Origin of the sequence: Micromonospora sp. DT43, from assembly GCF_049841645.1 — a bacterium.
Taxonomy (GTDB): Bacteria; Actinomycetota; Actinomycetes; order Mycobacteriales; family Micromonosporaceae; genus Micromonospora.
On sequence record NZ_JBNCKR010000003.1, the window covers coordinates 563,157 to 619,940 of the forward strand.

At 71.1% G+C, this 56,784-nt stretch carries 53 protein-coding genes (2 of these 53 running past the window's edge); 40 read left to right on the forward strand and 13 right to left on the reverse strand.

The features are described 5' to 3' along the window. The 6 genes from ACLQ26_RS10355 to ACLQ26_RS10380 form a co-directional block, all read left to right on the forward strand. Window positions 1-233, forward strand: partial view of a [protein-PII] uridylyltransferase gene (locus tag ACLQ26_RS10355; protein ID WP_425744214.1) — the final stretch only. It extends 2,044 nt beyond the left edge of the window; 233 of the gene's 2,277 nt are visible here — the last part of the coding sequence; its start codon lies beyond the left edge, outside the window; the stop codon is at window positions 231-233. Between the two features lie 95 nt (window positions 234-328). Continuing rightward, the gene (locus tag ACLQ26_RS10360; protein WP_425744215.1) at window positions 329-1,495 is read left to right on the forward strand and encodes a sensor histidine kinase; all 1,167 of its coding nucleotides are present in this window, start codon (window positions 329-331) and stop codon (window positions 1,493-1,495) included. After that, a complete protein-coding gene (locus ACLQ26_RS10365; RefSeq protein ID WP_358159620.1) occupies window positions 1,492-2,148 on the forward strand; it encodes a response regulator transcription factor in 657 nt (218 codons plus the stop codon). Before ACLQ26_RS10360 ends, ACLQ26_RS10365 begins: the two co-directional genes overlap by 4 nt. A 126-nt stretch (window positions 2,149-2,274) precedes the next feature. Next, window positions 2,275-3,834, forward strand: coding sequence for a signal recognition particle protein (gene ffh, locus ACLQ26_RS10370; RefSeq protein ID WP_425744216.1), 1,560 nt, complete (start codon window positions 2,275-2,277; stop codon window positions 3,832-3,834). A 68-nt stretch (window positions 3,835-3,902) separates the two neighbouring features. After that, window positions 3,903-4,481, forward strand: coding sequence for a Uma2 family endonuclease (locus ACLQ26_RS10375; RefSeq protein WP_425744217.1), 579 nt, complete (start codon window positions 3,903-3,905; stop codon window positions 4,479-4,481). A gap of 18 nt (window positions 4,482-4,499) precedes the next feature. Continuing rightward, window positions 4,500-5,579 (forward strand): amidohydrolase family protein, encoded by a 1,080-nt coding sequence (locus ACLQ26_RS10380; protein WP_425744218.1) that lies wholly within the window; start codon window positions 4,500-4,502, stop codon window positions 5,577-5,579. A 76-nt stretch (window positions 5,580-5,655) separates the two neighbouring features. Here ACLQ26_RS10380 and ACLQ26_RS10385 read toward each other — a convergent pair whose 3' ends face one another. Continuing rightward, on the reverse strand, window positions 5,656-6,213 hold the full coding sequence (locus ACLQ26_RS10385) for a hypothetical protein (RefSeq protein ID WP_425744219.1): 558 nt from the start codon (window positions 6,211-6,213) through the stop codon (window positions 5,656-5,658). A 69-nt stretch (window positions 6,214-6,282) separates the two neighbouring features. Between ACLQ26_RS10385 and proS the strand changes: the two genes are divergently transcribed. The 18 genes from proS (at window position 6,283) to ACLQ26_RS10475 (ending at window position 24,054) form a co-directional block, all read left to right on the forward strand. Continuing rightward, a complete protein-coding gene (proS, locus tag ACLQ26_RS10390) occupies window positions 6,283-7,689 on the forward strand; it encodes a proline--tRNA ligase (protein WP_425744220.1) in 1,407 nt (468 codons plus the stop codon). Between the two features lies 1 nt (window position 7,690). Then, entirely contained in the window at window positions 7,691-8,347 is a 657-nt protein-coding gene (locus ACLQ26_RS10395; RefSeq protein ID WP_425744221.1) for a DUF402 domain-containing protein, read from the forward strand. A gap of 103 nt (window positions 8,348-8,450) precedes the next feature. Then, window positions 8,451-9,017, forward strand: coding sequence for a hypothetical protein (locus ACLQ26_RS10400; RefSeq protein ID WP_425744223.1), 567 nt, complete (start codon window positions 8,451-8,453; stop codon window positions 9,015-9,017). 113 nt (window positions 9,018-9,130) lie between these two features. Continuing rightward, window positions 9,131-12,907 (forward strand): PKD domain-containing protein, encoded by a 3,777-nt coding sequence (locus ACLQ26_RS10405; protein ID WP_425744224.1) that lies wholly within the window; start codon window positions 9,131-9,133, stop codon window positions 12,905-12,907. Then, entirely contained in the window at window positions 12,900-13,136 is a 237-nt protein-coding gene (locus ACLQ26_RS10410) for a hypothetical protein (protein ID WP_425744225.1), read from the forward strand. Before ACLQ26_RS10405 ends, ACLQ26_RS10410 begins: the two co-directional genes overlap by 8 nt. 31 nt (window positions 13,137-13,167) lie before the next feature. Then, window positions 13,168-14,760, forward strand: a complete 1,593-nt coding sequence (locus tag ACLQ26_RS10415) for a hypothetical protein (protein WP_425744226.1) — start codon at window positions 13,168-13,170, stop codon at window positions 14,758-14,760. Window positions 14,761-14,762: 2 nt separating this feature from the next. Next, a complete protein-coding gene (locus ACLQ26_RS10420; protein WP_425744227.1) occupies window positions 14,763-15,746 on the forward strand; it encodes a polyprenyl synthetase family protein in 984 nt (327 codons plus the stop codon). Window positions 15,747-15,774: 28 nt separating this feature from the next. Next, a complete protein-coding gene (locus tag ACLQ26_RS10425; protein ID WP_425744228.1) occupies window positions 15,775-17,859 on the forward strand; it encodes a geranylgeranyl reductase family protein in 2,085 nt (694 codons plus the stop codon). Between the two features lie 220 nt (window positions 17,860-18,079). Then, window positions 18,080-18,565 (forward strand): 30S ribosomal protein S16, encoded by a 486-nt coding sequence (gene rpsP, locus ACLQ26_RS10430; RefSeq protein WP_344353339.1) that lies wholly within the window; start codon window positions 18,080-18,082, stop codon window positions 18,563-18,565. After that, on the forward strand, window positions 18,540-18,800 hold the full coding sequence (locus ACLQ26_RS10435) for an RNA-binding protein (RefSeq protein ID WP_172862164.1): 261 nt from the start codon (window positions 18,540-18,542) through the stop codon (window positions 18,798-18,800). Before rpsP ends, ACLQ26_RS10435 begins: the two co-directional genes overlap by 26 nt. Further along, window positions 18,800-19,354: a ribosome maturation factor RimM gene (gene rimM, locus ACLQ26_RS10440; RefSeq protein ID WP_363679447.1), complete on the forward strand. Its 555-nt coding sequence runs from the start codon at window positions 18,800-18,802 to the stop codon at window positions 19,352-19,354. Before ACLQ26_RS10435 ends, rimM begins: the two co-directional genes overlap by 1 nt. Window positions 19,355-19,365: 11 nt before the next feature. Continuing rightward, complete coding sequence (trmD, locus tag ACLQ26_RS10445; protein WP_358155257.1) at window positions 19,366-20,139, forward strand: tRNA (guanosine(37)-N1)-methyltransferase TrmD; 774 nt, start codon at window positions 19,366-19,368, stop codon at window positions 20,137-20,139. Between the two features lie 143 nt (window positions 20,140-20,282). Further along, window positions 20,283-20,639: a 50S ribosomal protein L19 gene (rplS, locus tag ACLQ26_RS10450; protein WP_354856388.1), complete on the forward strand. Its 357-nt coding sequence runs from the start codon at window positions 20,283-20,285 to the stop codon at window positions 20,637-20,639. A 181-nt stretch (window positions 20,640-20,820) separates the two neighbouring features. Beyond that, window positions 20,821-21,690 (forward strand): signal peptidase I, encoded by an 870-nt coding sequence (gene lepB, locus ACLQ26_RS10455; protein WP_425744229.1) that lies wholly within the window; start codon window positions 20,821-20,823, stop codon window positions 21,688-21,690. A 10-nt stretch (window positions 21,691-21,700) separates the two neighbouring features. Then, window positions 21,701-22,336 carry a signal peptidase I gene (lepB, locus tag ACLQ26_RS10460; protein WP_425744230.1) on the forward strand — a complete coding sequence of 212 codons (636 nt, stop codon included), beginning with the start codon at window positions 21,701-21,703 and terminating at the stop codon, window positions 22,334-22,336. Window positions 22,337-22,349: 13 nt separating this feature from the next. Further along, entirely contained in the window at window positions 22,350-22,928 is a 579-nt protein-coding gene (locus ACLQ26_RS10465; RefSeq protein WP_425744231.1) for an NUDIX hydrolase, read from the forward strand. Then, window positions 22,922-23,734, forward strand: coding sequence for a ribonuclease HII (locus ACLQ26_RS10470; protein ID WP_425744232.1), 813 nt, complete (start codon window positions 22,922-22,924; stop codon window positions 23,732-23,734). The genes ACLQ26_RS10465 and ACLQ26_RS10470 overlap by 7 nt, the downstream gene beginning before the upstream one ends. Beyond that, entirely contained in the window at window positions 23,731-24,054 is a 324-nt protein-coding gene (locus ACLQ26_RS10475) for a DUF2469 domain-containing protein (RefSeq protein WP_007075222.1), read from the forward strand. The genes ACLQ26_RS10470 and ACLQ26_RS10475 overlap by 4 nt, the downstream gene beginning before the upstream one ends. 54 nt (window positions 24,055-24,108) lie before the next feature. On the opposite strand, the gene ACLQ26_RS10480 is transcribed toward ACLQ26_RS10475, so the two are convergent. Further along, complete coding sequence (locus ACLQ26_RS10480) at window positions 24,109-25,236, reverse strand: sulfite oxidase (RefSeq protein WP_425744233.1); 1,128 nt, start codon at window positions 25,234-25,236, stop codon at window positions 24,109-24,111. Between the two features lie 226 nt (window positions 25,237-25,462). On the opposite strand from ACLQ26_RS10480, the gene ACLQ26_RS10485 reads away from it, so the two are divergent. Beyond that, window positions 25,463-26,143, forward strand: a complete 681-nt coding sequence (locus ACLQ26_RS10485; protein ID WP_425744234.1) for a murein hydrolase activator EnvC family protein — start codon at window positions 25,463-25,465, stop codon at window positions 26,141-26,143. Here the strand turns inward: ACLQ26_RS10485 and ACLQ26_RS10490 are convergent. Both ACLQ26_RS10490 and ACLQ26_RS10495 read right to left on the reverse strand, forming a co-directional pair. Further along, window positions 26,064-27,245, reverse strand: coding sequence for an aminotransferase class V-fold PLP-dependent enzyme (locus tag ACLQ26_RS10490; RefSeq protein WP_425744235.1), 1,182 nt, complete (start codon window positions 27,243-27,245; stop codon window positions 26,064-26,066). The two genes, ACLQ26_RS10485 and ACLQ26_RS10490, sit on opposite strands and share 80 nt — an antisense overlap. A gap of 44 nt (window positions 27,246-27,289) precedes the next feature. Then, on the reverse strand, window positions 27,290-28,294 hold the full coding sequence (locus ACLQ26_RS10495; RefSeq protein WP_425744236.1) for a tyrosine recombinase XerC: 1,005 nt from the start codon (window positions 28,292-28,294) through the stop codon (window positions 27,290-27,292). A gap of 586 nt (window positions 28,295-28,880) precedes the next feature. Here ACLQ26_RS10495 and ACLQ26_RS10500 point away from each other — a divergent pair. Continuing rightward, complete coding sequence (locus tag ACLQ26_RS10500) at window positions 28,881-31,259, forward strand: hypothetical protein (protein ID WP_425744237.1); 2,379 nt, start codon at window positions 28,881-28,883, stop codon at window positions 31,257-31,259. Window positions 31,260-31,528: 269 nt separating this feature from the next. Here the strand turns inward: ACLQ26_RS10500 and dprA are convergent, their stop codons facing one another. The 3 genes from dprA to ACLQ26_RS10515 are packed head-to-tail and all read right to left on the reverse strand — an operon-like array spanning window position 31,529 to window position 34,659. Continuing rightward, entirely contained in the window at window positions 31,529-32,752 is a 1,224-nt protein-coding gene (dprA, locus tag ACLQ26_RS10505) for a DNA-processing protein DprA (protein ID WP_425744238.1), read from the reverse strand. Beyond that, window positions 32,749-34,269 carry a YifB family Mg chelatase-like AAA ATPase gene (locus ACLQ26_RS10510; protein WP_425744239.1) on the reverse strand — a complete coding sequence of 507 codons (1,521 nt, stop codon included), beginning with the start codon at window positions 34,267-34,269 and terminating at the stop codon, window positions 32,749-32,751. The genes dprA and ACLQ26_RS10510 overlap by 4 nt, the downstream gene beginning before the upstream one ends. 30 nt (window positions 34,270-34,299) lie before the next feature. Continuing rightward, a complete protein-coding gene (locus tag ACLQ26_RS10515; RefSeq protein ID WP_425744240.1) occupies window positions 34,300-34,659 on the reverse strand; it encodes a YraN family protein in 360 nt (119 codons plus the stop codon). Between the two features lie 314 nt (window positions 34,660-34,973). On the opposite strand from ACLQ26_RS10515, the gene ACLQ26_RS10520 reads away from it, so the two are divergent. The 5 genes from ACLQ26_RS10520 (at window position 34,974) to frr (ending at window position 39,951) form a co-directional block, all read left to right on the forward strand. Further along, entirely contained in the window at window positions 34,974-36,182 is a 1,209-nt protein-coding gene (locus ACLQ26_RS10520; protein ID WP_425744241.1) for a hypothetical protein, read from the forward strand. Window positions 36,183-36,498: 316 nt separating this feature from the next. Continuing rightward, entirely contained in the window at window positions 36,499-37,416 is a 918-nt protein-coding gene (rpsB, locus tag ACLQ26_RS10525) for a 30S ribosomal protein S2 (RefSeq protein ID WP_363679473.1), read from the forward strand. A 134-nt stretch (window positions 37,417-37,550) separates the two neighbouring features. Next, on the forward strand, window positions 37,551-38,378 hold the full coding sequence (tsf, locus tag ACLQ26_RS10530) for a translation elongation factor Ts (RefSeq protein WP_425744242.1): 828 nt from the start codon (window positions 37,551-37,553) through the stop codon (window positions 38,376-38,378). 162 nt (window positions 38,379-38,540) lie between these two features. Then, the gene (gene pyrH / locus ACLQ26_RS10535; RefSeq protein ID WP_151490294.1) at window positions 38,541-39,308 is read left to right on the forward strand and encodes a UMP kinase; all 768 of its coding nucleotides are present in this window, start codon (window positions 38,541-38,543) and stop codon (window positions 39,306-39,308) included. A gap of 85 nt (window positions 39,309-39,393) precedes the next feature. Next, complete coding sequence (gene frr / locus ACLQ26_RS10540; RefSeq protein WP_007456584.1) at window positions 39,394-39,951, forward strand: ribosome recycling factor; 558 nt, start codon at window positions 39,394-39,396, stop codon at window positions 39,949-39,951. Window positions 39,952-40,036: 85 nt separating this feature from the next. Here frr and ACLQ26_RS10545 read toward each other — a convergent pair whose 3' ends face one another. Beyond that, window positions 40,037-40,480 carry a hypothetical protein gene (locus tag ACLQ26_RS10545; protein ID WP_425744243.1) on the reverse strand — a complete coding sequence of 148 codons (444 nt, stop codon included), beginning with the start codon at window positions 40,478-40,480 and terminating at the stop codon, window positions 40,037-40,039. 444 nt (window positions 40,481-40,924) lie between these two features. Between ACLQ26_RS10545 and ACLQ26_RS10550 the strand changes: the two genes are divergently transcribed. The 3 genes from ACLQ26_RS10550 to ACLQ26_RS10560 all read left to right on the forward strand — a co-directional run bounded on the left by ACLQ26_RS10550 (window position 40,925) and on the right by ACLQ26_RS10560 (window position 45,010). Next, entirely contained in the window at window positions 40,925-42,439 is a 1,515-nt protein-coding gene (locus ACLQ26_RS10550; RefSeq protein ID WP_425744244.1) for a phosphatidate cytidylyltransferase, read from the forward strand. Window positions 42,440-42,543: 104 nt separating this feature from the next. Then, the gene (rlmN, locus tag ACLQ26_RS10555; protein WP_393294559.1) at window positions 42,544-43,701 is read left to right on the forward strand and encodes a 23S rRNA (adenine(2503)-C(2))-methyltransferase RlmN; all 1,158 of its coding nucleotides are present in this window, start codon (window positions 42,544-42,546) and stop codon (window positions 43,699-43,701) included. A 31-nt stretch (window positions 43,702-43,732) separates the two neighbouring features. Then, complete coding sequence (locus ACLQ26_RS10560; RefSeq protein WP_425744245.1) at window positions 43,733-45,010, forward strand: DivIVA domain-containing protein; 1,278 nt, start codon at window positions 43,733-43,735, stop codon at window positions 45,008-45,010. Between the two features lie 87 nt (window positions 45,011-45,097). Here ACLQ26_RS10560 and ACLQ26_RS10565 read toward each other — a convergent pair whose 3' ends face one another. Continuing rightward, entirely contained in the window at window positions 45,098-45,322 is a 225-nt protein-coding gene (locus tag ACLQ26_RS10565; RefSeq protein WP_363679486.1) for a DUF2631 domain-containing protein, read from the reverse strand. Between the two features lie 90 nt (window positions 45,323-45,412). Here ACLQ26_RS10565 and ACLQ26_RS10570 point away from each other — a divergent pair, with 90 nt between their 5' ends. Further along, a complete protein-coding gene (locus ACLQ26_RS10570; RefSeq protein ID WP_425744246.1) occupies window positions 45,413-46,279 on the forward strand; it encodes a tetratricopeptide repeat protein in 867 nt (288 codons plus the stop codon). Between the two features lie 131 nt (window positions 46,280-46,410). Next, window positions 46,411-47,991, forward strand: a complete 1,581-nt coding sequence (locus tag ACLQ26_RS10575; RefSeq protein ID WP_425744247.1) for a Rieske 2Fe-2S domain-containing protein — start codon at window positions 46,411-46,413, stop codon at window positions 47,989-47,991. A gap of 104 nt (window positions 47,992-48,095) precedes the next feature. Here ACLQ26_RS10575 and ACLQ26_RS10580 read toward each other — a convergent pair whose 3' ends face one another. The 3 genes from ACLQ26_RS10580 to ACLQ26_RS10590 all read right to left on the reverse strand — a co-directional run bounded on the left by ACLQ26_RS10580 (window position 48,096) and on the right by ACLQ26_RS10590 (window position 52,314). Continuing rightward, entirely contained in the window at window positions 48,096-49,691 is a 1,596-nt protein-coding gene (locus ACLQ26_RS10580; protein WP_425744248.1) for a phytoene desaturase family protein, read from the reverse strand. A 90-nt stretch (window positions 49,692-49,781) separates the two neighbouring features. After that, window positions 49,782-51,623 (reverse strand): sensor histidine kinase, encoded by a 1,842-nt coding sequence (locus tag ACLQ26_RS10585; protein ID WP_425744249.1) that lies wholly within the window; start codon window positions 51,621-51,623, stop codon window positions 49,782-49,784. Then, the gene (locus ACLQ26_RS10590; protein WP_425744250.1) at window positions 51,613-52,314 is read right to left on the reverse strand and encodes a response regulator transcription factor; all 702 of its coding nucleotides are present in this window, start codon (window positions 52,312-52,314) and stop codon (window positions 51,613-51,615) included. Before ACLQ26_RS10590 ends, ACLQ26_RS10585 begins: the two co-directional genes overlap by 11 nt. Before the next feature lie 111 nt (window positions 52,315-52,425). Between ACLQ26_RS10590 and ACLQ26_RS10595 the strand changes: the two genes are divergently transcribed. The 4 genes from ACLQ26_RS10595 to ACLQ26_RS10610 are packed head-to-tail and all read left to right on the forward strand — an operon-like array spanning window position 52,426 to window position 56,063. Beyond that, a complete protein-coding gene (locus ACLQ26_RS10595) occupies window positions 52,426-53,022 on the forward strand; it encodes a hypothetical protein (RefSeq protein WP_425744251.1) in 597 nt (198 codons plus the stop codon). Beyond that, window positions 53,009-54,106 (forward strand): efflux RND transporter periplasmic adaptor subunit, encoded by a 1,098-nt coding sequence (locus ACLQ26_RS10600; RefSeq protein WP_425744252.1) that lies wholly within the window; start codon window positions 53,009-53,011, stop codon window positions 54,104-54,106. The genes ACLQ26_RS10595 and ACLQ26_RS10600 overlap by 14 nt, the downstream gene beginning before the upstream one ends. A gap of 44 nt (window positions 54,107-54,150) precedes the next feature. After that, entirely contained in the window at window positions 54,151-54,849 is a 699-nt protein-coding gene (locus ACLQ26_RS10605; RefSeq protein WP_425744403.1) for an ABC transporter ATP-binding protein, read from the forward strand. Then, window positions 54,846-56,063 carry an ABC transporter permease gene (locus ACLQ26_RS10610; protein ID WP_425744253.1) on the forward strand — a complete coding sequence of 406 codons (1,218 nt, stop codon included), beginning with the start codon at window positions 54,846-54,848 and terminating at the stop codon, window positions 56,061-56,063. The genes ACLQ26_RS10605 and ACLQ26_RS10610 overlap by 4 nt, the downstream gene beginning before the upstream one ends. On the opposite strand, the gene ACLQ26_RS10615 is transcribed toward ACLQ26_RS10610, so the two are convergent. Beyond that, window positions 56,031-56,784, reverse strand: partial view of a YhjD/YihY/BrkB family envelope integrity protein gene (locus ACLQ26_RS10615; protein WP_425744254.1) — the 3' portion only. The gene runs 107 nt beyond the window's last position; only the last 754 of its 861 coding nucleotides appear in the window; its start codon lies beyond the right edge, outside the window; the stop codon is at window positions 56,031-56,033. The genes ACLQ26_RS10610 and ACLQ26_RS10615 overlap by 33 nt on opposite strands.

Sequence of the window (56,784 nt, forward strand, 5' to 3'; positions counted from 1 at the left end):
TCTGGCATCGCGAGGCCGCCACCGACGCCGTGCTGCTCGAACTTCGCGCGGCCGACGCCGCGGGGCTGCTCTACCGGGTCGCCTGCGCGCTCGACGAGGCGGGCGCCCTGGTGCGTGCGGCGCGCATCTCCACGCTGGGCGCCGACGTGGTCGACGCCTTCTACCTGGTGGGTGGCTGGCCGGACGACGCCACCCGGGCCCGCCTGGAGGCCGCCGTCCTGGCCGCCGTCTGACCCCGGCTCCGGGCGGCGGGTACGCCCGGGGGCGTACGGGCGTGGCCGCTCGTGGACGCACGTCAGAGGGCGTGGGCGCGGGCAGAATGACGGCCATGCGATGGAACGGGTGGCGGGCGTGGCCGGACGTGGCGGGTGACGCCGTGCTCGCCCTGGCGCTGCTCGGGTTCGGGCAACTCGCCAGCGGGCTCGCGGGAGCCAACCAGCCGGGGTCGAGTCCTGTGGACGCCGTCTGCCGGGTGCTGATCGCCGTCGCGGCGCTGGCGCTCGTCGGTCGGCGGCGCGCACCGGTCGCCGTCCTCGCCGTGGTCACCCTGGCCACCACGACGTACCTGGTGCTCGGCTATCCGTACGGGCCGATCCTGCTCACCTTCCTGGTCGCGGTGTTCACCGTGGCCCTGCGGCTGCCGGTACGCCCCGCCGCCCTCGCCACCGTCGGCGCGTTCGTGGTGCTGCTGGCGCACGTCTTCTGGTCCCGGGGCCCGGCGCCGGGCTGGACCGGAGTGCTCCCCGCGTCGGCCTGGGCTGTCGTACCGTTCGCCGCGGGCGTGGTGGTGCGGGTCAACCGCGAGGCCGCCGCCCGCAGCCGCGCCGAGCAGGCACGTGACCGTGTCGCGCAGGCCCGGCGGCAGGCCGACGAGGAGCGGCTGCGCATCGCTCAGGAGGTGCACGACGTGGTGGGGCACGGGTTGGCCGCGATCAGCATGCAGGCGGAGATCGCCCTGCATCTGCTGCCGAAACGGCCCGAGCAGGCGGAGGTCGCGCTTACCGCGATCAGTCGCACCAGCCGGGAGGCGCTCGACGAGCTCCGGGTCACGTTGGGCGCGGTGCGCCGGGGCGCGGAACGCGAGCCGGTGCCGGGGCTGGCCCGGCTCCCGGCACTGTGCGACCGGTTGGCCGGCGCCGGACTCGCCGTCGACCTGCGCCACGACGGCGAGGCTCGGGAGTTGCCGGCGGCGGTGGACCTGGCCGCATACCGGGTGGTGCAGGAGGCGCTGACAAACGTGCTGCGGCACGCCGGGGTGGCCCGCGCGGAGGTGACCATCGGCTACCGGGTCGACGAGGTGACGGTCGAGGTCACCGACCGGGGCGTCGGCGTGGCCGCCGGGTCGTTCGACGCGACCGACGAGGAGGGCGGCGGGCACGGCCTGGCCGGTATGCGGGAGCGGGTGGCGGCGTTGGGCGGGCGGCTGACGACCGGGCCGCGCCCGGACGGCGGGTTCCGCGTCTCGGCCCGACTGCCCGTGGAGCCCGCCGCGTGATCCGGGTGCTGATCGCCGACGACCAGGACCTGGTCCGCCTCGGGCTGCGCGCGCTTGTGGAGAGCGAGGACGACCTGGCGCTCGCCGGTGAGGCTGCCGACGGGCTGCGGGCGGTGGAGTTGGCCCGCCAGGTTCGCCCGGACGTGGTGCTGATGGACATCCGGATGCCCGGTATCGACGGGATCGAGGCGACCCGCCGGATCGTCGCCGATCCCGACCTGACCGGTACGCGGGTGGTGGTGCTCACCACCTTCGAGCTGGACGAGTACGTCTTCGACGCGCTGCGGCACGGCGCGAGCGGGTTCCTCACCAAGGACACCAGGCCGCCGGAGCTGCTGCGCGCCATCCGGCTGGTCGCCGAGGGGGAGGCGCTGCTGTCGCCGTCGGTGACCCGGCGGGTGGTGCGGGAGTTCGCCACCAGGCCGTCGCGGGCGCCCCGGCCGCACCCGCGGCTGGACTCCCTCACCGATCGGGAACGCCAGGTCGTCGGGCTGGTCGGTGAGGGCCTGAACAACGAGGAGATCGCCGCCCGGTTGGTGGTCAGCCCGGCGACCGCGCGGACCCACGTCAGCCGGGCGATGGGCAAGCTGGGAGCCCGGGACCGGGCCCAGCTCGTCGTCTTCGCGTACCAGTCGGGTCTGGTCTCGGGGTGAGGCCCGGGAAGCGGGCCGGGCCGGGCGAGAGCGGCCCCGCGGCTGGGCGGTTACCCTAGCGGTGGCCGGACTCCGCAGTGCCGGCCGCGTTGTGCCCGCCGGAACACTGACAAACGGGATGTTCGCGTGTTTGACACCTTGAGTGACCGCCTGTCCGGGATCTTCACCAAGCTCCGCGGCAAGGGGCGGCTCACCGACGCCGACATCGACGCCACCGCGCGCGAGATCCGCCTCGCGCTGTTGGAGGCGGACGTCGCGCTGCCGGTGGTCAAGGGCTTCATCGCGGCCGTCAAGGAGCGGGCGCGCAGCTCCGAGGTCTCCCAGGCGCTCAACCCCGCCCAGCAGATCATCAAGATCGTCAACGAAGAGCTGATCAACGTCCTCGGCGGTGAGGGCCGGCGGCTCCAGTTCGCCAAGCAGCCGCCGACCGTGATCATGCTGGCCGGTCTCCAGGGTTCCGGTAAGACCACCCTGGCCGGCAAGCTGGCCCGCTGGCTCAAGGCCCAGGGCCACCAGCCGCTGCTCGTCGCCGCCGACCTCCAGCGCCCCAACGCCGTCGGGCAGCTCCAGGTGCTCGGTGGTCGGGCCGGCGTCGAGGTGTACGCCCCGGAGCCCGGCAACGGCACCGGTGACCCGGTGCAGGTGGCCCGCGCCTCGATCGAGCACGCGAAGCGCGCCGCCCGCGACATCGTCATCGTCGACACCGCCGGCCGCCTCGGCATCGACGCCGAGATGATGCAGCAGGCCGCCGACATCCGCGACGCCGTCAGCCCGGACGAGGTCATCTTCGTCATCGACGCGATGGTCGGTCAGGACGCCGTCCGCACCGCCGAGGCGTTCCGCGACGGCGTCGGCATCACAGGCGTGGTGCTCTCCAAGCTCGACGGCGACGCCCGTGGTGGCGCCGCGCTGTCGGTCCGTGAAGTCACCGGACAGCCGATCCTGTTCGCGTCCACAGGCGAGAAGCTGGAGGACTTCGACGTCTTCCACCCCGACCGGATGGCCAGCCGGATCCTCGGCATGGGCGACGTCCTCACTCTGATCGAGCAGGCCGAGCAGGCCTTCGACTCGGATCAGAAGGAGAAGATGACCGCCAAGCTGATGGGCGGCGAGCAGTTCACGCTTGACGACTTCCTCGACCAGCTCATCGCGGTGCGGCGGATGGGTCCGATCGCCAACGTGCTGGCCATGATGCCGGGCATGGGGCAGATGAAGGACCAGCTCGCCGAGCTGGACGACAGCCACTTCGACCGGGTCACCGCGATCATCCGATCGATGACCCCGGGCGAGCGCACCAACCCGAAGATCATCAACGGTTCCCGCCGGGCGCGCATCGCCAACGGTTCCGGGGTCACCGTGATGGACGTCAACCAGCTGCTCAACCGCTTCGCGGACGCGCAGAAGATGATGAAGCAGATGGGCGGCATGATGGGCCTGCCCGGCGGCGGCCGGCGCAAGGCGACCAAGTCCCCCAAGAACAAGCGCAAGGGCACCAAGGGCGGCGGTCGTCCGCGTACGGGCGCCGGCGCCGGGCTCCCGGGCGGTTTCCCGGGCGGCATGCCGCAGCTCCCGCCGGGAATGGACCCGAACGACCTCGCCGGTGGCCAGGGCCTGCCGCCCGGTTTCAAGCTCCCGAAGATCGACTTCAACAAGCTCGGCAAGGGCGGCGACAAGGGCCCGCGCTGACGCGTGTCGGTGACGGCCGGCGACGTCATCCTTGCTTAGGGTGATGTCGCCCCCTGGAAGGAGATGTCATGACCGCGGCCCCGATCCTGCCCGAACGGCACGAGTGGACGGTCGACGACCTCGGTGAACTACCGAAGGACCTTCCGTACGAACTGATCAACGGAAGGTTGATCGTGCCGTCCCCAACTGCCGTGCATCAAGAGTTCTGTGTCGAGCTCCTGCTCACGCTCCGCGTCAACTGCCCGCCGGAATACCTGGTCAGCATCGACCTGTCCATGCGGGTCGACCGGCGCAACGAGCCGCGCCCCGACGTGGTGGTCATCCGTCGTACGCACGCCAACCGGTCACCCGTCCCGGTCGAGGACGCCCTGCTCGCCGTGGAGGTCGTCTCGCCGACCTCGAGCTTCCGCGACATGTACGACAAGGCCAAGGTCTACGCGCACGCCGGCGTCCGGTCCTACTGGGTGGTGGACCCGTTGCAGGAGCGCGTGACGCTCACCGAGTACGCCCTCGGCGCCAACCGGGAGTACGAGCAGGTCACCCACACCGAGGACCTGTTCGTCACCGAGCGCCCGTGGAAGGTCTCCGTGGACCTGCCGGCCCTGACCTCCCGGAAGAACGACCTGCTCGCCCCCGACGAGGAGTGATCGGGTAGGACTGTGCGCATGGCTCTTCACGTGCGCGGTGTGCTGCTCCCCGACGACGAGGTCCGGGATCTCTGGCTGGTCGGCGACCGGGTGACGTTCACCCCGGCGCCCGGTGCGGAGACCGTCGTGGACGGCGGCTTCGTGCTGCCGGGGCTGGTCGACGCGCACTGCCACATCGGCATCGCCCGCGGTGGCGCCCCGATCACCTCCCTCGACCAGGCCCGCGAGCTGGCCCACGTCGACCGGGACGCCGGAGTGCTGGCGATCCGCGACGCGGGCTCGCCGTACCCGTATCCCGAATTGGACGACGAACCGGACCTGCCGCGACTGGCTCGCGCCGGCCGGCACGTCGCGCCCCCGAAGCGCTACCTGCGCGACATCGGGGTGGAGGTCGGCGCCGCCGAGGTGGCCGCCACGGTGGCCGCGCAGGCGCGGGCCGGCAACGGCTGGGTCAAGCTGGTCGGTGACTGGATCGACCGGGGCGTCGGTGACCTGGCACCGGCCTGGGACGCCGACACCCTCACCGCCGCCGTGCGGGCGGCGCACGACGCCGGGGTACGCGCCGCCGTGCACACCTTCTCCGAGTCGGCCGTCGAGATCATGGTCCGCGCCGGGGTGGACTCGGTGGAGCACGGCACCGGCCTGAGCCTCGACCTGATCGACGAGATGGCCCGCCAGGGCACCGCGCTGGTCCCCACGATGATCAACATCGCGACCTTCGGGGGCATCGCCGAGCAGGCGCGCGCGAAGTTCCCCGGGTACGCCGAGCACATGCTCGCGCTGCGCGACCGTTTCCCCGAGGTGGTGCGGGCCGCACACGAGGCGGGCGTGCCGATCTACGTGGGCACCGACGCCGGCGGTGGCATCGACCACGGGCTGGCCGCCGAGGAGATGCTGCTCCTGCACGAGCGCGCCGGCATGGCACCGATCGACGTGCTCGCCGCCGCCTCCTGGGGCGCCCGCGCATGGCTCGGCTTCCCCGGCCTGGTCGAGGGCGGCCTCGCCGACCTGACCGTCTACCCCGAGGACCCCCGCCGCGACCTGCGGGTGGTCCGCGCCCCGTCCCGCACGATCCTGCGCGGCCGAGTGTTGCGCTGACCCCGCGCCCAGCGCCGGCGCTCCCCGCGGATCGCGCTCGATCCTGGATCTGGTGGGGTCCGACAGCGGAGGCCGTTCAGCGCACCTCGATCCGGTAGTGCGCCTCGACCCAGAACCGCCCGCCGTCGGTGCCACCGAAGTGCAGCTCGTGCCGGCCGGGGCCGGGCGGGGGGATCAGCCCCCACAGCCCCCAGCAGGAGACCGGAACGGACCACGGCCACCTGGTGACGACGTTGTTGAAGAAGCCGCGGACCGGGAACGGCTCGGCCGAACCGGCAGGTGTCAGCGCGATCGGCAGTCCGTCGAGCTGCGCCTGCCCGGTCGCGCCGAGGTCGGCCTCGGCCGGGCCGGTTCCGCCGCCGACCTGCCACCAGCAGAACGCCGGGAAGAAGAGCGGCCGTCCGGAGGGAACCACGCAACTCCGTTGCACAGAGCCACCGTGCGTACCCGCGAGGAACCACACGTCGGCGGGCTGGTGATGTCCGGCGTGCCGGCCGGACCGGTCGGCGATCGGGCTGGTCGGCTGCCGGTGTCGGGCCACCCAGCTCACCCATCTCGCGGCCAGGTGTGCCAGATCGGGGGCCTCGGGCTCGGGGTTGGAAGCCGCTCCGGTGTGTGGATCGAGGAAGGTCATGGCGGCAGATGCTAACGATGCCGCGCCCGAGCGCACTGTCCCGAGGAGGGGCGCATAGGATGTGCGGTCATGGCACGCGTGCTCACTCCCCGTGCGGAGGATTTTCCCCGCTGGTACCAGGACCTGATCGCCAAGGCGAAGCTGGCCGACAACGGCCCGGTCCGCGGCACCATGGTCATCCGTCCGGCCGGCTACGCCATCTGGGAGCGCATGCAGCTCGAGATGGACGCCCGGATCAAGGCGGCCGGGGCGGAGAACGCCTACTTCCCGCTGTTCATCCCGGAGAGCTACCTCAAGCGGGAGGCGCAGCACGTCGAGGGTTTCTCGCCGGAGCTGGCGGTCGTCACCCACGGTGGTGGCAAGCCGCTCGCCGAGCCGATCGTGGTGCGCCCCACCAGCGAGACGGTCATCGGCGAGTTCATGGCCAAGTGGATCGACTCGTACCGGGACCTGCCGCTGCTGCTCAACCAGTGGGCGAACGTGGTCCGGTGGGAGCTGCGTCCGCGGCTCTTCCTGCGGACCAGCGAGTTCCTCTGGCAGGAGGGCCACACCGCGCACGCCACCCGTGAGGACGCCCGCGCCTACGCGCGGCGGATCCTGCACGAGGCGTACGAGGATCTGATGGTCAACGTGCTCGGCATCCCGGTGGTGGTGGGCCTGAAGACCGCCCGTGAGCGCTTCGCCGGGGCGACTGCCACGTACACCTGCGAAGGCATGATGGGCGACGGCAAGGCCCTCCAGTTGGGCACGAGCCACGAGCTGGGTCAGAACTTCGCCAAGGCGTTCGACATCAGCTACTCCGCCAAGGAGGGCGGTCGCGAGCACGCGTGGACGACCTCCTGGGGCACGTCGACCCGGATGCTCGGCGGTCTGATCATGGCGCACGGCGACGACAACGGCTTGCGGGTGCCGCCCAGGCTGGCCCCCATCCAGGCGTACATCATGATCGTCAAGGACGGAGAGGGCGTCGCGGAGGCGGCGGCCAAGCTGCGCGACGGCCTGCGCGACGCCGGTGTCCGGGTCGCGCTCGACGACCGGACCGACACCGCGTTCGGCCGCCGGGCCGTCGACGCCGAGCTGCGCGGCTATCCGGTACGCGTCGAGGTCGGCCCCCGTGACCTGGCCGTCGGCAACGCGACCGTGGTCCGTCGTACCGACGGGTCGAAGTCTCCGACGCCGGTGGCCGACGTGGTCGGCGCGGTGCTGGAGGCGTTGGAGGCCGACCAGCAGGTGCTGCACGACCAGGCGCTCGCCCACCGGTTGTCGCGCACGGTCGAGGTGGCCACCCTGGCCGAGGCGATCGAGGCGGCCGCGACCGGCTGGGCGCGGGTGCCGTGGTCGGCGGTCGGTGTGGCCGGCGAGGCCGAGGCGAACGGCCAGGGCGTGACGGTGCGCTGCCTGCTGCGCGCCGACGGCTCGGTGCCGGACTCGGAGGACGAGCCCGACCTGGTCGCCATCCTCGCCCGCGCCTACTGAGGTGACCGTCGACCACTTCGAGCCAGGTCGGCTGATCCTGCACCGGAACGTGCGACGGGGGCGGATCGGGTGGGTCCGGCCGGCGCGGGTCGTCCTCGACGACGAGCGGGGGTTGCTGCTCTGGGTCGCGGAGGGCTCGCCGGTGGCGCACGAGGTCAACGAGGTCGGCCTGACCATGCGGGGGTTGCCGTTCGCCGACTGGATCACGCCGACGTACCAGCTCGCACAGGGGCGCTGGAACGGGCCGCCGCTGTTGAAGTTCCTGCCCACCGGGGCGGCGCACTCCGTCTGGTGGTTCCGCGACGCGGCGGGCCGGTTCAGCCACTGGTACGTCAACCTGGAGGAGCCCGGCGTCCGCTGGGATGACGGACCGGTGGCCGGCGTCGACGTGATCGACCAGGACCTGGACGTGGTGGTCGCCCCGGACCGCACCTGGCAGTGGAAGGACGAGGACGAGTTCGTCGAACGTCTCGCCTTTCCGGAGGACTACTGGGTGACCGACGAGAAGGCGGTCCGCGCCGAGGGGGAGCGGGTGATCGCGCTCGCCGAGGCGGGTGTGTTCCCGTTCGACGGCACCTGGTGTGACTATGTCCCGCCACCGAACTGGGCCGTACCGGATGGGCTGCCCGCCGGCTGGGATCGCCCGCCAGTCCGCTGAGCTGCATCGATTACCGCCTGTCATCCTGCGGACATAGAGCGTGGTGCGGGCGGGGTGGTGGCCTAGGGTTCAGGCAACGTCACCACCAGTAATGGGAGGCCCGATGGCCGACCAGATCAACACCTTCTCCGACCTGCAGGCCCGGGCCAGCGTGATCCTCGCCCGGCTGAGCGCCGCTCCCACCCTCGCGATCGCGGCAGCCACGAATCCGCTGCTGGCCGTCGAGCACCTCGGCTACCAGTTCAACCCCGACACCCGTACCGGCATCGGTGACCGCATTCGGCTCGGACCGACCGCCGCCGAGAAGCTCGCCGATCTGCGGACGACCATCGCCCGGCTGGTCGACCGTCAGGTCGACCCCGACGACGGTCCTGCCGTCCGCCGGCTCCTCACCGACCTGGGCGTGCTCCCGGGCTCCGACGGCGAGGAACCGGACACCGACCCGCCGCGCTGGCAGCCCGGTGGTGCCGGCGCCGACCCACTGGAACCGCTTCGGGACCGGCACCCGGTGCTGGTTCCGCTGCTGGAGTACCGGCGGATTTCCGCCCGCCGGCCGAGGTTCGCACCCCCGCGGGCCTTCGCCGCGATCCTCAGCGGGGCGGTGACCACACCGTTGACGGCCGCGACCGGCCGGCTCCAGTCGCCTGCGCCCGACACCCCTCCCCGCTGACCAACGGGCGGCCCGCCGCTCGGCGACAACCCCAAGCAACTTCTGACGTCTGGCCCGGCCTCCGGTCGTCCACACCCTCCGGCCTCCACCACATCGGCCCCGAAGGGGGACCAATGGCCGACACCCATGGCTTCGAGGTCGTCGTCGAAGCGACTTCCCCAGTTCTCCGCAAGGCCCTGCAGGGCGCCTGGAAGTCCGCCGAGTGCGGCGACACCAGCACCGACGAGGGACGTATCCCGCAGTACCTGCCGGTCCCGGCCGGCCTCGGGATCGGTGGGTTCACCACGGCCGGCGGCCAGGTGGAGATCCCCCGAGACCAGCTGGACGCCACTCCACGACCCGACATCGACGGTTGCGACCTCACCTTCGGTCTGGTCATCCAGGTGATCGTCGCCGACCCGCCGGTGCCCTCCGCGCAACTGCTGGACCTCACCGCCACCGCGCACGCCGCAGTGCCGATCGGGGTGCTGCCCGACTCGAAGAACGTGGGGCTGCGCTTCGACGGCCTGCCCCGCAGCGCGGTCACCGCGACCCTGACCAGCGGCGACCCTCTCGCCCCGAAGCTCGTTCAGATCCTCGGCGAGTACGTCCACTTCGCCTACGAGAACGGCGGCCCAGGGGGCGTACTGCATCCCGGTATCCCGGCGATCCCACACGAGCAGGACGACACCGGGCTGGTACTCGGCCTCGGCGTCGGGAGTTACACCCTCGACACCCACCTGGAGATCTACGACGACCAGGCCGACCCCGCCCACCGGATCGACGTCAGTCAGCCCGATCCGACGCACGTCCTCATCAGCATGCCGATCTACCTGCGGATGTTCCACATCGTGGGCAGTGGCGCGGCGCCCGCGCTGGCCGACCCGATGGCTGTGGAAACCCGGCTCGCCATCACGGTGCCGCTGGAGACCCCGCCGGGGGCGTACACGTTGCGCTTCGACACCGCGACAGTGGTAACGGGACCGATCAGCCCGGCGCCCGGCACCGAGGGCGCCCACTTCACCACAAACAACGCCACCCTGTTCGGGTTTCTCGACAACGCGCTGCAAGCCCAGCTCAACCAGCAGGGGGCGGCGTTGGTGCACGGCTTCGGATCGCAGAACGTCGTGGTGCCCACCGTGGCGCAGATCGAGACGGCCATCGGTGACCTGCTCTTCGACGACCTGGTCGGGCGGGGCTTCCTGGCCCTGTGGACGCCGGAGGTCGGTGGCGAGGTCTTCGAGGCCGACAATGTCGCCACCCGGGTCTTCGCCGACCTGCTGGTGATAGCGATCAACGCCGGCGAGGGCGCCGACATCGGGGCGATGACAAACGTCGTGCCGGCCGGGCGGGACTTCGCCATCCTGCTCGACGGGACGATCGTGCGGGAGAACATCGACTCCGCCCGCGTGGCCAACGGCTGGGCGGACAGCGACCTGCCGCGCCGCGTCGACCAGGGCGACGACAAGGCGGACGTCCGGGAACTGGACGTCGAACTGCGTGACGGGTCGATCCGGATGACCGGTGAGCTGACAGTCATCGACGCGATCCTCGGCAGCATCGACGTCGACGCCAGCTTCCGGGCCGACGTGGGACTGCACTGGACCCCGAGCGGGGATCTCAACCCCGACGGCGTCCAGCGGATGGACAACCACCTGATCGGTGAGCCGGACGTCGACCCCGAGGAGTCGGTCCTGTTCTGGGTCATCGCCATCATCCTGGCGATCATCAGCTTCGGCGCCGGGAGCATCCTGATCGGGGTCATCATCATCGTGGTCGCCGCGGTGATCACGGCCGTGGTCAACAACATCGGCGGGTCGCGCCTTGTCGACCCGATCACCGGGGCGGTCAGCGGCATCACCGGCTGGCCCCCCGAACTGGCCCGGATCGGGCGGGTCAGGGCCGTCTTCTTCGACCCGATCGTGATCAACGCCGACGGGCTCGTCCTCGCCGGTGACCTGGAGGTGCTCAGCTCCTGTGAGAGCACCGAGGTGCTCGCCGCCCGCAGCAGCGGACCGTACACCGGGACAGCCCAGTCGGCAGTGCTGTTGGCCGCCGGGCACACCAGCGCCGCGGCCGGCTACACCTGGCTGACCGGCGACGGAACGGCACCGGCCGCCACCGCCGATGTCAATCACGTCTACGCCGCCAGCGGCACCTACCTGGCGGCGCACTCCTTGACGATCAACCAGCCCGGCGGTGCCACCAGCCGCCACTTCGCGTTGGTGTACGTCGCCAACGTGCCACCCACTGTCGACGCCGGCCCGGACCTCACCGTGGACGAGGGTGAGGTGGTCACACTCGTCGGCCGGTTCAGCGACGTCGAGTACGCCGACACCCACGAGACCACCTGGAACTTCGGCGACGCCCAACCCACCGAGCCGGGCACGGTCGTGGAGACCAACACCCCGCCGCGGGCCGAGGGCACCAGCACCGTCCAGCACGCCTGGTGCGACAACGGGGTGTACGAGGTGACCCTGCGGGTCCGGGACCAGAACGGTGGGATGGCGACCGACACCCGGACCGTGACGGTGCGCAACGTCCCGCCCGTTGTCGATGCCGGCCCCGACCTGTTCACCTACCCCTGCACGGTCCTCACCCTCACCGCCGCGTTCACCGATCCCGGTTGGTGCGACACGCACACCGCCGTCTGGGACTTCGGCGACTGCACCCCGCCGCTGCCGGCCGTGGTCATCGAGACGCACGAGCCGCCGGCCGGTAGGGGAACCGCCGTGCTGTCCCACCGCTACCCGGACTGCGGCACGTTCCTGACCCGGTGCACGGTGGTCGACGACGACGGTGGGACCGGTGTCGACGAGCTGGTGGTCCGGGCCGTCGACGTGGTGAACCGGCACTTCGAGGACGGGTTCGCCCAGCGCACCAGCGGACAGGTCGCCAACGGGTGGGAGCCGTACGTGCTGGCCGGCCCTGCGGCCGGGGGCACCGGCCACCATGTCGCGAGCAACTTCGTGGTGCACGGTGGTCGCCGGGCACAGGGGCTCGTTCCTGGTCCGCAGCAGCGGGTCGGCATCCGGCAGCAGATCGGGGCCAACCCGGGCTGGGCCTACCAGCTCACCGCCTGGTACGACCTCGACCAGGCCGAACCCGCGACGGCCCGGCTCGGCGTCGACCCGACCGGCGGCACCGACCCCACCTCCGCCGCCGTCGTCTGGAGCGAGGGCACGAGCGCGCAGCGGTGGAGCCCGCTGACGGTACGCGTCGCCGCCCAGGCCGCCGCGGTGACCGTCTTCCTGGAGGCCGTGGCCGGCGGGGGTGAACCCCGAAGGGGCGGCGGACGGGTGTGGTTCGACGACGTGGACCTGCTGGCCGCGCAGCCGTACTGCCCGACGGAGCCGCCGCCACCACCACTGCCGCGCGACTGCCTCGACTTCGCCGACCGTCAGCCCGGCACCCAGTACCCGGGCGAGTGGACGGACCACGGGTTCCTCATCCGTTCCCTGGACGGTGGCGGCCGGGTGGTCGTCGTGGTCGGGCCGCCCACCGGCGGCGCGGCCCTCCAGCTCGGCGCCGGCGTTTACATCGCACTGCCCCACCCGGCGGACCGGGTCGTCGCCACAGTGGTCAACCAGGGCGGCAAACCGGTCGAGCTGACCGCGCTCGACGACGACGGCACGCAGCTCGACCGCGTCGAGGTGCCGGCGAACTCGCCACCGGGCCCGGCGACGGTGACCCTGGCTGGTCCCGGCATCGTCGCGGTCCGAATCGTCGGTCGGTCGGCGGAGGGGCTGCTGGTCCGGCTCTGCGCCGAGTACGCCGACACCACCGGGCCGGACGACGACTCCGCTGGCGAACACGGCGATCCCACGTCGCACCCGGTTCCGGCCGATGCCGGTGTCACCGGCTCGACCCGTCGGTCCGACCCTCCGACCCGTGGCGGCTGCTGTGGCTGAACCTGGCTCGCTCGACAACGTCCGTGCCGTGCTGGCCGCGCACCGGACCGACCTCACCCGACGGTACGCCGCCGCCGGCACCGGCATCGGCCGGCCCGATCCGTCCGGCCCGTACGTCATCAGCGTCTACGTCACCGACCCCGCGTTGGTGGCCCGTACCGGCGAGAGCGTCGACGGTGTCCCGCTGCGCTTCGTGCTCACCGGGCCGTTCGAGGCCCGCCGAACCTGATCCAGCACCCCGTTGCACGGCAGGAGGCGCCATGTCCAATCCGAACGACGACAGTTACGTCAAGGCCCGGGCGTTGGCTCGGGCGGCTCGTCGAGGCCCACTGGCCGGGCTGCTCGATGACCCGAACGTCAGCGGTCTCGCCTACGGCCGACGGGAGGTCAGCGGCCGCCGCACGGACGAGCCGGCCCTTGTGGTGTACGTGGTGCGCAAGGTGCCGAGGCAGTTCCTACCCACCACCCGGTTGCTGCCGCGGCGGGTCTACTTCGGGCCCGACTTCGTCGAGGTCGACGTGGTGGAGACCGGCCCGTTCTTCGCCCAGGAGTTCACCGCCCGGGAACGCCCGGCACCCAACGGGGTGAGCATCGCGCACGTCAACGTCACGGCCGGCACGCTTGGCGCGCTGGTCACCGACAACACCGACGGTTCGCTCTGCATCCTGAGCAACAACCACGTGCTGGCGAACTCCAACGCCGGGGTGATCGGCGACGCGATCACGCAGCCCGGCTCGTACGACGGCGGCACCGCGCCCGCCGACACCATCGCCACGCTCAAGCGATTTGTCATGATCAACCCAGCCGGCAACCGGGTGGACTGCGCGATCGGCCAGGTCTCCCAGCCCAACGACGTGATCGACCGGGTCAAGAACGACATCTTCCCGGTGGCCAACAGCAACCATCCGGCTGTCGGTCTGCTCTTCGCCGGCTCGTGCAACCGGACCCTGATCAACCCCATCGACGAGGTGCTGCGTCAACTCGACGTGACCTTCCCCGCGGGGGCCAGCGCCATCGCCGGCGTCGACATCGGCAGCAACGTGGAGAAGGTCGGTCGGACCACCGAGTACACCACCTCCACGGTGACCGAGGTGGATGTCAGCGCGAGCATCGACTACGGCCCCGGCGTCGGCGTGGCCACCTTCGAGGGCCAGATCGCCACCGCCCACCTGTCCGAGGGCGGCGACTCCGGGTCGGTGGTCTACCTGGGCGGCGCGGGTGGCAACGAGAGTGCCTGTGGCTGCGCCTCCAGCAGTACCGCCCGCCGGGTCCTGGACCGTGACGTCGACCTCGACGTGGCGGTCGAGAAGGAGTTCCGGCAGCGCTACCTGCAGCAGACCAGTGTCGGCCGGTTCGCCGTCGACACCTACTTCGCCAACGAGGACCGGCTGGTGGCTCGGGCCCGGTCGACGAAGCTCTCCGACGCCGACCGGCGGCACCTGCAGAAGCTCTACGACACGTACGCCGAGACGGCCCGTGCGGCACTGCTCCAGCCGCAGCGCTCCGAGGCGACGCTCACTACCGAGCACCTCGACGAGGCCCGCAAGACGCTGCGCCGGTTCGCGGACCGGTTGACCGCCGAGGAGCTGTCCGCCGCCGAGGAGGTGCTGGCGCTGGCGAACGACGCTGTCGGTCGTACTCCGGTGGAGATCCTGCGGATGCTCGACGATGAGCAACTGCTGCACAAGGCGCAGGAGTTGGTCGAGCGGGTGCCCACCCTGTGTGCTCCGGGCAGTGGTCGGCGCGGCGACGGCGGCTGTGGGTGCGGTGGCGGTGGCGGTGCGAGTGTCGGCGACGCCCGGCAACCGGCGGACGAGAAGCCCACCAAGTCGAAGCCGAAGCGGAAGCGGTGACGATGGGTGACCCAACCGGCCCGGACTGGCTGGCCAGCGCCCGTGCCCGGGAGGCGCTGGCCGGCCTGGACGGGCGGATGCGGGAGGCCGTCGCCGCGTCGGACCCGGCGCTCTGGGCGATGGCGACGGCGCTGCAACGCCGTGGCGGCAAGCGGATCCGTCCCGCGCTGCTGCTGGTCGCGGCCGAATTCGGTTCCGTCCGTCCGGCACATCTGCTCGACGCCGCCGCGGCGTTGGAGTTGCTGCACCTCGCCTCGCTCTACCACGACGACGTGATGGACCGTGCCGTCACCCGGAGGCACGGCCCCAGCGTCAACGCCGAATGGGGCGAGCCGGCGGCCGTGGTCGCCGGGACCTTCCTGGTCGCCCGGGCGATCGCCCTGCTCGCCGCCTTCGACGACAGGTACGGCCGGGAGGCGGCATCCGCCCTGGTCGCGCTCTGCACGGGCCAGCTCCGCGAGACGGAGAACGCGTTCTACACCGGACTCACCGAGGCCGAGCACCTGGAGATCATCGCTGGCAAGACGGCGACCCTGTTCGAGTTGCCCTGCCGGTTGGGCGCGCTGCTCGCCGGTGCGTCGCCGGCGACCGTCGAGGCGTTGGCCGGGTACGGCCACGACCTCGGAGTCGCCTTCCAGCTCACCGATGACGCGCTCGACGTGCGCGGCAGCTACGCGGCGCTGGGCAAGCGGCCGCTGACGGACGTACGGGAAGGGGTCTACACCATGTCGGTGCTGCGGCTGCTGACCCGCGACTCAGCGGTGGCCGGGCGGGTGCGCGACCTCCTGGAGGTACGCGAGCCCACTCCGGCGGAGTTGACCGAGGTGGCTGAGCTGGTCGTCGCCTCGGGCGCGGTGGACGAGGTCCTCGCCGAGGCCAGGAGCAGGGCAGCGCAGGCCGCCCGGAGGCTGGATCCGCTGCCGCCCGGCCCGGCCCGGGACTCGCTTGTCCGGCTCGCCGACTACGCCGTCACCCGGGCGGGTTGACGTGGACCCGCCGGACAGGCCGACCCCGATGATGGTTCCGGACCGGCTCGACGGCTTCGACGCGGTAGTGGTGGGAGCCGGGCCGGGCGGTGCGGCTGCTGCGTACCGGTTGGCGGTGCTGGGCCGCCGGGTTCTGCTTGTCGACAGGCGCGAGTTTCCCCGCGACAAGTGCTGCGGCGACGGCCTGACCCGCAGCGCGGTGCGTCTGTTGGCCGACATGGGAGTGCTCGACGAACTGACGGGTGCCCAGCGGGTCGGCGGGGTGCGGATCCGGATGCGCGGGCGGGGCGCTCGCGACTTCCACTACGAGGACCCCGACGGCACCGGGTACGGCATGGTGGTGCCCCGGCTGGAGTTGGACGCGGTGCTGTGCCGGCGGGCGGTGCGCGCCGGCGCGGTGCTCTGGACCGGAGCGCGCGCCACCGGGCTGCTCGGTGGCGGCGCCGGGGTCCACGGCGTGCGGATCGAGTACGAGGGACACCGGTTTACGCTGCGCGCCCCGGCTGTGGTCGCCGCCGACGGGGCCTCGTCGCGGCTGGCTCACCAGGCCGGGTTGCGGAGTCCGGACCGGGAGTGGACCGGGTTCGCCGCCCGGGGTTACTTCACCGAGGTGGCGGACCTCGACGAGTTGCTGGAGATCCACCTCCCGCTGGCGGACGTCACGGACCGGCGGGTGCTGCCCTCCTACGGCTGGGTGTTCCCGGTCGGCGACGGGACGGCAAACGTCGGCGTGGGCCTCTTCGACCCGACCCACCGGGAGAACGTCCGCCTGCTGTACGAGCGTTTCGTCGCCGACCTGGTGGCGACCGACAGGCGGTTCCGGGCGGCCCGCCCGGCCGGACCGATGACAGGTGCGCCGCTGCGGCTGGACTTCGACCCGTCCCGGTGCGGTGTGCCGGGGCTCCTGCTGGTCGGCGACGCGGCGGGTCTGGTCAGCCCGTTCACCGGCGAGGGCATCAGCTTCGCCCTGGAGTCGGGTCTGCTCGCCGCCGACCGGATCGACGCCGCCCTTCGTCACGCCGAGGCGGGACCTGTGGATCCAGCTCCGTACGCCCGGCAGTTGGCCGTCCGGCAGTCCGGCTATTTCGAGACCGGCAGGTACTCGGTGCGCCGATACCTGCTCGCCTGGCGGGTGCTCGACGCCACCTTCGACGACGACCGCCCACTCTTCGCGCTCTGCCGAAGGCTGGCGCTCTTCCCGGACGGCGCGCGAGCAGGTGTCCTGCTGGACCCGCTGCCCGCGCCGGCCCCGGAACTCGCCCGCGACCTGCGGCGCGATCTCCTGGCGGTGGGCGAACTGCTGGCCGGATGTGTGCGGGAGGACTGGCCGATGTTCGTCCGGCTCGGCGGGGTGGACGAGGACCTGTCGAGCCTCTCGCTACGTCCGTCGGTGCTGCTGCTCGTCGCCGCAGCGGTAGGTGGCCGGGAACATCCGCTGCGGCACGCCCTCGCCGCGGCGGTGGACCTGGGGCTTCTCGCCGGGTTGGCGGTGGACAGCGCCAGGGACGAGGCCGGGTCGGCCGGCCCTCGGCCGACGCCGTGGGGCAACCGGTTCGCTGTGCTTGTCGCGGACTTTCTGTTGGCCCGCGCCTACGAGTTCGCCGCGCAGGGCGGTGGCCCGGTCGTCGCCGAGTTCGCCGAGGCGTTGACGGTGGCCTGTGAGGGTCGGGCTCTGGAACTGCGTGCCGGCCCGCCGTCCGGTTCCCATGCCGGTTCCCATGCCGGTGGCGCCCTGCTGGCGGGGCGGGCCGCCGTCGCGTTCGAGTTGCCGTGTCGGCTCGGCGGTCGACTCGGAGGTGCCCGGGTGCCTGTGGTGAACGCGTTGGCCGCGTACGGTCGGGAGGTTGGCGCTGCCCACGCCCTCGGCGAGCAGCTTCGGGACCTGACCGGAGCGTCCCGGTGGGGTGGGTCGGCGCGGCCCGGGGCGGCGGTTGCGCACGACGACCCGCGGGTGATCGGGCTGCTCGGCCTGGTCGCCGAGCATGCCCAACGTGCGCGTGAGGCGCTGCGGGCGGTGCCCGCCGGCCCGGCCCGCGAGCTGCTGGCTCGGCTGGCCACCCCCGAGTTGTCGGGCCACGAGGGCCCCGGCGGGAGAGTGATGTCGGTCACGTAGTGGCGTCAGGTGGGCCGGCTCGGGGCTCCGGTGCGAGTGATCGGCGCTCCATCTGGCAGAATGGGTCGCTGGTATCCGGCGCGCGTCCGGCGCCCTCTAACCCGGGCACGTCGCTAGTCCACCGAGTAGTCTCCGGCCCAACCCCACGGGTCCGGTCGGCGCTCACCCACGCACACCGCCCATAGCGGGCTGGTGAGATCGCAACAGGAGCGAAACAACTGTGGCCGTAAAGATCCGGCTCCTGCGGATGGGCAAGATCCGCAACCCGCAGTACCGCATCGTCATCGCCGACTCGCGCACCAAGCGCGACGGCCGGGCGATCGAGTTCGTCGGGGTTTACCAGCCCAAGGAAGACCCCTCGATCATCGAGGTCAAGTCGGAGCGGGTCCAGTACTGGCTGTCCGTCGGCGCTCAGCCGAGCGAGGCGGTGCAGCGGCTGCTGGAGCTGACCGGTGACTGGCAGAAGTACAAGGGCCTGCCGGCCCCGCCGCCGCTGAAGGTCGCCCCCGAGCGGGCCGACCGCAAGGCGGCGTACGAGGCTGAGGCGAAGGCCGCCGCCGGTCTCGCCCCGGAGACCCCGGCCAAGCCGGCCAAGAAGGCCGCCAAGGCTGCCGAGGCTCCGGCCGAGGCCCCGAAGGCCGAGGCCGCTCCGGCGACCGAGGCTCCGGCCGAGACCCCCGCTGCCGACGCCGGTGAGCAGGCCTGACATGCCTCTGCGTCCGGCGTTGGAGCACCTGGTCAAGGGCATCGTCGATCACCCGGATGACGTCCGGGTCCGGATGGTCGATTCCCGTCGGGGCAAGCGGCTGGAAGTCCGCGTGCACCCCGAGGACCTCGGCACGGTGATCGGGCGGTCCGGCCGGACCGCCAAGGCGCTGCGTCAGGTGATCGGCTCCATCGGCGGGCGCGGAGTACGCGTCGACATCGTCGACTCGTACTGATGCAGCTCGTCGTCGGAAGGATCGGCAAGCCGCACGGTGTCCGCGGTGAGGTCACCGTGGAAGTGCGGACCGACGAACCCGAAGCACGGTTCGCCCCCGGTGCGGTGCTGCGCACCGAGCCGGGGGCGACACCCCCTCCCACCACCGACGAACCCGGGGTGCCGTTCCGGGTTCCCGCGAAGCTGACCATCGAGGAAGCCCGCTTCCACCAGGGGCGGGTGCTCATCGCCTTCGAGGGCATCCTGGACCGCAACACCGCCGAGGCGCTGCGCGGGACCCTGCTCGTGGTGGACAGCGCCGACGTGGCGCCCCCGGAGGACCCGGAGGAGTTCCACGACCACCAGTTGGTGGGTCTGGCCGTGGTCACCCCTGCCGGCGAGCAGCTCGGCGAGGTCGCCCGGATCGACCACGCGCCCTCGTCCGACCTGCTGGTGCTGCGGCGTCCCGAGGGGCGTACCGCGTTGATCCCGTTCGTCCGGGCGATCGTCCCGGAGGTCGACCTGGCCGGTGGACGCGTGATCGTCGACCCGCCGGCCGGACTGCTCGACCTTTAGGACCACCCCGCATGCGCGTCGACGTCGTGTCGATCTTTCCGGAGTACTTCGCCCCACTGGACCTGTCGTTGATCGGCCGTGCCCGGGCCAACGACGTACTCCAGCTCGCCGTGCACGACCTGCGGTCCTGGACCCACGACGTGCACCGCACGGTCGACGACACCCCCTACGGCGGCGGCCCGGGCATGGTGATGCGCCCCGAGCCGTGGGGCGCGGCGCTGGACGCGCTCGCCCCGGCCGAGGCCCCGCCGCCCCGGCTGCTCGTGCCGTCACCGGCGGGCGTCCCGTTCACCCAGGCCATGGCGCACGAGCTGGCCGCCGAGCCGCACCTGCTCTTCGCCTGCGGCCGGTACGAGGGGATCGACCAGCGGGTGTTGGCGCACGCCGCCACCCGGATGCCTGTCACCGAGGTGTCGCTCGGCGACTACGTGCTCTTCGGCGGCGAGGTCGCGGTGCTGGTCATCCTTGAGGCGGTCACCCGACTGCTGCCCGGGGTGCTGGGCAACGCCGGCTCGCTGGACGAGGAGTCGCACGCGCACGGGCTGCTGGAGGCCCCGATCTACACGAAGCCGCCGAGCTGGCGCGGGCACGACGTCCCGGAGGTGCTCCGCTCCGGCGACCACGGCAAGATCGCGCGCTGGCGGCGCGAGGAGGGGCTGTTGCGGACCGCGGCCCAGCGCCCGGACCTGCTGGCCGCGCTGCCGCCCGAGCGGCTCGACAAACGGGACATCGCGGCGCTGGAACGGGCCGGATTTCAGCCACCACCGGGGGATGTGGCAAAGTAGGGGGGTTGCCGCATCCGCCCGCGCCCGCGGGCGGCTGCGAGGATCCCCGACCGGGGTCGGTTCGCCGACCACCACCCGGGAATCAGAATCACCCACCCGCGCACCGAGTGACGGTGCGCCGTGAGCCTTACGAGGACGCAGCGATGAACATCCTGGACGCCCTTGACGCCCAGTCGAAGCGGACCGACCTTCCCGACTTCCGTGCCGGTGACACCGTCAAGGTGCACGCGCGGGTCGTCGAGGGCAACAGGTCCCGTGTCCAGATCTTCCAGGGCGTCGTGATCCGCCGCCAGGGTGACGGTCTGCGCGAGACCTTCTCGGTCCGCAAGGTCAGCTTCGGTGTCGGCGTCGAGCGGACCTACCCGCTCAACGGCCCGGGCATCGACCGGATCGAGATCGTGACCCGCGGTGACGTGCGTCGCGCCAAGCTCTACTTCCTGCGCGAGCTGCGCGGCAAGAAGGCCAAGATCAAGGAGAAGCGGGAGAAGCAGCCCAGCTGACTTCTCGCTCGCCACGCCGCCCGAGCTGCGCGTATGCCGTACCGACCGGACCGCACTACCCTGGTCGTACGGGCGCAGCCAGGCGGCGGCCCCGCCAACCTGGCGGGCAGCTGTCCACTACCGCCCGTGGAGCCTCGACGAGGCTCCCGGGCGGTGGTGTTTCTGCGGACCGGGGAGTGGCGTGGTGCAGACGCTTGACGAGGACGGCACCGTCGATCCGTGGCGCCGGCGGGTGCGCCGCGGCCGCCGCCAGATGCCCCTCTGGCAGGAGCTTCCACTGCTGCTGGTGGTGGCGTTCTGCCTCGCGGTGCTGATCCGCACGTTCCTGCTCCAGGCGTTCTTCATTCCGTCCGGTTCGATGGAGGACACCCTCCTGATCGGCGACCGCGTGCTGGTCAACAAGGTCGTCTACGACGTCCGGGATCCGGTGCGCGGCGAGGTGGTGGTGTTCCGGGGCACCGACCGCTGGGCGCCGCAGGTCGACGAGCAGCCGGAGCCCGGCTTCGCCGGCAAGGTGGCCCGCACCGTCGGGGACCTGGTCGGGGTGAGCCGTCCCGGCGAGAAGGACTTCATCAAGCGGGTGATCGGCGTGCCCGGCGACCGGGTGAAGTGCTGCGACTCCCAGGGCCGGGTCACCGTGAACGGCACCCCGCTCAACGAGCCGTACGTGCTGCGCGACTCCCCGCTGGATCTGCCACCGAATCCGCAGGAGTGCCGCTCCCGGCGCTTCGACGAGGTGGTCGTACCCCCGGGGCAGATCTTCGTGATGGGTGATCACCGCGAGGTCTCCCAGGACGCGCGCTGTCAGGGGCCGGTGCCGATCGACAACGTGGTCGGCCGGGCGTTCATGGTGGTCTGGCCGTCGTCGCGCTGGGCCGGGCTGTCGGTGCCGTCGACCTTCGACGACGTGGCCGCGCCGGCTGCGGCCGCCTCCGGTGCGCCACCGGTCCGGCCGTCCCCACAGGGCGGTGTGCTGCTGATACTTCCGTTGGCGGCCGCGCTGAGGGGTTCCCGCGCGTTCCGGACGGTGCCGTCCGGTCCGGCAACGTAGGCTCCTTGGCGTGATTGACGAGCAGACCGACAAGCCGCGCAGCTCCTTCTGGAAGGAGCTGCCGATCCTGCTGGGTGTGGCGATCCTGGTCGCGGTCCTGGTCCGCGCCTTCGTGCTGCAGACCTTCTTCATCCCCTCCCCGTCCATGGAGAACACTCTCAAGATCGATGACCGGGTGTTGGTCAACAAGCTGGTCTACGACTTCCGGTCACCGCACCGCGGCGAGGTGATCGTGTTCAAGGCGCCCACCGAGTGGAGCGGCAACCCCGACGGTGAGGACTTCATCAAGCGGGTGATCGGCGTCGGCGGCGACCACGTGGTCTGCTGCGACCCGCAGGAACGGCTGATGATCAACGGCAAGTCGCTCGACGAGCCGTACATCTTCTCGATCGACGGGGTCCAGGACAAGCCGGCCGACCAGGAGTTCGACATCACCGTGCCGAAGGGGCGGCTGTGGGTGATGGGCGACCACCGGTCGGCCTCGGGTGACTCGCTGGAGCACTGGCAGCAGTCCAACCAGAACATCACCGAGGCCACCATCCCCGAGGGTGAGGTCGTCGGGCGGGCGTTCACCGTCTTCTGGCCCGTCAACCGGGCCACCTGGCTGACCGTGCCCGACGGGTTCGATGGCATTCCCAAGCCATAGAACCCGCGGGGGCATGGGCGATCGACCGTACGTCTGGCAGGCTGGTGCGGTGACCGTGAGCGCGAGCAGTGAGCTTGCGAGCTCCGCAGGCGCGAACAGTGCCGACCGTGTCTACACCCCTCGACGCGCCGCCCGGGTGCTGCTCGTCGACGGGGGCGGTCGGGTCCTGCTGTTCGCGGGCTTCGACCCGGCCCGCCCCGAGCACCGCTACTGGTTCACGCCTGGCGGTGGGCTCGACGAGGCGGAGTCCCCGGCGTCCGGCGCGGCACGTGAGCTGACCGAGGAGACCGGTCTGCGGGTCGCCCCCGCCGACCTGGGCGAGCCCGTCTTCTCCGACACGACCGAGTTTCCGTTCGACGGCGGCTGGTACCGCCAGCAGCAGGACTTCTTCTTGCTGCGCGTGCCGTCGTGGCAGGTCGACACCGTCGGCTTCACCGACGTCGAGCAGCGCAGCATCGCCGGTCACCGCTGGTGGCTGCCGGCCGAGCTGGCCGCCAGCGGCGACCGGTACTACCCGCCCGAGCTGCCCGACCTGCTGGCCCGGCTCCTGCCGCCGGCCGCCGAGGTCCGCTCCGAGGAGGGACCGTGCTGACCCCGCCGCGCACAGTCGTGCGCCGGGAAGCCGGCCTGTACGCGCTGGAACGGGCGCTGCAACGGCGCGGCTTCCGGCACGTGGCCGGCGCCGACGAGGCCGGCCGGGGCGCCTGCGCCGGCCCACTGGTCGCCGCCGCGGCGGTGCTACCGGAGGGGCGACGCGGCGAGATCGACGGGCTGGCCGACTCCAAGCTTCTCACCCCGGCCAGCCGGGAGCGGGTGTACGCCGAGGTCGTGAACCGCGCCCTGGCGTACGCCGTGGTGGTCATCCCGGCCGACGAGGTCGACGCCCGGGGGCTGCACGTGTGCAACCTCGCCGCGATGCGCCGGGCGCTCGCCTCGCTCACCACCCGCCCGGAGTACGTGTTGACCGACGGCTTCGGCGTGGACGGCCTCGGCGTGCCGGGGCTGGCGGTGTGGAAGGGCGACCGGGTGGCCGCGTGTGTGGCGGCGGCAAGCGTGCTCGCCAAGGTCACCCGGGACCGGATCATGGTGGAGCTGGACGGGGTGTTCCCGTCGTACGGCTTCGCCGAGCACAAGGGCTACATCACCCCGGAGCACAGCGCGGCGCTGCGGGAGCACGGACCGTGCCGGGAGCACCGCTTCTCGTACGTCAATGTCGCCGCCGTCTCCGGCCGCGACGGTCGACCGCCGCGCGCCCGACGGCCCGTCGGCCCGGCGTCGGACGAGCCGATGGAGCGCTCCTGGGCGTCAGGGGGTACCGTCGGCGTGGCGTTGGGCGAGCAGCCTCGGCCTCCGGCGCCGGTGGGGGAAGATGTGGTCATGGAAGGCGGAGTGCGATGAGCGCGGAAGATCTCGAGAAGTACGAGACCGAGATGGAGCTGCAGCTCTACCGGGAGTACCGCGACATTGTCCGCCAGTTCTCCTACGTGGTGGAGACAGAGCGTCGGTTCTACCTGGCCAACCAGGTCGACCTGCACGTGCGCAACTCCGACGGCGAGGTCTACTTCGAGGTCGAGATGCACGACGCCTGGGTGTGGGACATGTATCGTCCTGCCCGCTTCGTGAAGAACGTCCGGGTGATGACCTTCAAGGACGTCAACGTCGAGGAGCTGGAGAAGCCCGACATCTCGCTGCCCGCCGACTCCGGCTTCGGCGGCTGACGACCGCGGGCCACACCACGGTCCCCCCATCCGTGGCGCGGCCCGCCGCGCCGGTCACTCGGCCGGGACCACGACCTCGACGCGCTGCACCAGGTTGTTGGCGAAGCCACCACGGTTCCACGGCTGCTCGACCGGCTGGGTCCGCCCGGACGCGTCGGTCGCCCGCGCGCTGAGCACGTACCGGCCGGGCGTCGCCGTCCACTCGTGCCGCCACCGCCGCCAGGCGAACTCCCCGCCCGTCGCCGGGTCCAACTCGGCCGGCGCCCAGCTCGCCCCGCCGTCGACGCTCACCTCCACCGCGACCACCGGCGCGTGCCCCGACCACGCCCGACCGTCCAGAGTGCACGGTCCCGGAGGTAGCACCCGGCGGCGCGTCATGAAGTCGGGAAAGCCCGGAGGGCGGACCAGCGCGCGCGGCTCGATCCGGGTGACCGGCACGCCCGGGTCGTCGGCGTCGCGACGCAGCCGGTACGCCACCGCGTTCTGGTAGCCCTCGAACGGCTCCGTCCGGACCTCGATCGAGTGCAGCCACTTGACGTGCGCCATGCCGTACCAGCCCGGCACGATCAGCCGCAGCGGGGCGCCGTGCTGCGGCAGCAGGGGAGCGCCGTTCATCTCGTACGCCAGCAGCACCTCCTCGCGCAGCGCGTCGGCCACCGGCAGCGCCCGCTGGTAGTCCTGCTCGACACCGCGCTCGACACCGTGGTCGGCGCCGGTGAACACCACGTCGACCGCATCCTCGCCCAGACCCGCCTCGCGTAGCAGCGGAGCGAGGGGGGTGCCGGTCCACTCGGCGTTGCCGACCGCCTCGACCAGCCAGGGCTGGCTCACCGGCCGGGGGTGCAGCAGAGCCCTGCCGTTGCCGGCGCACTCCAGGGTGACCCGGTGGGTGACCCGTGGTCGCTCGCGCAGGTCGGCCAGGGTGACGGTAAGCGGCCTGTCGACCGCGCCGGCGAGCGTCAGGGCGTGCGTCGCCGGATCCACCTCCGGGATGTCGTAGTGGATCAGCAGATAGTGCAGCCCGGCCGGGGTGACGTCGTAGCGCAGCGCCTCCAGCGGAAGGCCGTGGTTGCGGGCGGCGAGCTGCAACTCGTCGGCACTGATCGCCTCGTCGGGGTCGGCGAGCCGCGACGGACCGCTCACGTCGGCCATCCTCGGCGTCCGGTCATCGACAGTGGTCATACGCGGCCTCCCCGGTGCAGACGGCGGCACCCGCCGTACCCGGCCAAGCCTAGGCCCTGTGTGGCCGCCCAGTGGTGGTGAGCTGGTCCGGCGGACGGCGGGCCGGGGACAGCGTCCACCTAACAGATCACCGGAGCCGTTGGGTGGTTGTCCACAGCGCCGCACGTTGTCCACAGTTCCGTCGGCCGGGGTCGCGGACGCCCCGCCTCGGCCGGAGGCTGCCGTCATGCGACAGCCATCCGTCCGTTCGATCCGCCGCACATTACTGCTCTGCGCCGCGCTCCCGCTCGCACTGACCGTCCAGCTCTGCGGGCTGGCGGTGCTGGTGGCTGCGGTGCCGGGCCAACCACCGACCCCGACCGTGCCGGTCGCGGCCCGGTCGGTCACGGTCACCGACCCGGTGCCCACTGGGCGGTTCCGCTGGCCTGTCAACGGGCCGCCTCGTCCGGTGCGCCGGTTCGACCCGCCGCCCCGACCGTGGCTGCCGGGGCACCGTGGCGTCGATCTGGCAGCCCCGGCCGGAGCGGTGGTCCGCAGCGCCGGGCCGGGAACTGTGCTCTTCGCCAGCCTGGTGGCCGGTCGACCGGTGGTCACCGTGGGGCACACAAACGGGCTGCGGACCACCCACGAACCGGTCCAACCGGCGGTACGCCCCGGCCAGCCGGTCACCGCCGGCACGCCGCTGGGCGAGCTGCTGCCCGGGCATCCGGGTTGCCCGGCCGAGGCGTGCCTGCACTGGGGCCTGCGGCAGGGCGAGGAATATCTCGACCCGCTGGCCCTGCTCGGCCTCGGCCCGGTGCGCCTGCTCCCGGCCGGGCGGGATCGGGTCAGCGCTGGGCGAGCAGCGCCGGCAGCCGCACGGCCAGCCGTTCGTACTCGTCGGCGGCGTTGTAGACCTGGCCGGTGAGCCGTAGCCATCCCCGGCCGTCCCAGCTCATCACCGCGACCTCGGCGGCGAGCCGCTCACCTATCCGCGCCTGCAACGCCCGCGCCGCGTCGATCGTGGTGCCCGTGCCGGCCGGCAGCGGGATGAGGCGCAGAGCCACCTCCGGTCCGCCGGGGTCGGGCAGATCGGAGGGCGCCACCCCCAGGGCGTCCCCCACCACCCGCTGGCCGTACGCGGCGAGCGCCGCGTTGTGCTCCCGGACCCGGTCGACGCCGAGGCTGCGCAGCGTGAACAGACCCGCCGGGGCGGCCAGCCAGGAGGTGTAGTCGAGGGTGGCCTGCCATTCGACCCGGGCCGGAAAGCCGGCTTCCTGCTCCCACGAGACCACCAACGGCTCGATCCGCTCCCGCCACTGCGGGGCCACCGCCAGCAGCGCGGTACCCCGCGGGGCGTAGCCCCACTTGTGCAGGTTGCCCGCCCAGAAGTCCGCGCCGATGCTCGCGACCGTGGTGGAAAGCATGCCGGGGGCGTGTGCCGCGTCCACCAGGACGGGGACGCCGTTCTCGTGGGCCACCCCGACGATGGCGGCGGTCGGGAAGAGCTTGGCAGTGGCGGAGGTGAGCTGGTCGACGACGAGCAGCCGCGTGCGCCCCGGACGCAGGCCGGCTCGGATGATCTGCACGATCTGTTCGTCGGTGGCGGCCAGCGGGATGGGCAGAACGCGGCTGACTGCGCCGGTGCGGCGGCACTCCCGCTGGATGGCCAGGCTCACCGCCCCGTACCCGTGGTTGGTGGTGAGCACCTCGTCACCTGGTTGCAGGCCCACCGACTGGAGCACGACGGCGACGCCTGTGGTGGTGTTGCCGATCAGCGCGCTGCCGTCCGGGTCGGCGCCCAGGAACCCGGCGAGATGCCGGCGGGTGTGCGCGATCCGGTCGACGAGCCCCTGGGTGAAGAAGCGCAGCGGGTTCGCCTCCATCTCGTCGCGCAGCCGCTGCTGAGCGCGCTGCACGCCGAGCGGCACCGCGCCGAACGAGCCGTGGTTGAGATGGCTGACCGCCGGGTCCAGGGAGAAGAGCAGGCGGGCGCCCGGGATCGGCTCGGGGGGCTGCGGGACGCTCACCCGATGATCGTAACCGTCGAGCGGCCCGACCTCTCGGCCCCTGATCAGGCGCGGGGGTGCGCCTGCCGGTAGGCGGCGCGCAGCCGTTCCACCGAGACGTGGGTGTAGATCTGCGTGCTGGCCAGCGACGAGTGGCCGAGCAGCTCCTGCACGGCGCGCAGGTCGGCCCCGCCCTCCAGCAGATGGGTGGCGGCGGAGTGGCGCAGCCCGTGCGGGCTGGTGCGGGGGAGGCCGGCCGTTTCGGCGTATGCGCCGACGATCTGTCGCGCGGTCGTCGGGTTGAGCCGGCCACCGCGGGCCCCGAGCAGCAGCGCGTCGCCGGAGCGGGCGCTCGCCACCAGCGGGCGGCCCCCGCGCAGCCAGTCGTCCAGCGCCCGTTGCGCGGGCACCCCGTAGGGCACCGCACGCTCCCGCCCACCCTTGCCGAACACCCGGATCACCCGGCGGCCGTGGTCGACGTCCCCGACGTCCAGCCCGCACGCCTCGCTGACCCGGACGCCTGTCGCGTACAGCAACTCCAGCAGCACCCGGTCGCGCAACAGCACCGCCTCGGCGGCTGCCGCATCCGACGCCTCGACTGTGGTTCCCGTCGTGGTCGTGCCGTGTGCGGGCGTTGGTTGCCGGGCCGGTGCCTCCATCAGGGCGGCGGCCTGGTCGGCGCGCAGCACGCTGGGCAGCTCCCGATGGGCACGAGGGCTGGCCAGTGCGGCGCCCACGTCAGCGGGGAGCAGCCCGGCGCGGTGCGCCCACGCGCTGAACGCCCGTGCCGAGGCGGCCCGGCGGGCCAGCGACGTACGGGCGGCACCGGTGGTCCGTTGCCGGGCCAGCCAGCTCCGCAGCACCGACAGGTCCAGCTCGGCCAGTTCCAGGCAGCCCATCCGCACGGCGTGGTCGAGCAACGCGACCACATCGGTGACGTAGGCGCGGATGGTGTGCGCCGACCGGTTGCGGACCCGGGCGAGGTGCTCGGCGAAGTCGTCGACCGCGTCCCGCAGTGCTGACGGCAGTGCCTGGTGTATGGCCCGGGTGCCCCGGTCGGGTCGGCTCATCGTGACGGCGCCAACGTGCTCGCCGGGCCAACGGCCCAGTAACCCTCACTCTCGGCTGGCACAGCACCAGCCTACGGCGGAGCGCCATGGGTTACCACGCACGAGGATGCCGCGACCCCAACTACTGGCGCTTGGCCCTTTTGACACAAGGAAAATGATTAGACCGCCCAAAGAGCGAGGGCGGTTCCGCCAAAGCGAGGTCAGTCAGCGACCAGCTAATCACGGATCAGCAGCCCACGTGCGATGGCTTACTCAAACCGCCAGCTTATGATTCAGTTGTGATCAATCCAGTTGCTCTAACCGGAATGGCCGTTAAGGTGCATGAAGAGTCTAGGTCAATTCTTTTGAGTTTGAGGTCGCTGAATACGAACCTTGCAGCATTCGGGGGCGAGTTTAGCTTAAAAGGTGGATCATGGCAATGCCCATAATTCATCCCCTGCGCCAATGGCAATTGAAGGCAATTCGCACAAATGTCTAAATTTCTTCTTAACGAAAACCGCTGGAAACACGGGTCACGTGGCCTGACCGCGTGACCCGACTGCTGCTCTCGCATATAGTGCATGCAACGTATTCGTAGGAGGTGCGGGTGGCCAGCGAGACTGATGATCTGCGGCAGGTTGTACTAGACCCGAAATTGTCCGCCAAGGTTACTGATTTGATCAGCTTCACGAGTCTGCTGCAACAATGTGTTCTAGACTCGAGCTATCGAATTTCAGACGATTGGATTCGAAGCATCCGTCTTACGGCCCTCGGAGAATCAGTAGTGAGCGGCCTCACTGAAAAGTACAAGAATATAAAGCCGAATGACGCAAGGTTGACGACGTTCCTCCGGATAGGTGCCAGCGACGGGCTTTTTATTTCTCTGGCAACAGATTTAGACGGGCTTCGGAAAACACTCGGCGAGGAAATTCGTCGTGGAAGAATACTATTCCCATATGTCTTTGGACGAGACCTCCATGATCTGGCAGCGGAGATTGCGCCCAAAAAGACGACGCTCAGCCTGAGCGAAACCCTAACTGTGCTGCGGAAGCTGCCAGTCGGAGTTTTTCAGTCGGGCTGGACCACGGTCGGCCCCTACGGCTGCCAGCTTTCGCCATTTCCACGTCAAATGCGGCCATTACGGAAGGTCCCGGGATACCTCTGTAGCGATGTGACCTGTCACAAGGTGCACAACATTAGCCTTCAGACGGGCGCAACCTCCATTAGGCGTGCCGGTGAGAAGATGGAGCAGTACGTTTCGACGAGGTTTTATCATCCGGTTAATGATCACAGGCGCCTCGTTACGGAAGCGCAATTCAAAACACTAGCGTCATCAATAACTGACACCAGTAGCAATCTCTTCGACTTGCTTTCCGACGCCTTGTCCTTAAATGAGGTGCGTGCTGTTGTAGATCTTCTACTGAGGCGGAACTTTAGATCGAACGGCGGACATGGTCATCTTTCAAAAAGCCTGGGCTTAGTGATTGGTGACCCCACCCAATTCGTGGGTTCAATAGGCCGAGCGGAATGCATCCAGATCATGCTGCTGAATTCCGATGCCGATGTCGTTGCCGCTGTGGATGAGTGCATTAGGGCTGGTGCGATAAAGGTTAAAGATTACGAGGTGCGGAAGAGTCGCCTGAACCGTTGGGGGCCACCGCTGCAAGCGGAGCTCGGGCCACTTGGTGTACGATTTGTAATCGGGCAATCTGGGGACTATACCGCACGTCAACTTATGCGTCTTATTCACACAATTTACTACGAGACAGACGGGCTGGATCCGGCTGATCTTGCATACGCCATTCAACACTCGCCGACTCGTCACTCTAGTGAGCTAATCGGAATGGCAGTTCAGAAGAAAGATCCGCGGGTTTTGCTTCAATCTCTTGTCCTGCCGGTCAGGCGCGCGGCGGCTAAAGCCTCCTCTTTCCTTGGAATAGCCAACTTTGAGAGCATGCCGAGTGAGGAGTTTCTAGAGCGAATGTGCTGGAAGCTCGGCATGCCTAGTCCAATAATTTTCTCGGAGCTTCCACGAGTCTCTTCCTACGAGGAAGAGTTCCGGCGCGCGTGCACCTCAGGCCATTCAAACGATGAACTGAAGGCGATCGGTAGTAAGCTCTTTACTGCAATAGAGGACTGCGTGCAGCGGTCTTTGGTTTACATCACGTGGGCAATGACGAGTGATCACTATATGAATCAGCAAGGTTTCGAGTACGACCCAGAAATGTCAACTGAGGTCATATCATTCATTGAGGAAAGGGTGCCGGCGTCTGACGAATCATTTGCCTTACGTACGGACAAGAGGAATACGTTGCAGCCGTTGGCTGCTTCTTTTGCCCGACTGGCTAAGGCGCTCAGCCGGCTCGACGAGAGCGACCACCAAAGACCGGAGGAACAAATTCCGGCAGCAGCGAAGGCATTTCCGCAGCCCTTCGCTTGGAAAAGCCAGATCCCATTCCTGAATCTCAGCGCAAACAGCCGCGAGTCCATTCTTACCTCACTTCAACGCCTATCGCGAATTCTTCAAAATCCCGTCCTCATTGGCCTGCGCAATAGTTGCAATCATGGCAACAACGAGTTGCCCGCTGTGGCTAAAATAATTGAGGTTTTGGATCTGGTCAGAGACTGGCGAATCGAGCTTTGGAGTGCCGGTTTCTTTCCGCGCGTGTACAGCCTTACTAGTGTCGTAAGGGACGCACTGGGGCGGTCCGCTAGAACGTATTCGGATAACACAAGCCATATTACCCTTTTGTCTCCCGAGTGGGCCGTGTCGCCACGCCTGCCTACATCGCGCGCACGAATCGCGGTAATTCCTTGCGCTGAAATCGAGACGTCAGGTCCGATCCGATTCTCTGTTAAGTCACGACCGGGCGAAGATCCTTACTGGGTGGGCTATCCACTGCGCTGGATAACCACCACCGACTACGACGGTGAGTCGCTAACTGGGGATTCAGAGATAGATCTGAACATGAATGCGGCAAGTTAGTTCGCGGGTGGCGTAGGAACAGTGCCTCGCGTCAACTGGTTCTGAGCATCTAGCCCATCGGCCTGGCAGTTCGATCGATTGTGGGGGTGCTGGTGTTCGCCTACCCGACTAGCGGGCTTTTGCCCTCTTGGCCCGGAAGTGTGACCATCTGACAAGCAGGACCTGCATGACGAGGCCGAGCTGGCATTTTGAATAGCTTCCGTGCGCGGCAGCCCGAGCATCCGAACGAGCGATTCGGCCGGACTGCCGCGTCACAACCGCCTGCGGCCTCAGACCGAACGGGATGTTTCCGTCGACACTGTTGCGGAGGTCCCGCCCTTCGCTGTGGCGGTCGGGGCGAGGGCGTAGCCGTCGTCGCGGCGCACCACCATGGACAGCTCCTCCAGCAACGACAACTTGCGCAGCGCGGTACGCACGTTCAGGCCGGCGCGGGCGGCGAGCGCGTCGACACCCCGCGTTCCCCGGCGGGGCAGCGCCTCCAACAGGGATCGGGCGTCGTCGTCCAGGTCGTCGCCGGGCCGCTGTGGGCCACGGGCCAGCGGGGCCAGGTCCGCGCCGATCCGGCCCACCTCCTCGAGTACGTGTGCCAACCCGGTGACCAGCCGCGCCTTGGAGCACTCGCGTAGCAGCTCGTGCGCGCCGACGGACATCGCCGAGGTCACCGGCCCGGGCACGACCATCGCGACGCGCCCGGTGTGGATGGCCCGCCGGGCGGTCTGCGTCGCGCCGCTGCGCGCCGACGCCTCCACCACGACGGTGCCGAGGGTGCCCCCGGCGATGACCCGGTTGCGGATCAGGAACCGGGGGCGTAGCGGCTCGGCACCGGGTGGCCACTCGCTGACCAGCAGTCCGGTGTCGGCGATCCGGTCGAAGAGCGCGGTGTTGCCCATGGGATAGGGCCGGTCCACCCCGCAGGCAAGCACCGCGACGGTCAAGCCGCCCGCGTTGAGGGCGCCCCGGTGCGCGGCGGCGTCGATGCCGAACGCGCCACCGGAGACGACCGTCCAGTCCCGCTCGGCCAGCCCGTACCCCAGATCCGTGGCGACGTGCTGGCCGTAGCCGGTGGCCGCCCGCGCGCCGACCACCGCTACCGAGCGCTCCAGCGCCTCGCCCAGCGGCCAGGCGCCGCGGACCCAGAAGCAGAGCGGCGGTGCGGTCTCAACGTCCACCCGGCGAGTGGCGTCCGGCAACCGGAGCGTTTTCAGACCGGCCACCCGGGCCGGCCACTCCTCGTCGTCGGGGGTGACCAGGCGGGCGCCGAGCCGGTCGGCCCTCTCCAACGCCTCGGCGGCGACCGCCCGCGCGTCGCCGGCGGCCGACCGGGCGGCCACCGTGCTGTGCAGCCAACCATCGGGACTGCCGCCGTCGAGCAACAGATCCAGTGTCGCCACCGGACCCAGGCGGTCGACCAACTGGTGCACCGCCCGGGTGCCCGGCTCGGCCAACCAGGTCAACGCCACCCGGGCCAGCCTGCTCTCCTCGTCGGCGCTCATGCCGCCTCCCCCGTCCGTAGTTGGATCGCCTCTCGTACGTCGTCGCGATCGGGCCGCTCCCGGCCGTCCAGGTCCGCGATGGTCCAGGCCATCCGGATCACCCGGTCGAAGCCCCGCGCCGAGAGCGAGCCGGAGTCGAGTCGGCCGCGCAGCTCGGCGGTGACAAGCGCCGGTAGCCGCCACGGCGGGCGGCGCAGGAGTGGACCGTCCACCTCGGCGTTGAGTCGCCGTCCGAGGCCGGCCCAGCGGGTGGCCGCCGCGCGGCGGGCCGCCGCGACCCGGGCGGCGACAGTGGCCGAGGACTCGGCGTCGCCACCGGACGCCATCAGCTCCGCCGCCCGTACGGGCATCAGCCGCACCTGCACGTCGATCCGGTCGAGCAGCGGCCCGGAGAGCTTGCCCAGGTAGCGGCGCCGGGCCAGCGGTGAGCACTCGCAGTACGCGTCGCCGGACGGCTTCGCGCAGGGGCACGGATTGGCAGCCAGCACCAGTTGGGTGCGGGCCGGGTACTCGGTGCCGCCTCCGCTGCGGCTCAGCAGGATGCGACCGTCCTCCAGCGGCTGGCGCAGCGCCTCCAGCGCGCCCTTGCTGAACTCCGGCGCCTCGTCGAGAAAGAGCACCCCACGGTGGGCCAGGGACACCGCGCCGGGGCGGGCCAGCCCGGAACCGCCGCCGACGAGGGACGGGACCGTCGCGGTGTGGTGCGGCGCCTGGAAAGGCGGGCGGCGCAGCAGTCGACCGCCTGGCGGCAGCAACCCGGCGACCGAGTGCAGTGCGGTGACCTCCAGCGCCGCGTCGTCGTCCAACTCGGGCAGGAGCGAGGGCAGCCGCTCGGCAAGCATCGTCTTGCCGGCGCCCGGAGGGCCGAGCAGAGCGATGTGGTGGCCACCCGCCGCGGCGACCTCCAGCGCGCGCCGGCCCAGCGCCTGCCCGGCGACCTCGGCGAGGTCGGGGCCGACGGGAGCCGGTACCGGGGCGTCCGGCGGTGGTTCGATCAGCGGAGTGCCGTCGCGTACGAAGGCGACCAGCCGGTGCAGCGTGTCCACCGCTCGCACCCGTACACCGGGGATGACCGCGGCCTCGGCGGCGTTGCCGGTCGGCACGATGACCCGCTCGACGCCGGCCCTGGCGGCAGCGGCGACCATCGGCAGCACCCCGCGCACCGGTCGGACCGTCCCGTCCAGGCCGAGCTCGCCGAGGACCACGACGCCCTCCAGCGGAAGCAGCGGCAGCTCACCCGAGCCGCCCAGCAGCGCGGCGGCGATGGCCAGGTCGAACGCCGAGCCGAACTTCGGCAGCGTCGCGGGCAGCAGGTTCAGCGTGATCCGCCGGTTCGGCCAGCGTTGACCGGAGTTGACGACGGCGGCGCGGACCCGGTCGCGGGCCTCGTGCAGGGCCGTGTCCGGAAGGCCGGAGATCACCACGGCTGGCAGGCCGGCGGCCAGATCCGCCTCGACCTCGACGAGGTGGCCGGTGACGCCGACCAGCCCCACGCAGAGCACCTTCGCGTAGCTCACGGCGCGTCACCGATCAGTCGGCGGCGCATCTCAGAACGCGCCCTTCAGGTGGTCGACCTGCGCGGGACCGGCGTCGGGCAGTCGTACCGACAGCACGTCGAACCGCACCTCGTCGGCGTTCGTGCCGGTCTCGGCGAGCCAGCGCGCGGCGAGCCCGCGCAGCCGACGGGCCTTGGCCGGTACGACAGCCTCGGCCGGTGTGCCGAACATGTCACCCCGACGCGTCTTCACCTCGCAGAACGCGAGCACCGGGCCGTCCCAGGCGATGATGTCGATCTCGCCCTGTGGGCAGCGCCAGTTCCGGGCGATAGGGCGTAGCCCTGCCTCGCTCAGGTGCTGGGCGGCACACCGCTCGCCGTACGCGCCGACCGCCTGGTTCCGCTTCGTCATGGCCGCGACGGTGCCCGTCTGGGGGCGAGCGTCGCGACCCCGCGACGGCCCGGCTGTGGACGACGGGCCACCTGTGGACAACCGGACGACCAAGCCCGCGCTGTGCTAGGTGGGCATGGGCGTGAGCCTCCGACCGAGGCCGGCAGCACGGGCTGGACGCGCTCCAGATGGGGCCCGCCTTGATCAGGTGATCAGAAATAGGTGTCAGGACCGCTGCCGACCTACTTTTCATCACCTGATCAAGGCGCCGCAGCGCCGCAGCGCCGCGCGGGCTGAAATGGCGCTGGCGTGGGCTGTCGCATACGGTGCCTGACGTGGACGGACGACGGAGCTTTCCGGAAGATCAGGAGTCGCGCTGGTACTCCGACGAGCGGGCTCGCGGTTACGGCGATTCCGAGTGGCGCGATGCGGGTGAGCCGCGATACCGGGACGGCGAGATCCCCGAGCAGCGCGGCGTGGACGACCGCCGGTCCCTGGAGGACACCGGCGTCGGCCGACGCCGGGAGCCGGATTCGGGGCGCTTCGGCGGCACACCGGAGCCGGGCTCGGGCCGCTTCGGCGCGGTCGACGCGGGCCGCTTCGGCAGTGCGCCCGAGTCGGACTCGGGCCGTCTGAACGCACTGGACGTGGGCCGGCCCGGGTCGGACTCGGGCCGCTTGAGCGCACTGGACGCGGGCCGGCCCGAGTCGGACTCCGGGCGGTTCCGCGCCGTTGACGCCCAGCCGGGGAGGTTCGGCGGCACCGAGCCCGACTCGGGACGATTCGGCACGGTCGACCCGCTGGGTGACGCGCGTACGGACGGGGACGGTTACCGGGCGACGCGTTCGCGCAGGGCGGATCGGGACCCCTCGGAGATCTCGGGTGAGCTGCCCGGTCGCCGGGCCGCCCGAGAGTCGCTGACCACCGCCACGCCGGAAGCCGCCCGAGACGCCGGGCCGGCGGCCCTCAGAGACGCCGGGCCGGCGGCCCTCAGAGACACTGCGCCGGCAGCCCTCAGAGACACCGCGCCAGCCGCCACCGGAGACGCCGGCCCGGCGGCCGGGGTGCTCGCCGACCAGACCCGGCCCGCCCCGCTCGCCGGCTATCCGATCATCGAGCCGACCCGGGGCGGCGGGGAGCAGCCGCACCCGCTGGAGATGCCCACCGGCCCGATGCCGGGGATCGGCCCCCGTCCCGACCTGCCCGTTGGCGAGCCTCCGGCGTACCCACCGGCGGCCGACGGTGTCTACCGGACCCGCCGGCCGGCATTGGCCGCACTCTTCGCCCTGCTGGCGTTGATCTTCGAGGTCCCGGCGCTGCGGGTGTTGCTGGCCGGCGTGACCGGCGACCCGCTGGACGCCGGCAACGTCGTGGTGGGCATCTGCCTGGTCGCCGGGCTGCCGATCTTCGCATCGGGGCTGTACGGGCTCAGAACCGGCGGACTGGCGCTCTCCGACAGCGGACGAGGCTGGTTGCGCCCTCCGACGGCGTACCTGACCGTCGGCCTGGTGCTCTTCGTCGCCGCCGCCCTCGCCGCCGGCTGACCCCGCGCGGACGACCCGCGTGGCCGGCCCTCCAGGCGACGCAGGGCCCCAACCCTCCGGCTGGCCCCGCGCCGCCGACCCGCCGGCTGACCCCGCGCGCACCCGGAGGTCGGGGGGCGGGGGAGGGGCGTACACTGGCCAACTGGCGACCGCCTCGCGCGGTCGACCTCGCGCGCCCTCTTCACGAATCGTCGTGGAGCGACGGCCTCCCTGGTCCCGATCTTGATCGGGTCCACCATGGGTCGGCGACCAGGCGCCAGGACGCCCGGCCACCGGCCGGGCGTGACAACCAGGGATCTTGAGGAGTACCCCACCCATGGCCGTCGTGACCATGCGTCAGCTGCTGGAGAGCGGTGTCCACTTCGGGCACCAGACCCGGCGCTGGAACCCGAAGATGAAGCGCTTCATCATGACCGAGCGCAACGGCATCTACATCATCGACCTGCGCCAGACTCTCGACTACATCGAGAAGGCGTACGAGTTCGTGCGTGGAACCGTCGCGGAGGGTGGCAGCATCCTCTTCGTCGGCACCAAGAAGCAGGCCCAGGAGGCCATCGCCGAGCAGGCGACCCGGGTCGGTCAGCCGTACGTCAACCACCGCTGGCTCGGTGGCATGCTGACCAACTTCCAGACGGTGTACAAGCGGCTCCAGCGGATGAAGGAGCTGGAGGGTCTGGGTGACCTCAGCGGCACCGCCGCCGGTTACACCAAGAAGGAGACCCTGCAGCTCTCCCGCGAGAAGATCAAGCTGACCCGCACGCTTGGTGGTCTGCGGGACATGCAGAAGCTGCCGGCCGCGGTCTGGATCGTTGACACCAAGAAGGAGCACATCGCCGTCGACGAGGCCCGCAAGCTGGGCATCCCGGTGATCGCCGTCCTCGACACCAACTGTGACCCGGACGAGGTCGACTTCCCGATCCCGGGTAACGACGACGCGATCCGCTCGGCCGAGCTGCTGACCAAGGTCGTCGCGGCCGCCGTCGCGGACGGTCTGATCGCGCGTTCCGGCCGTCGCCGGGGCAACGACGAGAAGCCCGAGGGTGTCGCGAGCGACGAGCCGCTGACCGAGTGGGAGCGCGAGCTGCTGGAGCCGAAGAAGGCCGACGAGTCGGCCGCCCCGGCCGAGCAGCCCGCCGCTGCCGCCGCCGAGCAGCCCGCCGCCGAGCAGGCCGCCACCCCGGAGCAGCCGGCGCAGGCCGCCACCGAGCAGCCGGCGGCCGCCACCGCGGAGTGACCCGCACCGTCGCTGCCCGCCGTCCGTTTTCGCGAACGGCGGGCAGTGACGGTACGCCGGGCACGATCCGCCCGGATCCGGGTAACCGGCACCTCTGACCATCCACACGCCGTCTCAACACCGAAGAGAGAGCCATGTCCCAAATCACCGCCGCGGACGTCAAGAAGCTCCGCGACCTCACCGGCGCCGGCATGATGGACAGCAAGAAGGCGCTGACCGAGGCCGAGGGCGACTTCGACAAGGCCGTCGAGATCCTGCGCGTCAAGGGCGCCAAGGACGTCGGCAAGCGGGCCGGCCGTACAGCCGCCAATGGCCTGGTCGCCCACTCCGGCAAGGCGCTGCTCGAGCTCAACTGCGAGACCGACTTCGTCGCCAAGACCGAGTCGTTCATCGCGCTGGCCCAGCAGCTGGTGGAGCACGGCGAGCGTTCCGGCGTGAACAGCGCCGAGGAGCTGCTCGCCTCCGAGTTCGACGGCAAGGTCGTCGCGGATCTGATCCAGGAGCAGTCCGCCAAGATCGGCGAGAAGCTGGTCCTCAACCGGTTCGCCAAGGTCGAGGGCACCACCGCGGTCTACCTGCACCGCAAGGCCCAGGACCTGCCGCCGGCCGTCGGCGTGCTGGTGTCGTACACCGGCAAGTCCGACGAGGCGGGCGACGCCGACGCTCGTGGGGTCGCCATGCAGATCGCCGCGATGCGGCCGAAGTACCTCACCCGGGACGAGGTTCCGGCCGAGGTCGTCGAGTCCGAGCGGCGTATCGCCGAGCAGACCGCCCGCGAGGAGAACAAGCCCGAGGCGGCCCTGCCGAAGATCGTCGACGGTCGGGTGAACTCCTTCTTCAAGGACTACGTCCTCGTCGAGCAGTCGTCCGTGGCTGACAACAAGAAGACGGTGAAGCAGGTGCTGGCCGAGGCCGGCATCGAGGTCACCCGCTTCGTGCGGTTCGAGGTCGGCCAGGCCTGAGCCGCCACCGGGCGCCGCGTGCGCCCGTGGGCAGGAGACGTCGACGAGGAGGCCGCCGGTGTACGTGACAGGCACCGCGGCCTCCTCGTCACATAGGGTCGGCAGCGGCAGGTTCGCGGTAACGCGTCGCGCGGGGCGTGCGCGTGGGGGAAGGCGGGGCGGATGACGCAGGTTGTGAGTGACCGGACGCTGGCGGTGGACGATCCGACGGCGCCGCCACCGGGGCGGGCCCGCCGGGTGGTGCTGAAGCTCTCCGGTGAGGTGTTCGGTGGTGGCGCGATCGGCGTCGACCCGGACGTCGTGCAGGCCATCGCCCGACAGATCGCCACCGTGGTCCGTCGCGGGGTGCAGGTCTCCGTGGTGGTCGGTGGGGGCAACTTCTTCCGCGGCGCGGAGCTGCAGAAGCGCGGGATGGACCGCGCTCGCGCCGACTACATGGGCATGCTCGGCACCGTGATGAACTGCCTCGCGCTGCAGGACTTCCTGGAGAAGGAGGGCATCGAGACCCGAGTGCAGAGCGCCATCACGATGGCCCAGGTCGCCGAGCCGTACATCCCCCTGCGGGCGATCCGGCACCTGGAGAAGGGCCGCGTGGTCATCTTCGGCGCCGGCGCGGGCATGCCGTACTTCTCCACCGACACCGTGGCCGCCCAGCGGGCGCTGGAGATCCGGGCCGACGTGGTGCTGATGAGCAAGAACGGCGTGGACGGCGTCTACACCGCCGATCCGCGGATCGACCCCACCGCCAGCAAGCTCGACTCGATCACCTTCTCCGAGGTGCTGCGCCGCAACCTGCGGGTGGCCGACGCCGCGGCGTTCAGCCTCTGCATGGAGAACGGCCTGCCGATGTTGGTCTTCGGCGCGCAGGGTGACGACACCATCATCCGCGCGGTGGGTGGCGACAAGATCGGCACCCTGATCACCGCCTGAGCCCGCCCCGCCCGGGGCGCGGCCCGGCGGTCCTGACGACTTTCAGCAGAGCCCACGACGAGCACAGAAGGAGGCGAGGAGACCGGTGATCGACGACACCCTCCTCGAGGCCGAGGAGAAGATGGAGCGTGCGGTTGAGCACGCCAAGGAGGAGTTCGGCGCCATCCGTACCGGTCGCGCCAACGCCGCCATGTTCTCCAAGGTCATCATCGACTACTACGGCACGCCCACGCCGCTGACCCAGATGGCGTCGATCGCGGTTCCCGAGCCGCGGATGGCCATCATCAAGCCGTACGACAACTCGCAGATCAACGCGATGGAGAAGGCGATCCGCGACTCGGACCTCGGGGTGAACCCGAACAACGAGGGCAACCAGTTGCGCATCCTGCTCCCGCAGATGACCGAGGAGCGCCGCCGCGACATGATCAAGGTGGCCAAGAACAAGGGCGAGGAGGCCAAGGTGGCCATCCGCAACGTCCGCCGCCGCGGCAAGGAGGAGCTGGACCGGATCGTCAAGGACGGCGAGGCCGGCGAGGACGACGGCCGCCGCGCCGAGAAGGAACTCGACGATCTGACCCAGCGGTACGTCGCCAACATCGACGACCTGGTCAAGCACAAGGAGACCGAGCTGTTGGAGGTCTGAGGCCACACCCGGCGTGCACCGGGTGAGCCGCAGCCGACGTGAGGCCCGCCCCCGATCCGGGGACGGGCCTCGTGCCGTTCGAGCGTCAGCGGGGGATCCGGACGGTCCGGGTCGTCTCGGTCAGGGTCGTTCCGACGTACGCGTCGTGCAGTTCGAAGCGCACGGTCGCCCGACCCGGGTGCAGCACCGGGCCACCCCGGTAGAAGCCCATCGAGATGCTGGCGGTGCCGCCGTCGCAGACGATCTCGCCGGCGCCGAGGCCGCCGGTGGCCCAGTAGGTCGGTAGGTCGTCCTGGGTCAGTGACGCCGACAGGAAGTACACGCCGGCCGGGCAGTTGCGCACCTCCCCCCGGGCGATCGTGGCCGGGAACGCCGGCCCGGTTCCGTCGGGGCTCCCGTCGTACAGGTAGATCTCGCTGGTGCGGTGGTCGATCCTGATGCTGGCGTTCCGTGTCGCCGCGGTGGCCGGTGTGGCCGCCGCCAGGACGAGGCCGACAATCGTCAACACCGCCAGGCTGATTCTGCGCACGAGCGCTCCTTCCCCGTTGATGTGGTGCAACCCGCCGGCGGACGCCGGCACACCGACAGCCGACCATCGATGGACAGCGCGGGTCATCCCCTGTTCGCCCGGATGCGCGGTCGGATAGGCGTCGGTGCGCCGCCGGCGCTCGTACGGACGGCGGCCGAGATCCTCGTGCCCGGCGTCCCGCCAGCGCCGTCGCGGCAGCGCGGTGACTCGCCGGATCTCGCCCGGAGCGACCCCGGAGGGGCCGTGACGGTCAGGGGCGCCAGCGTCCGCCTCGCCCCGGCGGCGGGTGCAGTAGGCTCGGCAGGATTCCCGGCCACCGGGCGGTGCACACCGGGAATCGACCGACCGTCGGGCCGGTCGAGCCGGAGGAACACAGTCGCGCGTGTAGGGGATGCTTGTGGTCTTGCGTCATGTGGTGGTACTCGTGCCGCGTCGCGGTGCGTGATGTCCCACCCCGACCCCTACACCGACGAGCCGCGCGGCTGGGACCGAACCGAGCGTCCGGTGGCGCTGCCCTGGCCCGAGCAGGAGCTTGAGGCGGGCCAGCGGAGCCGCCGTCCGGCCGCCGGGCCCGAGTTGTTCGCCGAGCCACGCACCCGCCCGTACGCGGAGCCGTATCCGGCAGACCCGTACGACGAGCGGGACCGTGCGGTCCGCCCGGACGACCGGGACCGCTTCGAGGACCGGGAGCGGCGCGACCGTTTCGACGACCGGGACCGCTACGACGACGATCGGAACCAGCCCGACCGGTACGACGATCGGGGTCGCCCCGGCCGCTTCGGCGACGGCCCGGCGGCGGGTGACACCCCGCCCCGTTACGCCGATCCCGGCGTCGGCCAGCGTTACGACGACCGTGCCGCGCCGTCGCGCTTCGACGACCGTGACACCCCGCCGCGTTACGACGACCGTGAAGCCCCGCCGCGCTTCGACGACCGTGACGCGCCTCGTGGCTTCGACGACCGTGACGTCCCGCCGCGCTTCGATGACGACGCCGGTTACCCGACCGCGCAGCTCGCGCCGATCGGCGCCGAGATCCTGCCGGACGATGACCCGGTCACCGAGCCGGAGCCGCCGGCCGGTCGGCGGCCGAAGGGCCGGCGACGGGCCAGCCTCGACCGGCCGGCGACCCAGCAGGTGGGTACCGGGCGGGCCGGCCGGAACCTGCCGGCGGCGATCGGGGTCGGGCTCGGCCTCGGCGCGCTGATCGTGGTTCCGCTGGTCTTCTACCCGCTGGCGTTCCTGCCGGTGATCGCCGCCGCCATCGCGGTCGGCATCTGGGAGATGGCCCGGGCGGTCCGCCGCAGCGGCGCCCACCCGCCGCTGCTGCCGCTGCTCGCCGGTGGTGTGCTGACGATCGGGCTGGCGTGGTTCGCCGGCCCGGACGCGCTGAGCCTGGGCCTGCTGGTCACCGTGCTGGGCACGATGATCTGGCGGTTGGGCGACGGCCCGGCCGGCTTCCAGCGGGATCTCACCGCGGCGACCCTGATCGCGGTCTACGTGCCGTTCCTCGGCGGTTTCGCGGCGCTGCTGGCGGCGGCCCCCGACGATGGCCGGCTGCGCATCCTGGCCACGCTGATCGCGGTGGTCCTCTCCGACACCGGTGGGTACGCGGCCGGTGTGTCCTTCGGCCGCCATCCGATGGCCCCGTCGATCAGCCCGAAGAAGTCCTGGGAGGGTTTCGCCGGCTCGGTCACCGCGGCGGCGCTGGGCAGTGCCCTGCTGCTGTGGCTGATGTTCGAGGTGGCCCCCTGGTGGGGCGCCGTGTTCGGGGTGGCCGTCTCCTGCGCTGCGGTCCTCGGCGACCTCGCCGAATCGATGATCAAGCGGGACCTCGGGGTCAAGGACATGAGCAACCTGCTGCCCGGGCATGGTGGCCTGATGGACCGGCTGGACTCGATCCTGTTCGCGGTGCCGACCGCGTACCTGCTGTTGGCGATCTTCGTGCCGGTGGTGGGGTGAGGCATGGATCACCGTGGCCGGAGCGTTACCGACCGACGGCCGGGGCCGGTTCCACACCTCCGGACGGGTGTCCGACGCCGGAGGCGTGACACACTGGACCAGCCATGACGAGCCTGCCGTTGATTCCCGCCCTCTCGGACGCCCCCGCCGCACGCCGGGCCTCCATGCCGCCGCAGCACCTCGCCGACCTGGATCTGGCCGGCCGCCAGGCGCTGGTCGCCGGGCTGGGTGAGCCCGCGTTCCGTGCCAAGCAGATCTCCAACCACTACTTCGGGCGGCTGGTCCGCGACCCGCAGGCGATGACCGATCTCCCCGCGGCGACACGTGAGCGGCTGGCCGACCAACTGCTGCCCACGCTGCTCAACCCGGTACGCGAGCTGGCCTGTGACGACGGCGCGACCCGCAAGGCGCTCTGGAAGTTGCACGACGGCGCGCTCGTGGAGAGCGTGCTGATGGGCTACCCGGACCGGGTCACGGTCTGCATCTCCAGCCAGGCCGGTTGCGGCATGGCCTGCCCGTTCTGCGCCACCGGCCAGGCGGGGCTGACCCGCAACCTGTCCACGGCCGAGATCGTCGACCAGGCGGTCTACCTGGCCGGGGTGGCGGCCTCCGGCGCCGTCGCCGGCTCACCGCCGCGGCTGTCGCACGTCGTGTTCATGGGCATGGGCGAGCCGCTGGCCAACTACAACAGGGTCATCGCGGCGATCCGTCGGCTGGTCAGTCCCGCTCCGGAGGGCCTGGGCCTGTCCCAGCGGCACATCACCGTTTCCACTGTCGGCCTGGTTCCGGCCATCCGCCGACTGGCCAGCGAAGACCTCTCTGTGACCCTTGCGTTGTCCTTGCACGCGCCCGATGATGATCTGCGCGACGAACTCGTGCCGGTGAACCAGCGCTGGAAGGTAGCCGAGGTGCTGGACGCAGCGTGGGATTATGCCGCCCGGACGGGCCGTCGCGTGTCCATCGAGTACGCAATGATCAGGGACGTGAACGACCAGCCGTGGCGAGCTGACCTGCTCGGGCGGCTGTTGGCCGGCAAGTTGGCGCACGTGAACCTCATCCCGCTCAATCCGACGCCGGGCAGCCGCTGGGACGCGAGCCCGAAGCCGGTCGAGCGGGAGTTCGTCCGGCGCTTGCGTGACGCGGGAGTCTCCACCACCGTACGGGACACCCGGGGCCGCGAGATCGACGGCGCGTGTGGCCAGCTCGCCGCCGCCGAGGACACCGACACCTTCACCGACCGCGCCGGAGAGGCACCGGCGTGACCGGGCGTGGCGAACGAGACCAGGAGACATAGTGGCGAGTCAGGGTCAGCGTTTCCGGCGCAAGGCGCTCCGCCGGGGATACAAGGTCGACGAGGTGGATGCCTTCCTCGACCGTGTCGAGGCGACGCTCGACGGCCGGCAGGTGGGTGCGCCGGTGGCCTCCCAGGAGGTCCACGACGTCGTCTTCCGGGTCCGGTTCAACGGCTACGACGAGTGGCAGGTCGACCTGCACCTGGACCGTGTCGAGCGTCAGCTGGCCGAGCTGGAGGAGCGTACGAGCGCCGGGCGCGGCGGCGACCCTCGGATGGGTGACCGGCTGGGTCCACCGGACCGGCTGGGCCCGCCGCTGCGCGACGACCGTGGGGGCATGGTTCCGCAGCCGATGCCACCCCGGCCGATGCCGGCGCAGGCCGGTCCGCCCGCCGACCGCTACGGCCGGTACGACGAGCCCACCGGCGCCTTCGCCGGCGGGTACGACGCTCCTCGCGGCGGTTACGACGCGCAGCGCGGCCCCGGCGGCCCTCCTCCGATGGGGCCGGGTGGTCCGATGGGTGGCCACGGCGTTCCGCCGCGTGGCCTGCCCGCCGGTCCGGGGGGTTACGGCCCGCCTGACGACCAGCGTGGGCCTGGCGGTTACGGTCCGCCCGACGACCAGCGGATGCCCGGCGGTTACGGTCCGCCTGACGACCAGCGTGGGCCTGGCGGTTACGGCCCGCCCGACGACCAGCGGATGCCCGGCGGTTACGGCCCGCCCGACGACCAGCGGATGCCCGGCGGTTACGGCCCGCCCGACGACCAGCGCATGCCCGGCGGCGGCTACCCGCCGGAGGAGCCCCGCTTCGACGGCTTCGAGGCCGGTCGGCACGGCCGCGCGGACATGACCGCCGAGATCCGGATGCCCGAACGGGACCTGCGCGACCTGCGCCGTGGCCCGGCCGGCCCGCCCCCGATGCCGCAGCAGGGCATGGGTGGCCCGCCGATGGCTGGCCCGCCGGCCGTGGCCGGCCCGCCGATGGGCGGTCCTCCGATGGTCGGCCCGCCGATGGCCGGCCCGCCCGGCAGCGACCTGTACCGGGTCGACCAGATCCGCCGCAGCTTCCAGGTGCGCCGGTTCGGCAGCGGGTACGACCCGGATCAGGTGGACCGGTTCTTCGACACGCTGCTCGGCGGCATGCAGCGCCGCAACCCGATGCCTGTCGACCCGAAGGATCTGGACACGCTTCGGTTCGGCCTGGTGCCCGGCGGCTACTTCGAGGCCGAGGTCGACGCCGCGCTCAAGGACGTGCAGGACATTCTCTTCGGGCGCTGACCCCGACAGGTACGCGAACGAGGGCCCGTCCCCGGGTGGGGGCGGGCCCTCGGCGTACGTCGGCCGGTCGTCCGGCGGCCGGTCGGGTCAGGAGCGCAGGCCGTTGCGCCGCAGCACGGTGTCGCCGATCACGATGACCAGCAGCAGCGCGGCCAGGCCGACCAGCCAGATGTCCTCGACCCTGCCCTCGTGGTTGCCGCAGAACGCCATGACGACCAGCGCCAGCGCGGACAGCACGGCGCCGATGCGCCCCGACTTGCGGTGCCCGGGCTTGTGCTGGTCCGGCGACGTTACCGGCTCGCTTCCTGCCACTGTCGGTCCTTCCCTCGCGATCGGATCTTTGGTTAGTCTGGCACGCCTCGTGCCGAGCCCGGCGCAGGGTCCGACCAGATGGGGGACGGCATGACCCGCGAGGACGACCGGGAACTGCTGAAGGCGGCGTACGAGGCGTGGGAGTCGGAGGAGTGGCCGCTGGCGGGCGAGCTGCTGGAACGACTGGCGCGGCGGCACCCGGACCACCCCAAGAGCGGTGTCTGGTGGTACGACGCGGCGCTGGCGTACAAGTTCCTGCGTAACTGGGCCAAGGCGTACGAGTTGGGCCGCGAGGCGGCCGCCCGAGCGGAGCCGAACGCGCAGGACCCGGCGTTCTGGAACCTGGGCATCGCGGCGACGATCATGGAGGACTGGGAGACCGCCAGGGCCGCCTGGCGCGGCTTCGGACTGACCGTGCCGGACGGCGACGGCGAGATCGTCGCCGACTTCGGCGTCACGCCCATCCGGCTCGATCCGGCCGGTACCGGCGAGGTGGTCTGGGCGCAGCGACTGTGTCCGGCCCGAGCGCGGGTGCTGAACGTGCCGACCCCCGAGTCGGGCCGCCGCTTCGGCGAGGTCGTGGTGCACGACGGTGCGCCCAACGGGGAGCGGGAGGTGAACGGGCAGGCGTACGCGGTCTTCGACGAGCTGCTGCTGTTCCGCGCCTCGACGCTGCCGACGACGACGGTCGAGGTCACGGCCGCGACCCCGGAGGACGTCCGGGCGCTGGCTGAGCTGTTCGACGAGCACGGGTACGCGGCCGAGCCGGCCAGCGGTGTGCGGATCATCTGCTCCTGCTGTAGCGAGGGCAGCGTGCGGCAGGATCGTGACCACCAGGTCGGTGGCGGGCAGCAGGTAAACGTGGCGGCCCCGGCCGACGAGATCCCCCGCCTCCTGGATGGTTGGCGTGCGGCTGCCCCGACGGTGCGAAGCTGGGCGTTCCCGGCCACCACCTGACCTGGCCGGCTCCGGGGCGTACGTCCCGTCGGGCCGGGCGGAACGCACTACGGGCGTCGCGGGGCGGCGGTCAGACTGCCTCCGGTAGCGTTTGGCGTACACCTGATTGTCTGTTTGAGGGGGACTGTGCGGTGCGAGTGACCGGAACCGGGCACGCCAGCATGCGGATCGACACGGCCGCGGGCAGCATCCTGTGCGACCCGTGGGTCAATCCGGCCTACTTCGCCTCCTGGTTCCCCTTCCCGGACAATTCCCTGCTCGACTGGGAGACCCTGGGCCAGGTCGACTACCTGTACGTCTCGCACCTGCACCGGGACCACTTCGACGCGAAGCACCTGCGGGACTTCGTCTCGAAGGACGCCACAGTCCTGCTCCCTGAGTTCCCGACCTCTGAGATGGAGGACGAGTTCCGGGCGCTGGGCTTCACGAAGTTCCTGAAGGCGCCGAACGAGCAGGTCGTGGAGCTCGACGGCGGCCTGAAGATCATGATCCAGGCGCTGACCAGCCCCACCGACGGTCCGATCGGCGACTCCTCGCTCTGGGTCGAGTACGACGGGGTGCGGCTGCTCAACCAGAACGACGCCCGCCCCACCGACCTGAGCGTCTTCGCCGAGTTGGGGCACGTGCACGCGCACCTGCTCCAGTTCTCCGGCGCCATCTGGTATCCGATGGTCTACGAGCTTCCGCAGGCGGCGAAGACGGCGTTCGGCAAGCAGAAGCGCGACCGGCAGTTCGACCGGACGTGGCGCTACATCGACGACCTGAAGGCCGACCACGTCTTCCCGATCGCCGGCCCGCCGTGCTTCCTCGACGACGCGCTGTGGCAGTTCAACGACATCCACGGCGACGAGGGCAACATCTTCCCGGACCAGTCGGTCTTCCTGAGCGAGTACGCGAAGGTCGGCGGCACCAACGGCATCGTGCTGCTGCCGGGCAGCGTCGCCGAGGTCACCACCGAGGGCGCGAGCACGACCCACCCGGTGCCGGTGGAGGAGTTCTTCGCGAACAAGGTCGCCCACCTGGAGGAGATGCGGGAGCGCAAGCGCCCGATCATCGAGGCGGAGAAGGCATCCTGGCGGCACCCCGAGGTGGACGTGCTCGGCGAGATGAAGCGCCGCATCGAGCCGCTGCTCGACGAGTCGATCTACCTGGCCAAGGGCGTGGGCGGTCCGGTCCGCTTCGACCTGGTGGGGTACGACGGCGAGAGCGTCGAGTCGATCGTGGTGGACTTCCCGGGCAAGGAGGTCCGGACGTACGCGGACGAGAAGGTCCGCTACCGCTTCCGGACCGAGCGGTCGCTCATCGAGCACCTGCTCTTCATCGACGAGGTGGACTGGGTCAACTCGCTCTTCCTGTCCTGCCGGTTCTCGGCGGCCCGGATCGGCCAGTACAACGAGTTCGTCTACGCGTTCTTCAAGTGCCTCTCCGAGGAGCGTCTCCAGTACGCCGAGGGCTGGTACGACGAGCACGAGCGCAGCACCGACGCCGAGGACATCACGCTTGGCGACTGGGTGGTGCAGCGGCGGTGCCCGCACCTGAAGGCCGACCTGACCCGGTTCGGCATCGTCGAGGGTGACCAGCTCACCTGCCAACTGCACGGCTGGCGCTTCGACCTGCCCTCTGGCCGCTGCCTGACAAGCGTGGGCCACAAGGTGCGAGCCCACCGCGTAGACGCAGAGTCTCCGGCCCCGGCAGGCGAAGCCGCGATCTAACCCCTGACCCCCTGGTTGATCATGAAGTTATGCCGCGACACGCCGCTGTGGCAGGCAATAACTTCATGATCAACGGGGTCTGGGGTCGGGGCGGGGTGGGTGGGTTAGGTCGCCAGGTCCGTGAGGATTCGCTTTGCGGCGTTGTGGCCGGCGGCGCCGATCACGCTGCCGGCCGGGTGGCAGCCGGCGCTGCCCGCGTACACGCCGTCGATGCCTGTGGCGTACGGCATGCGGTCGGTGAACGAGACGGTGTTGTCGACGTGGTGGATGTGCCCGCCGGTGATGCCGAAGTGCGCCTCGATGCCCGGCGGGGGCAGCGGTACCGCGTCGGCGATCAGGTCGGCGGTGCCGGGGGCGTACCGCTCGACGATCTCGACGAGCCTGTCGACGTAGCCGGGCAGTTCCGCGTCCCAGGTGGTGCCGGCCAGCTCGTACGGGACCGACTGGACGAACAGCGCCGACGAGTGGTGTCCGGCGGCGTCGGAGAGCGACGGGTCGACTGTGGTGTGCAGGTACCACTCGATGGTGGGCTCCGCCGGCAGTCGCCCGGCCCGCACGTCGGCCCACATGTCGCGCAGCGCGGTCATCGGCGAGGTGGCGTCCCCGCCCACTAGCGATGCGGACCCGGGCAGCAGGTGGATGGTGGAGCCGAACGGGCTCGGCGTGCCGGGCGGCAGGCAGGAGAACGTCGGCAGCCCGCTGAGCGCCAGGTTGAGCTTGAGGGTGGTTCCGGGCCGGCGGACCGCCGCCATCCGTTCGCCGAGTCGCGCCGGAAGCGCGCCGTCGGGCATTAGGTCCATCAGCCGGTACGGGTCACACGCGCCGAGCACCACACGCGCGGCGACCTCTCGGCCGTCGGCGAGCACGACTCCGCTGGCCGCGCCGCCGTCGAGTGTCACCGCGCTCACCGGCGTACCGGTCAGGATGGTGGCCCCGGCGGCGCGTGCGGCGTCGGCGAACGTGCGGGAGACGGTGCCCATCCCGCCCTCGGCGATCATCCAGGTGCCACCGGAGCCGGGCAGCCGGCACATGTTGTGCACCAGGAAGTTGTGGCCGGTGCCGGGGTCGTCCGGGCCCGCGTTGAGGCCGGACAGCCCGTCGGTGACCGCGTACATGCTGACCAGCAGCTCGGAGCGGAACTCGAACCGGGCCAGATAGTCCGCGACCGAGCCGCGGACGAGGTCGACGAAGACCTGCCGCAGCGCCGGGCGGACGTGCCGCTCGGCGGTCTCCTCGGCGGTCAGCGGCTCGGCCAGCCAGGCCGGGGCGAGGTCCTCGCGCAGCGCGGCCAGCTCGGCCTGCATGGCGTCGTCGGCGGCCACGTCGGCGGGGGAGAAGAACTCGGCGAGCTGGGTCCGGGTGGCGGCGGTGTCGCTGCCGAAGAGCAGGTACGGCGAGCCGAGGCCGCCGGGCGTGGGCAGGAAGTAGTGCGGGTCGCGGCGCAGCACCGGGATCCGTACGTCGAGCGTGGCGAGCAGCTCCGGGGGCATGAGACCGAGCAGGTACGACCCGGTGGAGTGGCGCAGCCCTGGCACCTTCGGGAACGGGTTCTCGGTGCGGGTCGCGCCGCCTATGACGTCGGCCGCCTCCAGCACGAGCACGTCGAGGCCGGCGCGGGCCAGCAGAATGGCGGAGACCAGACCGTTGTGCCCGGCGCCGACGATCACGATGTCGGCGCGGCTGGGAAGTTCACTGCTCATGCCGCCGCAGCCTAGTCCGTGCCGCCCTTGCCCGCGGTGATCAAGAGGTTTGCGTCAGCAGACGACGTCGGGATGACGAAAACCTCTTGGTCACCAAGGGTCGGCGGGGAGGTGGAGGGTGAAGGTGGAGCCTTGGGTGGGGGTGCTTGTGGCGTCCACGGTGCCGTTGTGGGCCTCGGCCAGTTTGCGGACGATGGCCAGGCCCAGGCCGCTGCCCCCGGTCTGGCGACTGCGCGACCTCTCTCCCCGCCAGAAGCGGTCGAACACTCGGGGCAGGTCCTCGGCCAGGATGCCGCTGCCGGTGTCGGCGACCGCGATGGTCACCTCGCCGTTCGCCGTCCGGGCGCTTATCGTCACGCTGCCATCCGCGGGGGTGTGGCGCACGGCGTTGGCGACGAGGTTGCCGACGGCCTGGCGCAGCCGTACCGGGTCGGCATACACCTGCGGGTCGGCGTCGACCCGCACCGAGAGGTGGACATTGGCACTGTCGGCCTGGACGCGGTGCGCCTCCGCCACCTGCGGCAGCAGGTCGGCGAGGTAGACCTGTTCCGGGTGCAGCCGCAGGGCGCCGGCGTCGGCCTGGGCGAGGTCCTGCAGATCGGCGATGACGTGTTGGAGGAGCGTGGCCTCCTCCAGCAGCGACGACACCAACCGCTGGTCCAGGGCGGCGACGCCGTCCTCGGCGGCCTCCAACCAGCCCCGGATGTTGGTGACCGGGGTGCGCATCTCGTGGGCGATGTCGCTGACCATGGCGCGACGGAGCTGTTCCAGGTGTTCGCGCCGCTCGGACATGTCGTTGAACGCCTCGGCCAGCCGGGCGATCTCGTCTCGGCCGGTGACCCGGACGCGGGCGGATCCGTCGCCGTCGCGCATCCGTTGCGCGGCCCCGGTCAGCGCGTGCAGCGGCCGGGTCAGTCGGATGCCGGCGAGCACTGTGACGCCGACAGTCACCAGCAGGACGAGGCCGGCGACCGCCGCGATACGGGCCTGGTTGGTCCCGGACAGGTCGAAGGTGGTCGTGGGGTGACCGCCGGGATCGGCGACGAACAGGGTCGCCGCCGGGGCCACGTACGGCAGGAGTTGTTCGCGCCGGCTGGTGTCGACGCAGGCGCCGGCCGCCCGGTTGTGGTCCTGGTCGACCTCGGCGGCGTCTCGGGAGTCGTCTCGCCCGTTGGCTGGTTGCCGTACCCAGGTCCAGTCTCCCGCGACGCGCACGGCGGGCAGTTGGCGACGAGCCAGACAGGTGTTCACCAGTGCGTTGAGCTGCGCCAGCGCCTTGCGTTCGGTTGCCGTGGGGACCGCCAGGTCGGATCGGTACTGGATACAGGTGATGGTGTCGGTCAGGTCCGTGCCGGGGGTGTCGATGCGCGGACGGCCGGTGGGGCCGTCGGCGACAGCTGCCTCGAGCTTCGCCCGCACCGTCAGGCAGTTGACGGCCTTGACCGCCCTGTCGTGCAGCGTCCGGCGCTCGTCGGGCGGGAGCAGGTACGGGCCCGCGGCGCGGGGATCGATGCGGGCGTTTCCGGCTCCGTCGCCGACAGTGGCGAGCCCCGGGGTCAGGGCGGTGTCCACGGAGAGCGCGTCGACGGTCGCGGAGGGCTTCGTCGGCAGCGGGCCCGCCTCGGGTGCTGAGTCGGCGACCGGCGTGCCGGATTCGGTGGTCAGGGTGATGCGCCGGCCGACCTGCGCGGCGAGCGGTCGCACTGTCGCGTCGACGCCGTCCCAGCTCGGGTGGGTCGCCGCGTAGGCGATCAGCGTGTCGTAGATGCGGGCGTCGTCGGCGAGCGCCTGCCCCTGTTCCTGCCGGATCGCCCCGGTCGTGGTGCGGACGGCCAGCCAGGCGGTGGCCGCGATCGAGCCGACGGCGATGAGGACGGCAAGCGTCAGCAGCCGGAGCAGCAGGCTGCGGTGCAGCGGCACCTCACGCCGCATGGTGAGTCTCCTCGGCCAGCTTGTAGCCGACGCCGTAGACGGTCACCAGGCGGGTCGGCTTGCGAGGGCTGGGCTCGATCTTGCGGCGCAGGTTCATGACGTGGACGTCGACGGTCCGGCCGGTGATGTACCTGTCGAAACCGTGCAGGTAGCCGAGGAGCTGGTCGCGGGTGAAGACCCGTCCGGGCTGGGCGGCCATCGCCTGGAGCAGCTGGAACTCGCCGGGTGTGCAGTCGACGCGTCGTCCGTCGACGCGTACCTCGTGGCGGACCGGGTCGACGTGCAGGGCGCCGACGCGCAGCACCGGGTCGGCCACGTGCGCCGACCGCTGGCCCCGTCGCAGCAGCGTCCGCACGCGGGCCACCAGCTCGCGCGGGCTGTACGGCTTCGTCATGTAGTCGTCGGCACCGAGGTCGAGGCCGAGCAGGAGGTCGTCCTCGGTCGACCGGGCGGTGAGCATGAGCACCGGCAGGTCGGACTCGCGGCGCAGAATGCGGCAGACGTCCAGGCCGTCGACCTTCGGCATCATCACGTCGAGGATCAGCAGCGCCGGTGGGCGTTGACGGATCTGCTCCAGGGCGGCCCGCCCGTCGCCGACGACGACGACCGCGTGGCCCTCCCGTTCGAGGTAGCGCCGTGCCAACTCGGCCTGCTTCTCGTCGTCCTCGGCTATCAGCACCAGCGCACCCACGGCAGCGACTGTACGTCGAAGGGTCGTCGCCGGCGGTGCCGCTGAGCTGGGACTACCGGATGAGCATCGGTTCCTGACAGGTCTCTGACAACTGGCCGTGAGGCTGCCGGCATGACGAAAGCACCACGACGACTCGGGCTTGCCGTGCTCACTCTGTTCGCCGCCGTCCTCGCCGGCTGCGACCCGGAGACGTCCGACACCGGGAGTACTGCCGACGTCGCCTCTCTCGCCACGGCGTCCGCCGCGCCGAGCGCGTCCGCCTCGGGTGCGGCCGGCAACGGCCGCCCGCAGTTACGCCTGGACATGAACGAGGACGAGAAGCAGCGGCTCTGGAACACGTACAACTACTGCCTGCGCGACCACGGGGTCAGGGAGCTCAAGGAACGTTCGGCCGGGGCCCCCAAGGGGAGCGGCATCATCTCCCTCGACCAGAGCGGTGAGCCGAAGGCGGCGTACGTGGCGTGCGCCGACAAGCTGCCGCTGCAGCCGCCGGAGCTGGACGAGGAGAAGAACCCGAACTACGCGAGTCAGTGGAACGACTACGTGCAGTGCCTGCGCGGGCGCGGCATGAAGATCCACTCGCTGCCGGACGGCTCCGGCTGGACGTACGACGACGGGGTCGACGACCCGTCGGGCGGTCTGGAGGGCGCCGTGTACGACAAGGCCGAGAAGGAATGCACGCTGGAGGCGTTCCGTGGCAAGAAATAGGCTGGCGATGGCGGCCCTGGTGACGGTGACGTTGGCCGTCGCCGGCGCCGGCGTCACCGTGCTGACGCTGCGGCGTGCCGGCGCGGACGACGCGGCGAGCGCCCCGCCGCCGCTGACGACGACGACGGTCACCCGCACCGACCTGTCGGACAGCCGGTCGCTCGACGGAACGCTGGGGTTCGGCCCGGAGCAGGTGGTGAAGGGGACGGGTGCGGGCGTCGTCACCCGCCTGCCGAAGGTCGGCGACACGGTCGCCCGCGGCAAGCCGCTCTACTGGGTCAACGACCAGCCGGTGCCGGTGCTCTTCGGCGACGTCCCGCTGTTCCGCACGCTCGACAAGCCCGGTCTCGTGGGCAGCGACGTGCGCGTCGTGTCGGACAACCTGGCCGCGCTCGACTACCAGACTGGCACGCGGCCGACCCGGGCCAAGGACGGCACGAAGATCCCCGCCGGGCAGTCCCTGCTTACCGACTCCCTGGTGGCCGCGATCAAGAAGTGGCAGCAGGCGCTCGGCCTGCAACCGACTGGCCGGATCGAGGTCGGGCAGGCCACGGTGCTGCCGGGTCCGGTCCGGATCAGCGCGGTCAAGGCCGTGCCCGGTGACCCCGCCGCCGGCGAACTCCTGGCCGTCACCGAGAAGGTCAAGCTGGTGACCGTCGCGGTGGAGGCGACCGAGGTCAGCACCATCCGGGTGGGTGCCACGGTCGCGATCACACTGCCCGACACGACCGAGAGTCCCGGCCGGGTCGCCTCGATCTCCCACACCGTCGACGGCGGTGGCCAGGACTCCGGGGGTGGCCAGGCCAGCCCGCCCAAGGTGAACGTCCTCGTCACACCGTCGAAGGCGGCGGACGTGGCGAAGCTGGACGCGGCGTCGGTACGGGTCACGTTCACCACGAGCACCCGCAAGGGCGTACTGGCCGTACCGGTCGGCGCGCTGGTGGCGCTCCGCGAGGGCGGGCACGCCCTCCAACTGCCCGAGGGTGGGTTGCTGGCCGTGGAGACCGGGATGTTCTCCCGGGGGCTGGTCGAGGTCAGCGGCAACGGCGTCACCGAGGGACTCACGGTGGTGACCGCCGCGTGAGCACCGTCGTCCCCTTCCGGGCCAGGAACGCGCCGACCGAGGTCATCCCGGCGTACGCCGAACCGGTCCTGCATCTCGACGGGGTGAGCCGGACGTACCCGGGTGGCGTCACCGCCCTGGACGACGTCTCGCTCACCGTCCGCGCCGGAGAACTCCTCGCCATCGTCGGGCCGTCCGGGTCCGGCAAGTCGACACTGCTGAACATCATGGGCACCCTCGACCTGCCCACCAGCGGGCGGGTACGCGTCGCCGGGCAGGAGGTCACCGAGCTGTCCGACCGTCGGCTCTCGGCGCTGCGCGGCCGCTGGCTCGGCTTCGTGTTCCAGCAGTTCCACCTCGTCGGTGGGCTGGACGCCGCGGAGAACGTCGCGACCGGGCTGCTCTACGCCGGCGTACCCCGTCGTCGCCGACGGCAGACGGCGGCCGACGCGTTGGCCCGGGTCGGCCTGGCGCATCGGGTCGGCCACCTGCCGCACCAGCTCTCCGGTGGGGAGCGGCAGCGGGTGGCGATAGCGCGCGCGCTTGTCAACGAGCCGGCGTTGGTCCTGGCCGACGAGCCGACCGGCGCACTGGACACCGCCAACGGGGAGGCGGTCCTGGCACTGCTGCTGGCGTTGCACGCGGAGGGCACCACCATCGCCGTCATCACCCATGACCGGGACCTCGCCGCCCGGACGCCCCGACAGGTGGAGATCCGCGACGGGCGGATCGTCTCCGACACCGTTGACAGGAGCCGTGGATGAGCACGCAGAAGCAGGTACCCGGCGGCCGACCGCCCCGGCTCGCCCCTGGCGACGTACTCCGGCTCGGTCTGCTCGGGATCACCACCCGGCGGATGCGGGCGGTCCTGTCCGCCCTGGGCATCTCCATCGGCATCGCCACGATGATCGTCGTGGTGGGCATCCCGGCGTCCAGCCAGCGTGACCTGATGAACCAGCTCTCGGCTCTCGGCACCAATCTGCTGCGCGCCGAGCCCGTACCGGATCGTGACCCGCCGGTGCTGCTGCCGGAGGACTCCGTCGCGATGGTGGACCGGATCGGCCCGGTCGAGACGGTGAGCGCGGTGGCGAACACCCACGTGATGGTCCGCCGCAGCGACGTGATGGACCGGTACGACACCTCGGGGCTCACCACCCTTGCCGCGCGCCCGGATCTGCTGCACGTCGTCAACGGCAGGGTCCGCGAGGGCAGGTTCCTCGACGACGGCACGGCTCGGTTGCCCACCGCCGTCCTCGGCTACGTGGCCGCGAGTCGGCTCGGGTTCGCCACTGTGGACCCGGCTCAGCCGCCGCAGGTGTTCATCGGCGAGCGGTGGTTCACCGTGATCGGGGTACTCGATCCGCTGCCCATCGCCCCGGATCTGGACCGGTCGGTGCTTGTCGGCTGGGAGGCCGCCCGGGACCTGCTCGGCTTCGACGGCCATCCCACAGTCGTGTACGTCCGGGCCCGCGAGGACGCGTTGGAGGACGTCCGGGCGGTGCTGCCGGCCACCCTCAACCCGCAGCTACCGGGAATGGTCCAGGTGAGCCGCCCCTCCGACGCGCTCGCCGCGAAACGGGCCACCGAGAGCACCTTCTCCGCCCTGTTCCTCGGGCTGGCCGCCGTGGCCCTGCTGGTCGGCGGGATCGGAGTGGCGAACACGATGGTCATCTCGGTGCTGGAGCGCCGTCGGGAAATCGGTCTGCGTCGGGCGCTCGGCGCGAACCGTGGCCAGATCCGGGTGCAGTTCCTCACCGAGTCCGTGCTCCTGTCCGTGCTCGGTGGTGCGGCCGGGGCGCTCCTCGGTGTGCTCGCGACGGCGGGGTACGCGGGCTATCAGGGCTGGCCACCGACGATTCCGGTGACCTCGGTTGCCGGCGGCATCGGCGGCGCGCTGCTCGTCGGCATGGTGGCCGGTGTCTACCCGTCGATCCGGGCCGCCCGCCTAACTCCCACCGACGCCCTCGCCGCCCCGTGAGGCCGCCCGTTGGGCGCGCCAGCGGGAGAGGGCCAGGGTCGCCGAGTAGCCGGCCAGGACGATCACGTGGAACAGGTACAGCCACAGGAGCACTGCCACGCCGGCGCCGATCTCGTCGAAGCCGCCGAACGGCACGCCCAGGTCCAGAGGCAGGGACGCGAAGAGCACGAAGCCGTGCAGGAACCCGGAGAGGTTCGCCGCGGTGAACGACCCGATCCCGAGGGTGGAGAGCCAGTCCGGTGAGGCCGGCCCCACCACCCGGAACACCCACACCAGCACCGGGGTGAGCACCAGCCACACGGCCAGGAACGACAGCACCACGCCCAGCGCGCCGACCCAACCGCCCTGGGTGACCAGGTGGGTGGTGACCGGGAGCGCCAGCAGGATCGACAACAGCAGCGCGGGCGCCGGCGCGAGCAGCGGCAGCAGCAGCAGCCGACCTCGCCAGCCGACCAGATGCTCGTCGCTGCGCGGGGCCGCCACCGACACGAACGCCCGGCGCAGCCCTTCGCCGTACAGCGACGCGGGCAGCAGCGAGGCGAGGGCCAGCACCGGGGTCAACTCCACCCCGGCGTCGACGAGCGCGGCCACCGCCCGGGGCGCGCCGATCGCCGTCGGCAGGGCGTCCACGGCGTACGAGGTGAGCCGGCGTACCCGATCGGCGCCGGCGATCAGCGAGGTGAGCCAGAGGGCCAGGAGCGCCACCGGGACCACGGCGATC

Excerpts from the sequence above, each read along its gene's own strand:
- rlmN (WP_393294559.1), top strand. The coding sequence starts at position 42,544 with ATGACGAGCCTGCCGTTGATTCCCGCCCTCTCGGACGCCCCCGCCGCA.
- tsf (WP_425744242.1), top strand. The coding sequence starts at position 37,551 with ATGTCCCAAATCACCGCCGCGGACGTCAAGAAGCTCCGCGACCTCACC.
- ACLQ26_RS10550 (WP_425744244.1), top strand. The coding sequence starts at position 40,925 with ATGTCCCACCCCGACCCCTACACCGACGAGCCGCGCGGCTGGGACCGA.
- rplS (WP_354856388.1), top strand. The coding sequence starts at position 20,283 with ATGAACATCCTGGACGCCCTTGACGCCCAGTCGAAGCGGACCGACCTT.
- ACLQ26_RS10420 (WP_425744227.1), top strand. The coding sequence starts at position 14,763 with ATGGGTGACCCAACCGGCCCGGACTGGCTGGCCAGCGCCCGTGCCCGG.
- ACLQ26_RS10495 (WP_425744236.1), bottom strand. The coding sequence starts at position 28,294 with ATGAGCCGACCCGACCGGGGCACCCGGGCCATACACCAGGCACTGCCG.
- ACLQ26_RS10580 (WP_425744248.1), bottom strand. The coding sequence starts at position 49,691 with ATGAGCAGTGAACTTCCCAGCCGCGCCGACATCGTGATCGTCGGCGCC.
- ACLQ26_RS10475 (WP_007075222.1), top strand. The coding sequence starts at position 23,731 with ATGAGCGCGGAAGATCTCGAGAAGTACGAGACCGAGATGGAGCTGCAG.
- ACLQ26_RS10585 (WP_425744249.1), bottom strand. The coding sequence starts at position 51,623 with ATGCGGCGTGAGGTGCCGCTGCACCGCAGCCTGCTGCTCCGGCTGCTG.
- ACLQ26_RS10415 (WP_425744226.1), top strand. The coding sequence starts at position 13,168 with ATGTCCAATCCGAACGACGACAGTTACGTCAAGGCCCGGGCGTTGGCT.
- ACLQ26_RS10595 (WP_425744251.1), top strand. The coding sequence starts at position 52,426 with ATGACGAAAGCACCACGACGACTCGGGCTTGCCGTGCTCACTCTGTTC.
- ACLQ26_RS10425 (WP_425744228.1), top strand. The coding sequence starts at position 15,775 with ATGATGGTTCCGGACCGGCTCGACGGCTTCGACGCGGTAGTGGTGGGA.
- trmD (WP_358155257.1), top strand. The coding sequence starts at position 19,366 with ATGCGCGTCGACGTCGTGTCGATCTTTCCGGAGTACTTCGCCCCACTG.
- ACLQ26_RS10380 (WP_425744218.1), top strand. The coding sequence starts at position 4,500 with ATGGCTCTTCACGTGCGCGGTGTGCTGCTCCCCGACGACGAGGTCCGG.
- pyrH (WP_151490294.1), top strand. The coding sequence starts at position 38,541 with ATGACGCAGGTTGTGAGTGACCGGACGCTGGCGGTGGACGATCCGACG.
- ACLQ26_RS10405 (WP_425744224.1), top strand. The coding sequence starts at position 9,131 with ATGGCCGACACCCATGGCTTCGAGGTCGTCGTCGAAGCGACTTCCCCA.
- ACLQ26_RS10480 (WP_425744233.1), bottom strand. The coding sequence starts at position 25,236 with ATGACCACTGTCGATGACCGGACGCCGAGGATGGCCGACGTGAGCGGT.
- ACLQ26_RS10400 (WP_425744223.1), top strand. The coding sequence starts at position 8,451 with ATGGCCGACCAGATCAACACCTTCTCCGACCTGCAGGCCCGGGCCAGC.
- ACLQ26_RS10485 (WP_425744234.1), top strand. The coding sequence starts at position 25,463 with ATGCGACAGCCATCCGTCCGTTCGATCCGCCGCACATTACTGCTCTGC.
- ACLQ26_RS10375 (WP_425744217.1), top strand. The coding sequence starts at position 3,903 with ATGACCGCGGCCCCGATCCTGCCCGAACGGCACGAGTGGACGGTCGAC.
- ACLQ26_RS10570 (WP_425744246.1), top strand. The coding sequence starts at position 45,413 with ATGACCCGCGAGGACGACCGGGAACTGCTGAAGGCGGCGTACGAGGCG.
- proS (WP_425744220.1), top strand. The coding sequence starts at position 6,283 with ATGGCACGCGTGCTCACTCCCCGTGCGGAGGATTTTCCCCGCTGGTAC.
- rpsB (WP_363679473.1), top strand. The coding sequence starts at position 36,499 with ATGGCCGTCGTGACCATGCGTCAGCTGCTGGAGAGCGGTGTCCACTTC.
- ACLQ26_RS10360 (WP_425744215.1), top strand. The coding sequence starts at position 329 with ATGCGATGGAACGGGTGGCGGGCGTGGCCGGACGTGGCGGGTGACGCC.
- dprA (WP_425744238.1), bottom strand. The coding sequence starts at position 32,752 with ATGAGCGCCGACGAGGAGAGCAGGCTGGCCCGGGTGGCGTTGACCTGG.
- ACLQ26_RS10515 (WP_425744240.1), bottom strand. The coding sequence starts at position 34,659 with ATGACGAAGCGGAACCAGGCGGTCGGCGCGTACGGCGAGCGGTGTGCC.
- rimM (WP_363679447.1), top strand. The coding sequence starts at position 18,800 with ATGCAGCTCGTCGTCGGAAGGATCGGCAAGCCGCACGGTGTCCGCGGT.
- ACLQ26_RS10385 (WP_425744219.1), bottom strand. The coding sequence starts at position 6,213 with ATGACCTTCCTCGATCCACACACCGGAGCGGCTTCCAACCCCGAGCCC.
- ACLQ26_RS10465 (WP_425744231.1), top strand. The coding sequence starts at position 22,350 with ATGGGCGATCGACCGTACGTCTGGCAGGCTGGTGCGGTGACCGTGAGC.
- ACLQ26_RS10610 (WP_425744253.1), top strand. The coding sequence starts at position 54,846 with ATGAGCACGCAGAAGCAGGTACCCGGCGGCCGACCGCCCCGGCTCGCC.